This is a genomic window from Kineosporia babensis (genome assembly GCF_021129305.1).
GTDB lineage: Bacteria > Actinomycetota > Actinomycetes > Actinomycetales > Kineosporiaceae > Kineosporia > Kineosporia babensis.
Genome location: NZ_JAJOMB010000002.1, coordinates 230290 through 286093 on the forward strand (window position 1 = coordinate 230290; position 55804 = coordinate 286093).

The following is a 55804-nucleotide window of genomic DNA, read 5'->3' on the forward strand; positions in this document are numbered from 1 at the left end:
CCCAGACCGGTGCGATCGCCTTCGAGAACGTGCGGTTCGGTTACCCGCAAGCCACTCCGGTGCTGAAAGGCGTCGATTTCTCCGTCCAGCCGGGCAGCGTCACCGCCCTGGTCGGCCGTTCCGGCTCGGGCAAGACCACGATCACCCGCATCGCCGCGCGTTTTCACGAGGTGGACGGCGGAACGGTCCGGATCGGCGGGGTGGACGTGCGGGAGCAGACCACGGCCCAGCTGATGGGGCAGCTCTCGCTGGTGTTCCAGGACGTGTACCTGTTCGACGGCACGATCGCCGAGAACGTCCGGCTGGGGCGGGAGTCGGCCACCGACGAGGAGCTCGCCGAGGCCGCGCAGCTCTCGGGTGTGAACGAGATCGTCAACCGGCTGCCGGCCGGCTGGGACACCCGGGTGGGGGAGGGCGGCGCCGCACTCTCCGGAGGCGAGCGTCAGCGCGTCTCGATCGCCCGGGCCCTGCTCAAGCGGGCCCCGATCGTGCTGCTCGACGAGGCCACGGCCGCGCTCGACGCCACCAACGAGGCCCTGGTGCGCCGCTCCCTGCAGGCTCTCAGCCGGCACGGCACGGTCCTGGTGATCGCGCACACCCCGGCGATGATCACCAGTGCCGACCGGATTCTGGTGCTGGAACAGGGGACGATCGCGGCCAGTGGGTCGCACGACGAGCTCTTGGTGGCGCATCAGGGTTACGCGTCGATGTTCGCCGAGCGTGCAGCCACCGCCGGCTGGCAGCTGCGGGCCTGAGTTACTGGGTGGCCTGAACTACTGGGTGGCCTGGTGCATCAAATCGCGCAGCAGGCCCATCCCGGTCAGATCGCCGGTGTAGCTGAGCTTTTCGCCGGCGACCCGGTTGTAGAGCCACAGTTCCAGGTCCGAGGCGCCACCGTGGATCACGGTGGCGGCCTCGCCCTGGTTGTCGACCGTCAGGCCGTCAGCGCCGAAGTGGATGAACCAGGAACGGGACGGGGTGCGCACCTGGAGGTCCGGGCGGCCGGCTGGGTAGTCGCCCACCTCGGTGTCGCTGACCAGCATGGCCACCAGCACCTCGTCGATCCCGTCCTCGGCCAGGGCTGCGTCGATCTCGGTGGGGGTGCCCACCGCCAGCTCGGCGTCGAAGCGGTGCACCGCCGTCTCGTGGGCCATCCGCCGGATCCAGAACCCCACGCTCTGGTCGGGCTCGAACCAGGTCCAGGCCGGAGCGTCCGGCGGGTACTCCCGGAACATCTCGCTCAGCCGGGCATACCCCTGTTCCAGCACCTCGACACTGCTCAGCCCGCTCAGGTCGGGCTCCTCGGTGGGGCGGGCTCCTCGCCGGATGCAGTCGACCTTGTGCCAGTACACCTCACCGAGGTGCTGCACCAGATCGTCCAGCGACCAGTCCGGGCAGGAGGGCACCCGGATCTCCTTGAGCCCGGTTCCGGGCAGGATCGCCCGGAACCGGCGGTACTCCGCTTCGAGGTGGCGCCTGAGCTCAGAAGTCTCCATGCCCTCGATCCTCACCCCCTCGTCAAAGGCTTTACGACTTCGGCAACCCGACCAGGCCGTCCTCGATCCTGATCGTGTCGAGGTTGTCGGTGAACCAGCGGTAGGTGCTCTCCACACCCTCGCGCAGCGAGACCGAGGGGGCCCAGCCCAGCCCCCGCAGCCGTGAGACGTCGAGCAGTTTGCGGGGGGTGCCGTCGGGCTTGGAGGTGTCGAACTTCAGCCGGCCCTCCCATCCCACCACTCCCGCGATCGTCTCGGCCAGTTCCCGGATGGTGACGTCGGTGCCGGTGCCTACGTTGATCGTCTCGGGGGAGTCGTAGTTCTCGAGCAGGAAGACCAGGGCCGAGGCCAGGTCGTCGACATGCAGGAACTCGCGGCGCGGGGTGCCCGAGCCCCAGATCGTCACCTCGTCCACTCCGGCCTGCCGGGCCTCGTGGAAACGACGGATCAGGGCGGGCATGACGTGTGAGTTGGCGGCGTCGAAGTTGTCGCCCGGGCCGTAGAGGTTGGTCGGCATGGCGCTGATGTAGGGCAGGCCGTACTGCTTGCGCAGCGACTGCACCTGCATGATCCCGGCGATCTTGGCGATCGCGTAGGCGTCGTTGGTCGGCTCCAGAGCCCCGGTGAGCAGAGCGGATTCCCGGATCGGCTGCTCGGCGTGCTTGGGGTAGATGCACGAGGAGCCCAGGAACAGCAGACGCTGCACCCCGGCCTGCTGGGCGGCGTCCATCAGGTTGACCTGGATCCGCAGGTTGTCGGAGAGGAACTCGGCCGGGTAGGTGTCGTTGGCCAGGATCCCGCCCACCCGGGCGGCCGCCACGACCATCACGTCCGGGCGGGTGTCCAGGACGAACTCCATGGTGGCGGCCCGGTCGCGCAGATCCACCTCGGCCGAGGTGGCGCCGACCAGATCGGTGAAGCCGCGCGCCCTCAGCGCACGCCAGACGGCGGAACCGGCCAGACCGCGATGGCCGGCCACGTAGACCTTCTGCTGCGGAGTCAGCCGCACGCCGCCGGAGGCCGGGGCGTGCTCGACCGAGAGGTCCGCCGAGGAGGGGGGAGACGGAAGGGTCGTCATAAACCCGAACGGTACCGGAGGTCCGAAACTTTGCGTGCTCAATCGGTGACCATCCGTGCCCGCCGGGCGCCGCTCGTCCTAAATCGCCGCCCGGCATCGGGCAAACGCCGGAGGTTGCCGGAACTGGGCCATAACCGCTCTCTGTTACCGGTCGATCACGCTACGGTACGGATCCATCCAGCTTTCCAGCGAGTCCGATCCGCCGCCACCAGTGCTGCTGGCTCAGGGGTCTCGCGGCGACCATTCGGCGACATCGGGCGAGGAGCGGCACGTTGCAGACTTCGAAGAGGGCTCTGATCACCGGGATCACCGGTCAGGACGGTTCGTACCTGGCTGAGTTGCTGCTGGAGAAGGGCTACGAGGTGCACGGGATCGTGCGTCGTTCTTCCCAGTTCAACACCAGCCGGATCGATCATCTGTACGTGGATCCGCACGAGGCCCGGGCCCGGTTGTTTCTGCATTACGGGGATCTGACCGATGGTTCGCGGTTGGTGACGTTGCTGGAGAAGGTGCAGCCGAACGAGGTGTACAACCTGGCTGCGCAGTCGCATGTGCGGGTCTCGTTCGACGAGCCGGAGTTCACGGGTCTGTCGACCGGGGTGGGTTCGACCCGGTTGCTGGAGGCGATCCGGATGATCGGTCTGGAGTGCCGGTACTACCAGGCTTCGAGTTCGGAGATGTTCGGGGCGACGCCGCCGCCGCAGAACGAGGACACGCCGTTCTGGCCGCGTAGTCCGTACGGGGCGGCCAAGGTGTATGCGTACTGGATGACCCGGAACTACCGGGAGGCGTACGGGATGTTCGCCACCAACGGGATTCTGTTCAATCATGAGAGTCCGCGCCGGGGTGAGACGTTCGTGACCCGGAAGATCTCGATGGCGGTCTCGAACATTGTGGCTGGTAAGCAGGATTTCCTGTACATGGGGAATCTGGATGCGGTGCGGGACTGGGGTTACGCGAAGGACTATGTCGAGGCGATGTGGCTGATGCTGCAGGCCGAGGAGCCCAGTGACTTCGTGGTGGCGACCGGGACTGCTTATACGGTGCGGGATTTCCTGCAGTTCTCGTTCGAGCATGTGGGTCTGGACTGGGAGAAGTACGTCCGGTTCGATGAGCGGTACCTGCGCCCGAGTGAGGTGGACTCGTTGATCGGGGATGCGTCGAAGGCGCGGGATGTGCTGGGCTGGACGCCCAAGGTGCTGACCCCGGAGCTGGCCCGGCTGATGGTGGATGCCGACAGCAAGACCATCGACCTGCGCACCGAGTTGCCTGCCCAGCTGTGATCAAGCCGGCGGCCCCGGCCGCCGAGGAGTCGACTGTGCAGACTCAGACCCCGGTCGTCCTGCCCCCGGCCCGCGCGAACCACGAGCGCGGGCCGGTGTCGCGACCGCGGCTGCGGATGGCGCCGGGCATGTTCCGACGGCTGATCGAACGCTCGTCTCCGGTGATCGCGACCCCCGACCCGAGCAACTCGCCGCTGGCCAAGTGGGCCCGCAGCGCCGACCCCTGGTTCCAGTTCGGCTCGATCCAGGCCCCGCCCCGCACGGTGCTGATCATCCGCACCGACTCCACCGGCGATCTGGTGATGACCCTGCCGCTGCTGAGCGCCTTGCGCTCGGCCTGGCCCCAGGCCCGGATCACCCTGCTCACCCGCAGCGATCTGCTGCGCAGCGGCGCGCTGGTCGACGAGGTGATCGCCTGGCCGGGCGCAAAGCCCTGGGGCGGTTCGCTGTTCGCCCAGTTCCGGTACTGGCTGCTGGGCCGTCGCCTACTGCACCGCACGCGTCCGTTGCGGGGGCGGTTCGATCTGGCCATCCTGCCCCGGCGTGATCCGGAAGCGTTCGGCACCCGCTACGTGGCCTGCACCGCGGCCCGCCGGGTGGTCGGTTTCGATCCGGCCGACCGGCTCGCTCACCCGGGCGAGGTGGACGAGCGCGACCTGCTCACCGACCGGGTCGGCTCCGGCGATCCGCTGACCCACGTCCTGCGGCACAGCGAACGGCTGGCCACGGCGATGGGCGTGACGATCACCCCGGACGCGTACGACGCCCCCGCTCTGGCTCTGATCGGGCCGGCCGAGCATGCCGCGGCCCGGAGCATCCTTTCCCCGCTGGCCCCTTCGACCGGCCCGCTGATCGCCGTGCACCTCGGTACCGGCCAGACTCGCCGGGACTGGCCGGCGGCGTCCTACGCGGCCGCGATCAACACCGTTCACCAGCGGGTCGGCGTGCGCGTGGTGCTGATCGGCGATGTCACCGGCCGGACCCTGGCTGAGGAGTTCGCCTCGGCCGTGGACCCCTGCGTCCCCTTGGTCAGCGCTGTGGGCCGCGGTTACGAACTGGCCCTGCTGGCCGGTAGCGATCTGTACCTCGGCGGCGTGGGGGATGCGATGCACCTGGCCTCTTCGGTGGCCACACCGTGTGTGGCGGTGTCCGGCCAGTCGCTGAACGGCAATCCGGTGGGAGCCGACGCCGTGAACCGGATCGGGCCCTGGTCGTCCGGCTCACGGGTGGTGGCGCCTTCGGACCCGGCCCCGGGCTGCGCGGACGAGTGCCAGGCCGAAGCCGCGCACTGTGTCCTGGGGGTCAGCGCCGGGTCGGTGTCCCGGGTGATGATCGAGGTGCTCACCGGTTTCACCCCGAGCCTGCCGCGTCAGGTCAGCCGGGCCGAGGCCGGGCTCACCACCGCCTGAACCCACTTGCCTCGGCCGGGCCGCCCTCGGCTTGAGTGCTCCGCGTCACCTTCACCCGAACGGCGGTCGTCACCGCCGGGCGTTCCGGGCGAGTCTTTCCCGCGCAGGTTCGTCACGGTGGGAGAGGTGAGGCAGGACATGGGTGCCCGGCAGTGCGTCGTCATCCCGGTCATCGAGCGGCCCAACGGGTTGGTCATGACGCCGTCCTCGACCGAGGGTGGCTACTTCCCGAGGGTCATCGTGGAAGGCCAGATCCGGTACTCCCGGCTCACCGTCGAGGGCGTCGACGAGGTCTGGGGCCCGACCCTGGCCGAGGCCCAGGAGCGGGTGGCCGAGCAGAACGCCGCCTGGGGCCTGAGCAACGACGACGTCATGCGGATCCTGATGGGCTGGCAGGTCGCCCGGGACCAGGAGGACGCCCGGGTGTTCTGCCCGGTGTGCCGCCGGCAGTACGACTGGGCCTCGGGTGAGCGGTGCACCTCGTGCGGGGCGGACGCCACCGGTAAGTAACCGGGTTTTTCCTGGGGTTTTCCTACCGTAACCAAAGACCTGCGTAGGGTATGGGGCTTACGCGAGTTGGAGGGACTTGTCGTGGGTGCTCTTGGTGGTCTGGTCGTGTCCGAGGGGCGCTGGGTGAAGATCGCCCTGATCGCCGCTCTCGCTATTGTCGTCGGCTCGACGATACTGCTGACGTCGCATCGCGCCCGCACCGGCGCCGCCGACCTCGAGCAACCCGGTGAGCAGTGCGTCTCCGTCACCACCCCGTGCTGAGACCGGTTCAGCCAGGGGATTTCTGGGTGCGGCGGTAGGCCGACGGCGGCACGCCGTAGTACTCGGTGAAGGCCTTGCGCAGGTTCTCCGCCGTGCCCAGCCCGCAGCGGTTGGCGATCGCGGGCAGCGGCAGGGTGGTGGTCTCCAGCAGGTTCGCGGCCGCGCTGGTGCGGGCCCGGCGCACGTAACGCCCGGGCGCCTCGCCCACCTCCTGCAGGAACAGCCGGGTCAGGTGCCGCGGGCTGACCCCGGCCAGGCCGGCCAGGGCCTCCAGGCTCAGGTCGGCGGCCAGATCTACCTGCACGTGCTCGGTCACCCGGCGCACCAGGCCGTGCTGCGGGGCCGGGGCGGCGGTGAAAATGCTCATCTGCGACTGGTTCCCGGGTCGTTGCAGGTAGGTCACCAGCTGCCGGGAGACCCGTCGGGCCAGTTCGACGCCGTGATCCTCCTCGACGAACGCCAGGGACAGGTCGAGCGCACTGGTCACCCCGGCCGCCGTCCAGGCCGAGCCGTCGCGGATGAAGATCGGGGCGGCGTCCACCGTCACCTTGGGGAACCGCTTGGCGATGTCGGCGGCGAAGAACCAGTGCGTGGTGGCCCGGCGGCCGTCGAGCAGGCCGGTCGCGGCCAGCACGCTGGCCCCGGTGCAGACCGAGGCCACCCGCCGCGTGTCCCGGGCCAGTCGCCGCACGTGCGCGACCAGCGAATTGTCGTCCGCGGCGCGGTTGTAGGTGATGCCGCCGGAGACGACCAGGGTGTCCAGGGGACCGGTGTGGGTCTCCACCGAGGCATCGGCCTGCAGTACCAGTCCGCTCTGGCACAGGATCGGACGGCCCCCGGGCGCCGCCACGCTGATCCGGTAGGGATCTTCCAGGCGGCCCACCAGATTGGCCAGCGCCAGCGTGGTGGTGACGCAGGCGATGTCGAGCAGTTCGGCGCCCTCGTAGCCGACGACCAGCACGGATCGCTCCATACCGACCAGTATGGGGGGATCGCGGCCAGGATGGACGTCGATCCCAAGCATCCGGACCGGACCTCCGGAGTTGCTGGAGCTATCGGTGGGAAGAACGGACGTCCTGCGCGGCGGGGGAAGGCCCCCGATCGGCTCCGGGGGAGTTCCTGATGGTGATCGTTCCACAGACGCGGCGAATCTGATTGCATGACAACGGAAACCACTCAGCTGACGCTCGAGCTCAGACGGAGAGGGGTGATCGCGTTCCTGCTGATCACCTTCGGCGGTTCGTGACGCTGATCCTCGGGCCGTACCTGCTCCTCGGCTGGTCACTGCTCAATCCGCTGGTCCAGCTGCCCGGTGCGATGATGCCCGCGGTGGCCGCCTGGATCGTGCGAAAGTGGGTAACCCGCGAAGGGTTCGGTGATGCCGGTCTGCGGCTGCGGTTACGCGAGGCCTGGCCGCAGTACCTGCTGGCGTTACTCGGACCACCGCTGGTCGCGGGCGCCATGGTCGTGACCGCAGTGCTTTTCGGCTGGTACGACTGGGATACCTCGGAGCTGAACGAGTCGCTGGGCGGGGTCCCGCTCCCGGTCGCGCTGCTGGGGTTGATGGCTTTATCGATCGTGCTGATGCCGGTGTTCTGGGGCGAGGAGTTCGGCTGGACCGGTTACCTGCGCCCCCGCCTGCTGGTCGGCCGGCCCCTGCTCTCCTTGCTGCTGACCTCGCTGCTCTGGGCGCTCTGGCACTACCCGCTGGCCTTCACCGGCTACACCGACTTCGACAACGTCCTGGTCGGGCTGCTGTGCTGGACCGCGATCTTCTTCCCGCTGCAGGCCCTGTTCACCGCGCTGTACGAACACAGCGGCAGCATCTGGGTACCGAGTCTGGCCCACGCCGGCAACAACTTCGTTCTCTGGGCCCTGGCCGGTGCGCTGATGATCGACAGCGGGCAACTCAGCTCCTCGACGGTGAACCTGGTGGCCTGCATCCCGCTGAGCCTGCTGGCGATCTGGGCCTGGCGCAGTTCACCCCGGCACACCGGTCTGCCGCTGGAGACTCAGCCGGCCAGGTAGGCGGCCAGGTTCTCCAGCGAAGAGGCCAGCCCGGCGGCATGATCCGTTGCGCTGATGCCGTCGGGCACCTGCTCGGCCACGATCTGCACCCGCGACCCCTCCGGAACCGGCGACGCCTGCCAGGTCATCAGCATGGTGCCGGCGAAGGCCGGATCGTCGGACTCGAAGTCCACCGCCTGCACCAGTCGCTCGCCCGGCACCACCTCGACGATCCGCACGTGCACCAGGTCGGAGTTCTCGGTGGTCTTGCCGGTCGGGCTCTCGAACCGCAGCCGCAGCCGGTAGGAACCACCCGCCCGCAGGTCGAAATGCTCGAATTCGCCGGTCGAGCCCTCCGGCGGCAGCCACTGCTGCAGCGCCTCCGGCGAGACGAAGGCGTCAAAAACCTTCTCCGGCGGGGCAGCGACGACCCGAGATGCGCGGTCGGTACGAGGCATGGCCCCAGAATACGATCAAGAGCCCGACGACGCCCTGGTCTGGCTCACGGCGAATCCGTAGGGCAGTTCCAGCCGGTGCCGGGCCAGCAGCGGCTCGTCGGCCAGGAGTTCGGCGGTCGGTCCGTCAGCCTGGATCCGGCCGTCGGCCAGGATCACCGAGCGTGGGCACAGCTGAAGGGCGTAGGGCAGGTCGTGGGTGATCATCAGCACCGTGACGTCCAGTTCGAGGAGCACCTCGGCCAGTTCCCGCCGGGCCGCCGGATCGAGGTTGCTCGAGGGCTCGTCCAGCACCAGCACCTCCGGGTCCATCGCCAGCACGGTGGCCACGGCAGCCCGGCGGCGCTGGCCGAACGAAAGGTGGTGCGGCGCCCGGTCGGCGACATCGCTCAACCTGACCTTGTCCAACGCTGCGGCCACGCGGGCAGCCACCTCGTCCCGGTCCAGGCCGAGATTCCGCGGCCCGAAGGCCACGTCGTCGCGCACGGTGGGCATGAACAGCTGATCGTCCGGGTCCTGGAAGACGATGCCGACCCGGCGCCGGATCTCCTTCAGATTGGCCCGGCCGACCGGGGTCTGCCCGATCTGCACGGATCCCTCAGAGGCCTGGAGCACCCCGTTCAGGTGCAGCGCCAAAGTGGTCTTGCCCGCTCCGTTCGGCCCGAGCACGGCCACTCGCTCACCCGGATGCACGCGCAGGTCCACGCCGTCCAGCGCCCGGTGGCCGTCGGGGTAGCGGAACCCGAGACCTTCGATCGTCACCGCGTGGTTCATGCTCGGGCCGTCAGAGCGAGGAGCCCGAAGAGCACCGGCAGGCTCAGCCCGGTGGCCCAGGCCGACCAAGGTGCGCCGGAGGCGTCCCCCATCGGCATTCGTCCTTCGTATCCGCGCGCGAGCATGGCCAGATGCACCCGCTCACCCCGCTCGAAACACCGCACGAACAAGGTGCCTGCACCCCGCGCCACGATCGGCCACTGCCGGATGTCCCGGGCCTCGAAACCTCGTGATTCCCGGGCGATCCGCATGCGCCGCAGCTCGCCGGCCACCACATCGGTGTAACGCACCATGAAGCTCATGATCTGCACGAGCAGAGCAGGCAGGCGCAGCCGTTGCAGGCCGTTGAGGATCTCGGGCAATGACGTGGTGGAGGCCAGCAGCACCGAGAGAGACAGGCCGACCGTGGCCGTGGCGATGAGTTCCCAGGCACTCCAAAGGCCTTCGATGCTCAACGGAAGGCCCAGCACCTCGGTCCGCTCGCCCTGGGCCACGAAGGGCAGCAGCAGGGCGAAGCCGAGGAACGGCACCTCGATCAGCAGACGCCGGGCCATCAGGCGGGGCGGAATTCCAGCGGTCGCCACCAACACACCCACGACGGCGGCGAAGCACCCGAAAACCCAGATCTGGTGGCGTGGGGCCGCGACCACGGCCAGCACCGCCAATAGTGCGGCCACCAGCTTCACCTGCGCCGGAAGCCGGTGCAGGACCGAGGATCCCGGACGGTAGAGGCCGTGATGCCCGCTCACTCGTGAGCTCGCGACCGCGGGCCCCGGCGGAATCGAGTCAGCGCGATCACGGTCGAGGCCAGGACGAAAGTGACTCCTACACCGACGATGCCGGCCAGCCCGCCGGACAGACGGGGGTTCTCCACCCCCTTCACGCCGTAGTCGGCCAACGGCGAATCGTCCAGAGCGTGGTCCTCGGCCTGGGCTGAGATGCCGTGGTCCTCACTGACCTTCTCCAGGCCGTCGGGAGAGCCGCTGGCGTAGAAGCTGACCACCCCGGCGAAGAGCAGGCTGACCAGAAGCAGGCCGATGAGCAGGTTGCGGGTACGCACGGGTCAGACCTCCACCGGGGTCGGGGCCAGGCTGCGGTTGAGATGGATCAGGTCCGGCCGGGTGGCGGCGATCGCCCCCACGGTGAGCGCCGTGATCAGTCCTTCGCCGATGCCGATCAGCGCGTGCACCCCGACCATGGCGGCCGTCACGGTGCCCAGCGCCACCTCGGTGGTGCCGCCCAGGGCGTAGAACAGCACGAAGGTCAGGCTGGCTCCGACCACCGACACCCCGGCCGCGATCCCGGACGAAACGGCCAGGGGAATGCGGACTCTGAGCAGGAAGCGGGCCAGCGGGTAGCCGATCAGCACGGTGGCCAGGGCCATCGTGGAGATGTTCAGCCCCAGGGCGGTCAGGCCCCCGTCGGCGAACAGCACGGCCTGGACCAGAAGAACCACCGACACGCACAGAGCCCCGGTGAACGGCCCGACCAGGACCGCGGCCAGAGTGCCGCCGAGCAGGTGCCCGCTGGTGCCGCCGGCGACCGGGAAGTTCAGCATCTGCGCGGCGAACACGTACACCGCGACCAGCCCGGCCAGCGGCGCGGTGCGGTCGTCGAGTTCCTCGCGGGCCTTGCGCAGACAGACCGCGATCCCCGCAGCGGCCACCACCCCCGCGGCGATCGAGGTGGGTGCGTTGACGAAACCGTCCGGAGCGTGCATGGCACCCTCGATTCCTCGAGCGGAGTGTTGCCCGGCCCGCACAGGCTCACTCAGTTGCACGACTTTTGCAATAAGGCGGCCGAATCCGATCTGCCGACAGGGCGGCCCGGACGGTCAGCGCGGTCGCAGGATCGCCTGGGCGTACTTCCGGAAAAGCTTCACCAGCCGGCTGTTGTCGTCGGATCGGTGGGCCAGCACCACGTGCCCGGGTGGGGCGTCCAGCAGCGGAACGCTGATCAGGTCGGGCCGGCCGTAGTGCGGGGCGGCCGGAAGAATCGCGATGGCCTGGCCGGTGGCCACGAACTCGAACTTGTCCTCGATTCTGGTGATCTTCGGGCCGCCCGGGGCCCGGCGGCCGTCGGGGCGAGGGTCGAGGCGCCAGTACGCGTTCAGGGCCGGGTCGTCGACCTCGGGCATGGGCTCGTCGGCGATGTCGGCCAGGGTGAGTGACTCCTGGCCGGCCAGGCGGTGGTCGGCGGCCATCACCACCACCCGGGGTTCGTCGTAGAGCACGGTCACGTCCAGGCCGGTGGTGGCCAGAGGCAGGCGGGCGACCGCGGCGTCCACCCGCCGTTCCAGCAGAGCCTCGCGTACGTTGTGCCATTCCAGGTGCAGGGTCTGGATGTCGGCCTCCGGATGGCGTCGCCGCATCTCGAGCACCACGGGGGTGACCACGATGTTGGTCCGCCCGATCACCAGCCGGCTCGGGTCGGCCGCAGCCCGGGCTTCGGTGGACGCCTGCTCTGCGAGCTTCAGCAGCGACCTGGCCCGGGGCAGGAAGGCGGTGCCGGCCGAGGTGAGCTGCGTGCCCTGCGGGGTGCGGTCCAGCAGTCGGGCGCCGACCTGCTCCTCGAGCTTGCGCACCTGCCGGCTCAGCGAGGGCTGGGCCACCCGCAACTGCTGCGAGGCCTTGCCGAAGTGCCGGTGTTCAGCCACCGCGACGAAGTAGCGCACCAGGCGCAGATCGAGGTCCGTCATACCTGAACGGTAACCTCCGTCGCCTGCCGGAGGCTCAGCGAAAGTAGGCTGACGTGCGGTGATGCCCGTTTCGCATGTCCGTTTCCGGAACAAGTCTTGGACGCCTTCGACCTGCGGTGGGCACGGTTGGACCACCAGCAAGGAGTCCAGTTCAGGAGAAGAGATCATGCGGGTATTCGTCACCGGGGCCACCGGCTTCATCGGCAGCGCGGTCGTCCGCGAACTGCAGGCCCACGGTCACCAGGTGCTTGGCCTGGCCCGGAGCGAGGCGAGCGCGGACAAACTGCAGTCGGCCGGGGCCGAGGTCCATCGTGGCACCATCGACGATCCGGACAGCCTGCGGGCAGCCGTGGCCGCGGCCGACGGCGTGATTCACACCGCTTACGACCACAGCGACTGGTCGGCTCTGACCACGACCGCCGCGCACAAGGACAGCCAGGTGGTCAAGGCGCTCGGCGAAGAGCTGGCGGGCAGTGGCCGGCCCTTGGTGACCACCTTCGGTACCACCGGTCTGCAGCCGGGTTTCGTGCTCACCGAGCAGTTCCGGCCGGAGGCGGGTCAGCGGGCGGGACGGGCGGTGGTCGAGGCCCTGGTGCTCGAAATGGCAACCACCGACGTACGTACCGTGTCGGTGCGGCCGGCCACCGTCGTCCACCATCAGGGGGTTCTGGGGTTCGTCCACTTCCTGGCCGAAGTGGCCCGGCAGAAGGGATTCTCGGCCTACCCGGGTGACGGCTCCAACCGCTGGCCCGCCGTCCACGTCGATGATGCCGCGGCCGTGTACCGGCTGGGCCTGGAAACCGCGCAGCCCGGAAGCGTTCTGCACGCGGTCGGCGAGGAGGGGATCACGTCCCGGGCCATCGCCGAAGAGATCGGCCGAGCGCTGGGACTGCCGGTCCAGGCCGTGGCCACCGAGCAGGCAGTGGAGCATTTCGGTTGGATCGGATCACTTTTCGCCCTCGACATCCCGGCCTCCAGCCATGCGACGCAGGAACTGCTGGGCCGGCGCCTCACCGGGCCGAGCCTGCTCGAGGACCTCGCAGCTGGTCTGGCGCACTGATGGTCTGGCGCACTAACCGGATCGCCGTACCACCAGGTGGGTGGGCAGCACCACGTCCTCGACCGGATCGCCCGGGTGCTCGATCATCCGGCTGAGGGTCTGGACCATCCGGGCCCCCATGTCCTCGACCGGCTGGTGCACGGTGGTCAGGCTCGGCGTGGTGTGCCGGCTGGTGGGGGAGTCGTCGAAACCGACCACGGCGACATCCTCCGGCACCCTTCGCCCGGCCGCCGCGAGCTCGGCCAGGGCACCGATCGCCATCTGGTCGGAGGCACAGAAGATCGCATCCAGATCGGGAGCCCGCTCCAAAAGCCTTCGCGCCCCGACGCGTCCACTGTTCTCACTGAAGTCGCCGTGCTCGACCAAGGTGGGCAGCGCGTGCCCGGCCAGCGCCGACGTGTAGCCCTCCAGCCGCAACCGACCCGCCCCCATGTCCAGGGGACCGGTCAGCGTCGCGACGCACCGACGTCCTCCAGCAACCAAGTGCTCCACCGCCAGAGCCGCGCCGCCCGCATTGTCCATGTCCACGAAAGGCAGCGACGTGACCGCGGAATGCGGGCGGCCCCCGAGCACCGCCGGTACCCCGCGCGCCGCGAGCTGGCCCGGCAGCGGATCGTCCCCATGGATCGACAGCAGCAGCACCCCGTCCACGTGCTGCTTGCTGAGGTAGTCGTTCAGCCGCTGGCGGTCGGAGTCCCGGTGGTCCACGGCCAGCAGCAACTGCCGGGAGGTACCGGCCAGCGCACTGCTCACCCCGCGCACCACCTGGGCGAAGAACGGCTCCCCGAACAGCCGGTCCTCCGACTCCGAGACCACCAGGGCGACCACGTCGGTGTGCTGGGTGACCAGCGACCGGGCCGCCCGGTTGGGCACGTAGCCCAGATCCTGCACCGCCTGCAGCACGGCGTTCCGGGCCGCCTCGCTGACCTGCAGCGAACCGTTGATCACCCGGGACGCCGTGCCCCGCCCGACCCCGGCCCGCAACGCCACTTCCTCCAGCGTCGGGGGCCGGTTCGGGCTACGCCTGTTCATCGCAGCAGGGTATGACTACTGATCCAGCGAACGGGAGCGCATGGTGCGGGAGTACCACAGGGCCGAGTCCTTCGGAGTACGGACCTGGGTCTGGTAGTCCACGTGCACGGCCCCGAACCGCTTGGCGTACCCCTCGGCCCACTCGAAGTTGTCGAAGACCGACCAGAGGAAGTACCCCTTCAGCGGCACCCCGTCCTCGATCGCCCGGGCACAGGCGGCCAGGTGCTCGCGCACGTAGTCGACCCGCCGCTGGTCGTGCACCGCGCCGTCCTCGGACAGCTCGTCGTCGAAGGCCGCGCCGTTCTCGGTGATCACCAGCGGCACCGCGGGGTACTCCCGCTTCAGCCGGGTGAGCACGTCGTGCAGGCCGTCCGGGTCGATCTCCCAGCCGATGTCGGTCAGCGGCTTGCCGTGCCGCACCTCGCGGGCGTGCGCGGCTCCCGGGTAGGGCGAGTCCAGCTGCCCGGTGCGCTCGCCGACCAGGTCGGGGTGCTCCGGATCGCCGGTGATCAGGTACTTGGTGTAGTAGTTCACGCCCAGCAGGTCGATCGGCGCGCTGATCAGTTCCAGATCGCCCTCCTGCACCGCCGGCAGCCAGCCGAACTCGGCGGTGTCGTGCAGCATGTCCTGCGGGTAGCGGCCCTTCAGCACCGGGTCGAGGAACAGCCGGTTCTGGAAGCCGTCCACCCGGCGGGCGGCGTCGGTGTCCACGGCCGAGTCCGAGGCCGCCTGGACCGAGTACAGGTTGAGGGTGATCCCGATGTCGGCCACGTTCTGCGCCCGCAGGGCCTGCAGGGCCAGGCCGTGCCCGAGCAGCAGGTGGTGCACGGACTTCAGGGCGGCCTGCGGGTCGCGTAGACCGGGGGCGTGCCGGCCCGCGGCATAGCCCACGAAGCTGGACACGAACGGCTCGTTCAGGGTGATCCAGTGCTTCACCCGGTCACCCAGGTGCTCGTGCACGATCGCACTGAAATCGGCGAAGCGCTGGGCGGTGTCGCGGTTCGGCCAGCCGCCCGCGTCCTGCAGGGCCTGCGGCAGGTCCCAGTGGTAGAGCGTGATCCACGGGTCGATGCCGGCGCCCAGCAGCTCGTCGGTCAGCCGGGAGTAGAAGTCCAGGCCGGCCTCCAGGGCCTTTCCGGTGCCGTCCGGCTGGATCCGGGGCCAGGACACCGAGTAGCGGTAGGCCTTGAACCCCAGCTCGGCCATCAGGGCCACGTCGTCCTTGAACCGGTGGTAGTGGTCGATCGCCACGTCCCCGGTGTCGCCGTTGACGACCCGTCCCTCGGTGTGCGAAAAGACGTCCCAGATCGACTTGCCGCGCCCGCCCTCGGTGGCCGCGCCCTCGATCTGATACGCGGCGGTGGCCCCGCCGAAGACGAAATCGTCCGAGAAAATCATGCTTTCACTGCTCCATCCATGATTCCGCTGATCAGTTGCCGACCGAAGAACACGACGACGACGAGCAGCGGGAGCGTGGCCATCAGGGTGCCCGCCATGACCAGGGACTGGTCGGTGTAGTAGCCGCTCGACAGCCGGGACAATGCGACCTGCACAGTCGGATTCTCCGGGCTGAGGGCGACGAAGGGCCAGAGGAAATCGTTCCAGTACGTCATGAAGGTGAACAGACCCAGGATCGCGGCGGCCGGGCGCAGCCCGGGCAGCACCACCGACCAGAAGATCCGCAGGGTCGAGGCACCGTCCACCCGGGCCGCCTCGATCAGCTCGTCCGGGATCGCCTGGATCGCGTACTGGCGGACCAGGAAGACTCCGAAACCGCTGAACAGGTAGGGCAGGATCACGGTGGACAGGGAGCCCTGGATGCCGAACCAGTCCATCATGATGTACAGCGGTACGGTGCCCAGCTGAACCGGCACCATCATGGTCAGCACCACGATGGCCAGCAGCACGTTGCTGCCGCGGAACTTGAGCTTGGCGAAGGCGAAGCCGGCCAGCGAGGAGAAGATCACCACACCCACGGTGATCGTGCCGGCCACGATGAACGAGTTCATCAGGGACTTGGCGAAGAGCACGTCGGCCTGGTCGAACAGTGCCTCGACGTGCGTGCCGAGGTTGCTCCCGGGCACGAACGAGGGTGGCATCTGGACGATCTCGTCGTTGGTGCGGGATGCCATCACGAGCATCCAGTAGAGCGGGAAGACCGAGAGGAAGAACGTGATCACCAGCACCAGGTAGTTCAGCGGGCTGGCCCGGAACAGCTGGGTGTTGCTCTCGACGACCTTACGGCGCAGGGTCTTCTTGCTGTTCTGCCCGGTCTCCGGCTCGGTGACGACTGCGGTCATGGTGGCTACCTCCTTCAGTCCGAGCCGACAAGTCGGCGCACGAGCCAGATGTTGATCAGCGAGATGATCAGCACCAGCAGGAAGATCATCGCGGCGACCGCGCCGGCGTAACCGAACTCGAAGCGGGTGAAGCCGTTCTCGATCAGGTACATGGTCAGGGTCTGGAACTGGCGGGTGGTGCCGCCCTGGATCGCGCCGGCCCCGGGGGCGAACAGCAGCGGCTCGGTGAACAGCTGCACGCCGCCGATGATCGAGGTGATCGTGGTGAAGATCAGGGTCGGGCGCAGTAGCGGCAGGGTGACCGACCAGAACTGCCGGGTCCGGGAGGCACCGTCGATCGCCGCCGCCTCGTAGAGTTCCTTGGGGATGGCCTGCATGGCGGCCAGGAAGATCAGCGCGTTGTAGCCGGTCCAGCGCCAGTCGACCATCAGTGAGATCGCCAGCCAGCTCGACCAGGTGTGCGCGGCCCAGTCGATCGCGGTCACCCCGAACCCGCCGAGTACCCAGTTCACCAGGCCGAAGCTCTTGGCGAAGATCATCGAGAAGATCAGGGTGACCGCGGCCACCGAGGTGACGTTGGGGATGATCACGCCGACCCGGAACAGGGTCTGGGCCCGGAACTTGCGGTTCAGGGTCACGGCCAGCCACAGCGCCAGGGCGAACTGCGGCACGGTGGAGACCACGAAGATCCCCAGGGTGTTCTTGGCGGCGTTCCAGAACTGGGCGTCCTGCAACAGGTTCTGGTAGTTCTCCAGCCCGGTGAAGGCGTGCTCACCGAGCAGCGGCCAGTCGTGCAGCGACACCCAGAAGGTGTAGATCAGCGGGAAGGCGCCGAAGATCCCGAAGAAGATGAAGAACGGGGCGACGAACGCGTAGGGGGACCCCTTGTGGTCCAACCGGCTCAGACGCACCCGCCACGCGGGGCGGGTGGTCTGAGCCGGCTGGACCGGGGCGAGCGTGTCAGACACCTGCCGCGGCCTTGGCACTGGCGATCGCCTGCTGCCAGGCCTCGTCCGCGGTGCGCTGACCCTGCTCGACCGAACGCAGGTCGTTCTCGATCGCGTCCCGCACGGCCTGGTTCTTCTCACCCAGGTAGACCGGCTTCAGGTCACGCACACCGTCGATGAAGATCTCGCCGATCGGGGCGTCGCTGAAGTACTCGTTCTTGAAGTCCTTCAGCTCCGGGTTGTCGAAGTTCTTCGGCGACGACGGCAGCGCGCCGGCCTCACCGAACGCCGACATCTGGCCCTCGGGGCTGGTCAGGAACTTGGCGAGTTTGATCGCCTCTTCCTGCTGCTTGCTCTGGGTCGGCACGGCCATGAACGAGCCGCCCCAGCTGCCGGTGCCGCCGGGGATCGTGGCGATGTCCCACTTGCCGGCGAAGTCGTCACCGGCGTTGTTCTTGATGTTGCCGGTCATCCAGGCCGGGCAGCCGAGCACGGCGAAGTCGTCGGTCTTGAACGCTGCGTCCCACTCCGGGGTGAAGGTCTTCAGGCCGGCCGACAGATCCGCGTCGAGGATCGCGTTGGCGGTGTCCCAGGCCTTCTTGACCGCCGGGTTGGAGTCGAAGACCAGGTTGTCCTCGGTGTCGAAATACGTGTAGCCGGGCGCAATCCCGGCCTCCTGCATCAGGATCGAGTTGTAGGAGTTCGTGGAGGAGTCGACGAACTTGGCCTCGCCGCCGGCCTTCGCCACGTAGTCCTTGCCGACCTTGATGAAGTCGTCCCAGGTGGGCCAGAGCGCGGAGACCTCCTCACGGTCAGTGGGCAGTCCGGCCTTCTCGAACAGGTCGGTCCGGTAGCACATGGCCAGGCCACCGATGTCGGTCCCGAGGCCGATCGTGGAGCTGCCGTCGGGGGTGGTGGCCTGCTTGTTCTTCCAGTCCACCCAGTTGCCGGCCTCGAAGCCGTGGTCCTGGAAGTTCACGAACCGGTCGGCCGCCTTGACCATCTGGGCGATCGCGCCCTCTTCGATCGCGACCACGTCACCGGCACCGCTGCCGGCCGCGATCCGCTGGGTCAGGGCGGTGGTGTACTTGCCCAGGTCACCCTCGTTGGAGGCGACGATCTTGATGTTGGGGTTGGCGGCCTCGTACTCCTTGTAGAGCTCGTCGTAGCCGAACGTGCCGAAAGTCGAGACCTTCAGCGTGATCTGGCCGTCCGAGCCGGCGTCGCCACCGTCGTCCGAACCGCACGCGGCCATCGTCAGGGCGAGACCTGCGGCAGCGGTCACCGCCAGCATCCGCCGGGTGCCGCGCATGGTGGGGCTCATGGCTTTCTCCTTTCGGGGCCTCTTCGACCCGGAGGAACATCTCTGTGGGAGCGCTCCCAAAGGTGCGCTCCGGACATAGGTGACGTCAAGGGCTCATGGGAACGCTCCCACGGGTGTTACGGGGTTGTAATAATTGGAGACGTCGGCGGGTGGCAGTTCTAGAGGTGGTGGCGCTTTCGGAGCAAAGCGCTTGCGCCGCAGTCCTTTGCGAGTCAGAGCTCGGCGTCGAGGAGATCCCAGCCCTGCCGGAGCCAGGGCGCTTCGCCGCGGCGCAGCATCTCGGCCGTCTGCTCGGCGGTCCGGCGTGCCAGATCGCCCTCTGAACTGCTCATGAATTCCTGAGCGAGCGCTTGGTCGAACTCCGGCCAGTCCTCGATCTCGACCCGGCCGTTCGTCTCGTGCCGCACCGGGTCGAGTTCCAGGTCGACGAACGTCCAGCCGTGCGGTGTGCGTTCCGTGGGCAGGCAGACGTCGATGCTGAGCTGCCGGCCATCGGCCAGATTCAGCCACCACCCGACCCACGGCCGACCCTCGGCCAGCAACATGACCGCCGCGTGATCGAGCCCGCCGGTCTCCGGCTCGCCCCCGGTCGGGGTCCAGCTCCAGGGCGCGCCGACCGCTCCGTACAGCCAGGTGCCGTGCTCGTCCGCGTGGATCTGCCGCAGGTCGAACCACAGCGTGCCGCCCGGGCGCTTGATCTTGGTCAGCCGAACCGCGGGAATCATGACCGCAGGGTAGTCACAAGCCTGGTGCGCCGGGTTTTGGTGCGCTGGCTCGGGTGCCTTGATGCCGGGGGATGGGCCAATCCATTTTGTCGGTGGTGTGGTTTATGGTCTTTCTTGTCGCGAGGGGGTCGCGAAAAGGAACTTACCGCGGGGGTGTTCGGTCATGGCGGGGCTGGCTTCGGCATCGTTCGGTGAAAATGTTCCCGCTGGGCTGGCCCAGGCGTTCGACTCCTTGCTGCTCGAGCTCGAGCAGCTGGTCCAGCTGCCTCAGCCGGGCGCCGAGCGGGCTGCTGCGCACCGTCTGGTCGATCGAGCAGTGCTGATTCAGTGGGTGATTCGCGGTCTGGAGGCCCGGCAACTGCAGAGCCTCGCCGATGCTGTGTCCGTCATGCCGCCATCCGTTCGGTACCGGCCCGGCGCTGCTGGTCGTCCAGGTCCCGCGGCTGATGGTCGCAACGATGCGAGCCCGGGCAGCCGTGCGGTGAACGCGCGGCGGCTGGTCGCGGCCCGTTGGTCCTCCCTGGTCACTGCGCATACCCGGACCGGGGCCGCGCTGGTGCACAAGGCCTGCCTGCTGACCAGGCATCTTCCCCAGATCTTCGCGTTGCTGCAGGCCGGTCGGCTCGACCTCGAGCGAGCCGTAGCGGTCGCCCGGGTCATGGATCGGCTGGCCGAAGAGCTGGAGGATTTTGAACCCGGTGGTGACCGTTGGCAGGTGGTGGAGACGTTCGTGGCCACCCAGGCGCCTCGCCTGCCCCTGAGTGAGCTGGAACGGCTTCTGGCCGGGATCGAGCAGGAACTCAAGCCCGGGTCCGGTGCCGAAGCTCACCGTGAGGCGATGCGCAGCAGGCACGTTCGGATCGAGGCGCTGCCCGACGGCATGGGCGCAGTGTTCGGCACGGTGAGCGCCGAGGTGGCCAGGCTGCTGGACGCGCTGCTGGACCGAGCGGCCGATGCCGCCCGAGACCAGGCAGCCGCTCAAGGCCGGCCCGATACCCGCACCCACGACCAGCGCCGCGCCGACGCCTTGGCCGCCTTCGTGCTGGGCCTGCACGAAGGCTTGGCCTTTCCCATGAGCTCACCGATGCAGAACGTTCCGGCCGACACGAGAACGCCATCCACTCCGAGCTCGGCTGCTACGGGCCGGCGGGATCCCGAACCGGTAGCCACCGAGCAGCCCGCGGCTACCGAGCAACCGGCAGCTGCTGAGCAACCTTTAGCCGCGGAGCAGCCCGTAGCAGCGGAGCCACCCGCGGCCGCCGAGCGACCGGGAGCCGCTGAGCAGCCCATGGCCGCCGAGCGACCGGGAGCCGCCGAGCAGCCCGCGGCCGCGGAGCAACCGGCAGCCGCCGATGAGCAGGCCATGACGACCGAGGCCAAGGGCGCACACCCTGACTGGCGTTCCCTGCTGGACCTCTTGTCGGCAGCCGGGCCAAAGGTGCATCTGACGGTAACCATCACCGACGCAGCTCTTCTCGGACTGGACGATGTCCCGGCGCACCTGACCGGGTACGGTCCGGTCCCCGCCGAAGTCGCGCGGCGTCTCGGCGTTCGGCCTGATCGGATCACTCTCCTCGGGCTGCCCGGTGCCTTCCCTGATCCGGCCAGAAGCTCTTCAGCTCCTCGTAGCCGCACGAACAACGCCACCGAGTCCTGCATTTTCGGGCTCAAGCACGATCTGCCCGCCACCCGTCGGTACCGCCCAGGGCCGCACCTGATCCGGATACTGGAAACCTTGCACGAGACCTGCTCTTTCCCTGGCTGCAGCGTGCCGCTCAACCGCTGCGACGTGGATCATCTACAACCCTTCGGGCAGGGCGGCTTGTCTTGCCTGTGCAACATCGGCCCGGCCTGCAGAACACATCATCAGCTGAAAACCGCTGCGGGCTGGAGCGCACGCCGAGCCCAGCCCAGGCCAGGCACCGGCCATCCTGGTGGTCTTCAGCGCACTCGGCCGGCTGACGGCGCCGAAAATCCTGACGACTCGCCCGGCGCAGTCATCTGGACCACGCCCGACGGCATCGATCTGCCCAGCTCACCGCCGCGTCTACCCGGCCTGCCGGGCTGGAGCCTGTCCGCGATGCCCGCCCCGCGTCCGCCCGCCGAGACTCAGACCCGCTTCGAGTCGATGACCAGCGCCGAACGTACGAACAGCCGACATCAGTGTTGGCAGGACACCCTCGACTGGTACACACGCAACCGCGACGGCGGCAAATCGCAGTCCGCGAGTCGGCTCGGGCAAGCCAGGACCGCAGCGCAGGGCGAGTTCAAGCCGGTGCGTCGCACGCGACTGCATCCGTGGGGTGAGCCGGAAGGCATCATCCCTGAGCTCGGCGAAGCGCCTTTCTGAGGCTAGCGAAAGTGTTCCAGCCAGGATCGCGCGGCATCGATGCCGGTCACGGACGGTACGCCCAGGGGCAGGGGCGGGCGCTCGACCATGATCACCTCGATGCCGCGCTCGCGGGCTGCGGTGAGTTTGGCGGCGGTCATCGGGCCACCGCTGTTCTTGGTCACGAGCTTTTGGACGTTGCGGCTGGCGAACAGTTCTCGCTCGCCTTCGAGGGTGAACGGGCCGCGGTCGAGGATGACCTCGCAGCGCTTCGGAAGGGGGCCGTCGGGGGTTTCTACAGCCCGCAGGATGAAGGACTGGGGGAGTGGGGCGAAAGCCGCGGTTTCCTGGCGGCCGGTGGTCAGGAGGACAACTGTGTCGGGGGATGTTTCACTGAGGATGGCCGCGGCAGAGGGAATGTCAGGGACCAGCGTCCATTTGTCGCCAGGCTCGGGTACCCAGGCCGGGCGCCGCAAAATTAGCAGCGGCACGGTTCCCGCGCATGCCTGCGCAGCATTCGCTGTCATCCCCGCCGCAAACGGATGGGTAGCGTCCACCACGGCCGAAATCTCTTCCCGGGCGAGAAACTCGGCCAACCCCGCAGCCCCACCGAAGCCGCCGATCCGCACCTCGCCCGCTGGCAGCCTGGGCGACGACACCCGGCCGGCCAGCGACGAGATCACGGTGAGTCCAAGCGTCACCAGTTCTGCTGCCAGGGTTCGCCCCTCGCCGGTGCCGCCCAGAACCAGTACCTTCATCAGCCCTTGCGCCGCCGCAACAGATATGTGTCCATGACCCAGCCCTTGCGTTCGCGCGCCTGCGCCCGCGCCTCCTCGATCTGCGCACCGATCTCGGCCACCGGCCCGCTGAACAGCATTTCGTCGCGGGTGCCCAGATAGGCGCCCCAGTAGATGTCCACGTCCGGGTCGGTCACCTTGCGGAAGGCGCACTCGCCGTCCAGCATCACCACGACATTGTCCAGCCCGGGCGGCATTCCGTCGGTCAGCAGCCGGCCCGGAGTGATGTGGATGGGCTCACCGATCCGGTTCAGCGGGATGCGGTGCCGGGCGGTCAGCGCGTGCAGGCTGCTCACGCCGGGGATCACGTCCCACTCGAAAGCCACGTTGCCGCGCTCGATCAGCTCCTCGACGATCCGGATCGTGCCGTCGTACAGCGAAGGATCGCCCCAGACCAGGATCGCGCCCACACCGTCCTCGCCCAGTTCCTCGGCGATCATCCGCTCGAAGATCTCGGCCCGGCGGTGGTGCCAGTCCTTCACCGCATCGCCGTAAGCCTCTGCGGTGCGGTCCCGTTCGGGGTCCATGGCCTGGACGAACCGGTAGCCGTCGCCCTCGATGTGCCGTTCGCAGATCTCCCGGCGCAGGGCCAGCAGATCGTCCTTGCTGCTGCCCTTGTCGATCAGGAAGAACGCGTCCACCGTGTTCAGGGCCTTGATCGCCTGCACGGTGACGTAGTCCGGATCGCCCGCGCCGACCCCGATCAGAAGAACTTTGCGCATCAGGCACGGCACCTTTCGCTCGAGTAGAGATGACTGTCGGGGAATTCCGCGGCGGTCAGCACCGGGCCGACCACGATCACCGCGGTGCGTTTGATTCCGGCGCGGTGAACCTGATCGGCGATGCCGGCCAGGGTGCCGCGCAGGATCTGCTCGTCCTCGCGGCTGGCCTTGGCCACCACGGCCACCGGGCATTCCGCGCCGTAGATCGGGGTGAGAGTTGCTACCACGCTGTCGATTTCCTGAACGGCGAGGTGCAGGACCAGGGTGGATCGGCTCTGCGCAAGGGTTTCCAGATCCTGACCTTCGGGCATGGCGGTGGCGCGGCGGGCGATCCGGGTGAGGATGACCGACTGGCCAACGCCCGGCACGGTGAACTCCCGCTTGAGCGCTGCGGCGGCTGCGGCGAAAGCGGGCACACCCGGGACTATTTCGTACGGAACATCGAGCTGGTCCAGGCGGCGCATCTGCTCGGCGACTGCGCTGAACACTGACGGGTCGCCGGAGTGTAGCCGGGCCACGTCTTCGCCGCGGGCGTGGGCCTCACTGAGTTCGGCGATGATCTGGTCGAGGTCCAGGTTGGCGGTGTCGACCAGTCTGGCCCCGGAAGGGCAGTCGTCCAGGAGCTCGGCCGGGACCAGTGAGCCCGCGTACAGGCAGACCGGGCTCTTCTGCAGGATTCGCAGGCCACGAACGGTGAGCAGATCGGCGGCTCCGGGCCCGGCGCCGATGAAGTAGACGGTCATTCGGCGGCCTTCCAGGCTGTCCATTGGGTGACCGGCATCGCGGGCCGCCACCCGGTGAAGCGCCCGATGGCCGTGGCCCGGGCGATCTCGATCTTGGCGAGCGTGCCGCCGTAGCTTGCCTTCGCCTGGGCCAGAAGCATTTCCGACTCCAGCGTGGTCACGTTCACCACGATGCGCCCCCCTGGGGCGAGCGCTTCCCAGCAGTGCTCCAGCAGACCCGGCGCGGTGAGTCCGCCCCCGACGAAAATGGCGTCGGGGGTGGGTAGCCCTGCGAGTTCGGCGGGCGCTTCCCCGGTCTTCACTTGCAAATGGGGGACGCCCAAAAGCTCGGCATTGCGGGTGATGCGCCGCGCCCGCTCAGGGTCGCGCTCGACGCTGATCGCCGTGCAGGAGGGGTGAGTACGCAGCCACTCGATGCCGATGCTGCCCGCGCCACCACCCACGTCCCAAAGCAGTTCTCCGGGCTCGGGGGCCAGAGCCGAGAGTGTGACCGCGCGCACGTGCCGCTTGGTGAGCTGGCCGTCGTTCTCGTACGCCTCGTCGGGCAGACCCGGCACGCGCGAAAGCCTGGTTGGGGTAGGGCCGGCCGTGCAGGTGATGGCCAGCACGGTGAGCGACTGGGGGCCGTGCGGGGCATGCAGCGGAAAACCATTGGCAGGCCATTCATCCGCTGACGCCGAAACTCGGCTTTCCCCCGCGGTATCCGGACCTTCGATCGCGCCGAGGTTGCTCAGAGCAGTCAGTTCGCTGGGCCCGAAACCCCTTTCCCGCAGCAACTTCGCCACCTGCGCCGGTATTTCTCCGTTCGGCACCAGGACCAGCAACCGCCGTCGAGGCGCAACGGACGGCTGAAGCATGGCCAGCGGACGCCCCACCAGCGAGACCACCTCGACCTCCTGCTGCGCCCAGCCCATCCGAGCGCAGGCCAGAGAAACGCTGGAGGGGTGCGGCAGCACCGTCAAGTCGAAGCCGGGGACCACCCGGGCAATCGTCGTAGCAATGCCGAAGAACGTGGGATCCCCGCTGGCCAGGACCACCTTGTGAGCGCCGGGAGTCTTCACCAGCAGCATCGGCAGCGCGCGCACCAGGGGAGTGGGCCAGGCCACCTGCCGCGCCGTGACCTCCGGGGGAAGCAGCGCCAGCTGACGCTCGCCCCCGAACACCACATCCGCCTGCCGAATGGCTTCCTGTGCAGCAGCGGCAAGGCCGCCCCAGCCCTCAGCTCCGATCCCCGCCACCGTCAATCGCTCGCGCTCCGCCCCCGCAGGGGTGTGACCCTGAGGTGCGGCGGAAGGCTGATCAGCCGGTGGTGGTGAAGATGCTGCAGGCGGCGGTGGTGCGGTGGACACCCGTTCACCCTAGTTGAGCGCGGAAGTGCCCCGGCACCGCTGAGGACGCCGGGGCACTTCTGATCGATGCTCAAGCCGGTACCTACGGTCCTGGCGCTCTCTTGGCCACCTGGATCCGGCCATTAGCCATGGGCGACCCGGCACTTCCACGCCGTGGCTGGGCTCGTCATCTCCTACGCTCTGCTAGAAGGCCGGCTCCGGCCGGGCGGGCGGTGACGGCGCCGGGTCTGTTCCCGGCCCCGGGATGTCCGGGGTGGGAGACGGCGGCTCCGTCGGGGGCCCCGGGCGCGGGGGCTGCAGCGGCGGTTCGGGCTCGGCCGGAGGCAGGGTGGACTCCGGGGAGAGCAACGTCCCATCGTTCGGAACGGTCATGATTCACCCCTTTCCTGCGAACGGGGTCGGCGGAACTCAGTCGGTCAGGATCCACGCGGCCGCGTCGGGCGGCAGCAGTTCACCCGCCAGGGGCGAACTCGACAGCACCACCCTGCCGGGCGGCAGCGGGACCGCAACCGCACCTGTGTTGAGCACGCAGATGAAGCCGGCGCCCCGGGCCAGGCCGAGAACATCGGATTCTTCACCCGTCCAGACCAACGGCCCGCCCCCGGCGCCGAGCTGCGGCAGCTCCCGGCGCAGCCGCAGGGCCTCGCGGTACAGCGTGAGCATCGAGTCCGGATCGCCGTCCTGAGCCTCGACCGACAACCCCGCGAACGAGGCCGGCTGCGGGAGCCAGCCCGCCGCGTCCCCAAATCCCAGGGACACTCCCTCACGCTGCCAAGGAAGCGGCACCCGGCAGCCGTCGCGCCCACGGTCGGTGTGACCGGAACGCTCCCAGGTCGGATCCTGCAGCAGTTCCTCGGGCAGGTCCTCGACCTCGGGCAGCCCCAGCTCCTCGCCCTGGTACAGGTACACGCCTCCGGGCAGCGCGAGTGCATAAAGAATGATCGCCCGGGCCCGCCGGGTGCCCAGCTCCAGGTCGGTCGGGCCCTCGGGCCAGACCGAGCGGGTGCGCTCCTGCGGGCGGCCCAGCCGGGTCACGTGGCGGGGCACGTCGTGGTTGGACAGCGTCCACATCACCGGCGCGTCCACCGACTCGTGCGCCTCCAGCGAGATCCGGGCCGTCTCGCGCAGTTCCTTGGCGTTCCAGCGGGCGCGCATCAGCTCGAAGTCGAACGCCGTGTGCAGCCGCTCGGGGCGCAGGTACTCGGCCAGCCGGGCCGAGCTCTCCACCCAGGCCTCGGCCACGAAGACCTTGGGCGGGTCGTAGGAGTCACCCACCGAGCGCCACTCCTGCCAGACCTCCAGCACCCCCGGCCGGTCCCAGTACGGGTGGTCGGGCAGCTGCACCTTGGCCAGGATCTGCTGCTCGGTGAGGTTCAGGTCGGGCAGCGCCGGATCCTTGACCAGACCGTGCGCCACGTCGATCCGGAAACCGTCGGCGCCGAGGTCGAACCAGAACCGCAGGACGTTCTCGAACTCGGCCCGGACCTCGGCGTTGTCCCAGTTCAGATCGGGCTGCTTGACGTCGAACAGGTGCAGGTACCACTCGCCGTCGGGCAGCTGGGTCCAGGCCGGTCCGCCGAACACCGAGGGCCAGTCGTTGGGCGGGGCCTGTGCCGGACCGGATCCCTGACCGGAGCGGAAGACGAACCGGTCCCGCTCGGGCGAGCCCGGGCCGGCGGCCAGCGCGGCGGCGAACCAGGGGTGCTCGTCTGAGGTGTGGTTGGGCACGATGTCGAGCAGGACCTTCAGCCCGGCGGCGTGCGCCTCGTCGATCAGGGCCCGGGCCTGCTGCAGGTCGCCGAAGGGCGGATGGATGTTGCGGTAGTCGGCCACGTCGTACCCGGCATCGGCCTGCGGCGAGGGGTACCAGGGGTTGATCCACAGCGCCTCGACCCCGAGCGCGGCCAGGTAGGGCAGGCGGGAGCGGATCCCGCCGATGTCGCCCAGGCCGTCGCCGTCGGAATCGGCGAACGAGCGGATGTACAGCTGATAGGTGACGGCCGAGCGATACCAGTTCTTGGATTCTTCTGCGCTAGTCACGTCGGCGACGCTACCTGCGCCCACCGACAACTACATGCCGTAAGGAACCTGGCGCTCCAGCCACTGCAGCCGGAACAGGTGTTCCTCCTCCATCCGCACCCGCAGCGACTCCGCGACCTCGGGCCCGCCCTTGCGGCCGAACCGTCCGTGCGTCTCCAGCTGCACCGCGCAGCGCAGCCGGGTGCCGACCGTGCCGGTCGGCTCCAGAGCCACCTGCCCGACGATCTCCACCTGGGGAGCCGAGTGCAGCTCGACCTTGTACGCGCCGACCCGGCCGCCGTTCCAGGCGGGCTGCTCCCAGAAGTGCGCCTCGGTCATCATCGACTTACCGCCGAAGAACCGGCGCGCGGGCATGATCTCGGAAGCCTGACGCTCGGTCACCTTCCGGAACACGCCGGCCCGCTCCCGCAGCTCGAGGACCCGGAAGTCCTCGTAGCCGAGATGTCTGGCCTTCTCGGTGATGTGCTCCAGCCGGGTCATCGTCCGGAACATCACCACTGGTGAGACCCCGTAGACCCAGCCCAGTTCGAACTGCGCTGACATGGCTGAGTGTCCTCCTCGCAGCGGAGCCTAGGTCATGTTTGAAAAACATGGGACCACCGGGACGGGATGGATCTGCGCCGTGAACTGGGGAAGCCTGCGGCTGGGATAGCCTGTGGTGCGTGGCTGAGTACATCTACACCATGCGGAAGGCCCGGAAGGCGCACGGCGACAAGGTCATCCTGGATGACGTGACGCTGTCCTTCCTGCCCGGCGCAAAGATCGGCGTGGTCGGGCCGAACGGGGCCGGTAAGTCCAGCGTGCTGAAGATCATGGCCGGGATCGACCAGCCGTCCAACGGGGACGTGCGGCTCGACCCGGATGCCACGGTCGGCATCCTGATGCAGGAACCGGAGCTGAACGAGTCCAAGACCGTCCTCGGCAACGTCGAGGAGGGGGTCGGCGAGATCAAGGCCAAGCTCGACCGGTTCAACGCCATCTCCGAGGAGATGGCCGCTCCCGATGCCGACTACGACAAGCTGCTGGCCGAGATGGGCGAGCTGCAGGAGGCGCTGGACGACGCCGACGCCTGGGACCTGGACTCCCAGCTCGAGCAGGCGATGGACGCGCTGCGCTGCCCGCCGCCGGACGCCGACGTGAGCGTGCTCTCCGGTGGTGAGCGCCGCCGGGTCGCGCTGTGCAAGCTGCTGCTGAGCGCCCCCGACCTGCTCCTGCTGGACGAGCCCACCAACCACCTGGACGCGGAGAGCGTGCACTGGCTGGAGCAGTTCCTGGCCCAGTACAAGGGCGCCGTGCTGGCCGTCACCCACGACCGGTACTTCCTGGACAACGTGGCCGAGTGGATCCTCGAGCTGGACCGCGGCCGGGCCTACCCCTACGAGGGCAACTACTCCACCTACCTGGAGAAGAAGCAGGAGCGCCTGGCCGTCCAGGGCAAGAAGGACGCCAAGCTGGCCAAGCGCCTGGCCGACGAGCTGGACTGGGTCCGGCAGAACGCCAAGGGCCGGCAGACCAAGAGCAAGGCCCGTCTGGCCCGGTACGAGGAGATGGCGGCCGAGGCCGAGCGCACCAGGAAGCTCGACTTCGAGGAGATCCAGATCCCGCCCGGCCCGCGCCTGGGCTCGCTGGTGATCGAGACCAACAAGCTGCACAAGGCCTTCGGCGAGCGGGACCTGATCAAGGACCTCTCGTTCACCCTGCCGCGCAACGGCATCGTCGGCGTGATCGGCCCGAACGGTGTGGGTAAGACCACGCTGTTCAAGACGATCGTCGGGATGGAGGAGCCGACCGGCGGTCAGGTCCGGATCGGCGACACGGTCTCGATCTCCTACGTCGACCAGAACCGCGGCGGCCTGGACCCGAACAAGACGCTGTGGGAGACGGTCTCCGACGGCCTCGACTACATCAAGGTCGGCCAGGTCGAGATGCCCAGCCGCGCCTACGTGGCGGCCTTCGGCTTCAAGGGCCCGGACCAGCAGAAGCCCACCGGCGTGCTCTCCGGTGGTGAGCGCAATCGGCTCAACCTGGCGCTGACCCTGAAGCAGGGCGGCAACCTGCTGCTCCTCGACGAACCGACCAACGACCTGGACGTGGAGACGCTCGGCTCGCTGGAGAACGCGCTGCTGGAGTTCCCGGGCTGCGCCGTGGTGATCTCCCACGACCGCTGGTTCCTGGACCGGGTGACCACGCACATCCTGGCCTACGAGGGCACCGAGGAGGACCCGTCGAACTGGTACTGGTTCGAGGGCAACTTCGAGTCCTACGAGAAGAACAAGATCGAGCGTCTGGGTGAGGATGCGGCCCGTCCGCACCGGGTCACGCACCGCAAGCTGACGCGCGACTGATCTTTCAAAGCCTTACAAACTAGAGACGGTGTGGTCACCCGCGCGGGTGACCACACCGTCTCTAGTTTGGTTGGCTTCTAGACCGCAGCTTGACGCCGCAGCACGATCAGCGCGAGCCAGCCGATCGGCACCCGGATCCAGAACGTGATCAGGCGGAACAGCAGGGCCGCGGAGAGCGCGGCGGACTCCTGCACGCCGATCGCGTAAAGCCCGGAGAACAGCGCGAGCTCGGCCGCCCCGATCCCACCCGGCACCGGCACCGCCCCGGCGATCGCCGAACCACCGATCACCACCGCAGCCATCAGGATCGGGGGTGCGCTCTCGTCGAAAGCCGCCAGCGCCGAACCCAGTACGGCCACGAAACCCAGCGTGACGGTCAGGTGCGCGGCCACCGCCAGGGCCAGCCGCTTCTTGCTGGTGACGATGTCCCGCAGCTGCGGACCGGCCTCCCGGAACGGCTTGATCACGTGGACGGTGATCAGCTCCCGCCCGCGCGGCCAGAACCGCAGCACCACCGCGACCACCGCCGCCACCCCCAGCACCACCAGCGGCAGCACCCAGGGCACGTGCGGGGCATCCGACATCGAACGCCCCGAGGCCGCCAGCAGCCCGGTCAGCGCGACCGCGGTGACCAGCACCGACATGGTCTGCACGAGCCCGACCACGGCCACCGCCACGGCCAGCGGAATGCCGCGCCGGCTCAGGTAACGCACGTTCAGCGCCAGCCCGCCTGCGCTCGCCGGGGTGATCAGGTTGACGAACGAGGTGGCCAGCTGCACCAGCGTGATCTGCCCGAAGGGGAGACGTCCCGGCGCGAAGGCGAGGAATCCGGCCGCGCTGCCGACCACCGGCAGCACCGAGGCGAGCAGCGCCGTGGCCAGCCAGCCGGGACTGGCCTGGCTCAGCCGCTGCCCCAGGTCACTGACGTTCACCTGCTGGGTGAGCAGGTAGAACGCCAGGATCGAGGCCGCCACCAGAACCAGCCGGCCGATCAGCTGGCCCCGGCTACGACGGACCGGTTCAGCGGCGGGTTGCGCGGCTGGGGCTTCAGAGGGCACGGACACGCTCACACCTTCGCACAGCGTGCTGAGCAGCGGGAAAAGGGAGGTGCACGTTCAGGGTCGAACCCGGGAGAACCCTGGTAAAGCCGGCAACGGTGCGCTACCGGGATCCTCGGCGACGACCGGAACCCGGAAGGCCGCGCCCTGAACCGGCGGGTGGAACTCAGAGTTCAGGACTGAGCGGCCCGACCCGACCGCCGGTCCCCGTCCTCGTCGCGCCTGTCCTCGTCGTCCTTCTCCTGGCCCTGCTCGTCCTCCCGCTTCTTGGCCTCCGCGTCCGCCTCCTGCTGGCCCATCTTCTCGGCCTGCTCGTGCTCGGACTCGATGTCGGAGCGGGACTGCTGCAGCTGCCCGGCGAGCTTCTCCACCTCTTCGCGCAGCTTGTGCAGCCGGGTGCCGAGCGACTGGTGCTCGGCCTGGTCGGCACCGGTCAGCGCCTCCTCGACCAGTTCGCTGGTGCCCTGCATGGTCTCGTGGCCGGCGTCGATCTCGGTCATCGTCAGCGCGAGCTGCTCGGCGACCTCGTTGTGACTCATCTGCTCGCTGATCGCGTCCAGCGACTTGGCCACGTTCTCGAAGGTGCCGCTGGTGCTGTCCAGCTCCTCGACGATCTTCTCGAGCGCCTCGCCGGCGATGTTGATCGACTGGCCGACCCCGTCCCAGCCGTGCTCGTAGGCGGTGTCGATCTCGTTCCGGGCGAACTCCAGGGCCTCTTCGGCGCGGTTGCGGACCTCTTCTGCCGCCGCACTCACCGCTTTGACGTCTGAGCTGATTTCCTCGGTGCGCGACATTGGTCTCCCTTGTGCGTGTACCCCGTCAAAAGTCTAGGGTCACGCCGGCACCCGGAACATGCCCTCCTGACCCACCGTGGCGACCAGCGTGCCGTCCTGGGCGAAGATCTTGGCCAGCCCCAGCCCGCGGGCGCCGGAGGCGGACGGGCTCTCCTCGACGAACAGGAACCAGTCGTCGAAGCGGGCCGGGCGGTGGAACCACATGGCGTGGTCCAGGCTCGCGGTCTTCATCCCGGCAGTGGCCCAGGCCAGGCCGTGGGCCCGCAGCGTGGGTTCCAGCACGGTGTAGTCGCTGACGTAGGCCAGCACGATCGCGTGCAGCAGGTCGCCCGGGGGCAGCGGGCTGGTGGGCCGGATCCAGACCGCCTGCTCGGCCACCTTCTCCGGGCCCGGGCTCAGGAACAGCGGGCTCTGCACGTGGCGCAGCTCGAACGGCTGGGCCTTCAGCAGCGGGCCCAGTTCGGTCACGCTGTGCCCGGCCGCGAGCAGCCGGTCGCGGAACGAGGGCACCTCGTCCGGGCGCGGCACCTCGGGCATCGGCGACTGGTGGTCCAGACCCTCGGCGTGCTCCTGGAACGAGGCGATCATCGACAGGATCGGCTTGCCGTGCTGCACCGCCTGCACCCGGCGGGCGCTGAACGAACGGCCGTCCCGCAGCCGTTCCACCGACAGCTCGATCGGCACCGACGGATCGCCCGGCCGCAGGAAGTAGCCGTGAAAAGAGTGCGGCGGCCGGTCCGGGTCCACGGTCCTGGCGCCCGCGGCCAGGGCCTGGGCCAGCACCTGGCCACCGAAGACCCGGCCGTTGGGGGAGTGGAAGTTGTGCCCCAGGTAGCGGTCCTCGCCGTCCGGCTGAACGTCCAGCTTGGCGATCAGCTCCTCGACCGGTACCGGGCTCTCGGCCTCCACACCAGTGATCGCCGCCAGCGCGTCCCGCGCCCGCTCACTGCTCGTCAACTCAGGTTCCTTTCCGTCCGGAAGCCGCGCGCCTGCGTCCTCAATCCCGGACGGTCACCATGCGCGTGGCCAGGTCTGCGTAGAGCTCCCCGATCTGCGCGGCGCTGCGGCTTCCCCGAGGGTCGTACCAGCGCGCCACGTCCACGCTCAGGGACAGCAGGGCCCGCGCGACCGCCCGGGTGTCGGGCACGTCCATCTCACCACTCGCGTTGCCGGCGCTCAGCTGGGCCTCCACCGCGCCCTCGATCCGGCGGCGGATCTCCAGCACCCGGCGCTTGTCCGGCTCGGCCAGTGCCTCCAGTTCGTGCTGCACCACCCGGGCCACCCGGTGCCGCTCGGCGTGCCAGGCGGTGAACGCCCGGATCACCGCCTGCAGTCGGCTCAGCGCAGTACCCGGCTGGTCCACCGAGCGCTCGATCAGATCCAGGGCGGCCTCGTGCCCGACGATGCTGATCTCGGCCAGCAGCGCCTGCTTCGAGGGGAAGTGCACGTAGAGCGCGGCCGGGCTGAGCCCCACCCGGGTGGCGATGTCGCGGGTGGTGGTGGCGTGGAAGCCCCGTTCGGCGAACGCCTCGACCGCGGCCTCGACCAGCCGCCGCGCCGAGTCACCGGACCGGCCCGGGTCCTGGTTCACGCCCTTGCCGTCGCTGTCGTGGTTGGGACGGCCGTCATCGCCGTCGGTCCAGCTCGTCGTCGAGCGGGTCGCCATGGCGGGAGCATGCCATGAACGGGCGCTCAGTCAAGGACACGGGCATGCTGGATCCGGGCCGGACGGCCTATTGCCGCCGGCCGACGGTGATCTGAGACTTTGGTCGGGGAGCGGACATCTCGGGCATCGATCGGGGAGTTCTGGCCGAGAGCGACGCGGCTCTCGCTGGAATGAGGAGGGGCAGATGCGTCTCGACGAGGAGACGGGGGTGCAGGTCGTCACCGACGGCCCGGCGTCCCGCAGGTTTCAGGACCGGGTCGCCCTGGTCACCGGGGCCAGCCGGGGGATCGGGTTGGCGATTGCGCGCCGGCTGATCGCCGAGGGCGCCCGGGTGTGCGTCACCGCCCGCAAGACCGGGCCGCTGGAGGACGCGGTGGGCGAGCTGGGTGGGCCGGCGGTGGCGGTCGGGGTGGCCGGCCGGGCCGACGACGCCGAGCACCGTTCCACCGCGGTACAGCGCACGCTCGATGCCTTCGGACGGTTGGACGTGCTGGTCAACAACACCGGCATCAACCCGGTCTACGGGCCCACCGCCAGCGTCGATGCGGGGGCCGCGGCCAAGGTCTTCGACGTGAACGTGATCGCCGCGCTGTCCTGGACCGACGAGGCCCGCAAGCTCGGCCTGGGCAGCCGCGACGGCGCGGCGATCGTCAACGTGGCCTCGATCGCCGGACTGCGGCCCTCGCCGGGGATCGGGGTGTACGGCGCCAGCAAGGCCGCGCTGATCCACGTCACCGCGCAGCTGGCGCTGGAACTGGCTCCGCGGATCCGGGTCAACGCGGTCGCCCCGGCCGTGGTCAAGACCCGGTTCGCGCACGCGCTGTACGAAGGGCGCGAGGAGGAGGTCGCCGAGGGTTATCCCCTGGGGCGGCTGGGTGACCCGGACGACGTTGCGGCCGCGGTCGCGTTCCTGGCCAGCGATGATGCCTCATGGATCACCGGGCAGACGCTGACCCTGGACGGTGGGGTCGGGCTGGCCGGCGGGCTGGGCTGAGATTGTCGCTGAGGTTGTCGAGGACGCGGACGGGCAGGTAAGGATGCCCGGTTGCGGCGGTTTGTGTTGACCCGGCGGCAGCCGGACGGTTCAGTGTGTTCCGGCTGATCCCGCTCGGCAGCCGCGACCATTTCTGGGGCCGGAGGGTTTGATGAGCACCGAGGCGTACGCGCCTTCGTCCGGGACCGTGGCGGCCGGGAGCACCATGCGGGCCTGGCGGGTCACCGGCCCGGGCGATCCGCTGAAGGTGATGCGGCTGGAGGAGGTTCCGGTGCCCTCGCCCGGCCCGGGACAAGTGCTGGTGCGGGTCGACGCGGCCGGTCTCGGCCTCACCGATGCAGCGCTGGCCCAAGGACTTTCGGTTCAGGCGCCACCCCCGCCCTTCACCCCCGGCCTGGAGCTGTGCGGTGAGATCGTCGGGGTCGGGCCGGAGGTGTCGCAGTACCGGCTGGGCGAGCGCGTGATCGGCCAGACCACCCTGCCCAGCGGAGCCCTGGCCCAGTACGCCGTGGCCCGCGCGCAGGACGTGTTCCCGGCCCCCACCGCCCTGGACGACGCCCCCGCCTCGGTCTTCCACATCGCCTACCTCACGGCCTGGCTCGGCCTGTACCGGCGGGCCAGCGTGCACGTCGGCGAATGGGTGCTGATCTACGGCGCCGGCGGTGGGCTGGGCAGCGCCGCGGTGCAGCTGGCGCTCGCCGCCGGGGCGAAGGTGATCGCCGTGGTCGGCTCGGACGAGAAGTTCAAGATGGTCCGCGCTCTGGGCGCCCAGGTGGTGCTGCACCGGCACCGCCAGGACGTGGAGACCGCGGTCCGCGAGCTCACCGGCGGCAAGGGCGTGCAGGTGGTCTTCGATCCGGTGGGCGGGCCGATGTTCGAGCAGTCCTGCCGGCTGGCCGGGTTCGAGGCCCGGATCGTGGTGGCGGGTTTCGCCTCGCAGCAGGCCGTGCCGGTCGCGCCGGAACAGGTGCGCAGCGCCAACTTCACCGTGCTCGGCGTCAACTCCGCGCTCTACCGGGAACGGGAGCCGGAACTGGTGCAGCGGGCTCACGCCGATCTGACCCGCCTGCTGGATGCCGGGGCCCTGCGCCCCCAGCTCACCGAGACCCTGGCGTTCGACCAGGCCGCCCAGGGCGTCGCCCGGCTGGCGGAGGTCTCGGCCTACGGCAGGCTGGCGGTCGCAGTACGCCCGGCTTCTTGAGCGCAACCCACGGACCGGCGCCGGCCAGGCCCCTCCTCCTTCCCGGCACCCGGTCCGGGGTGCAGTCATTCCATCGGTCGCGGGGAGCAACCCTTGACCACCGAATTTGTGTGACCCAGGCCACGGGCGCGGTTCCCCGGCGGTAACCCTGTGTCCTGGTCGGGAGTTCGGATGAGGGACGATGGACGGGTGCCTCGCCACCGAGAACTGGTCCCGTTGCGCTGGTCGGACTCCGATGTCTACGGCCACGTCAACAACGTCATCATCCTGCGCCTCCTGGAAGAGGCGCGGGTCGCCGCGCTGCGCGAGGACTTCCTGGAGGAGACACCGTCGGCCGACGGCACTGCGTTGCTGGTGGCTCGCCAGGAGATCGAGTACTTGGCGCCGTTGATCTCCCGGCCCGAACCGGTGGCGATCGATCTGTGGGTCACCCGGATCGGCGCCTCCGACTTCGAGCTGGGGTACGAGGTGCTCGACGAGTCCCAGGGCCTGATCTACGCCCGCGCCGAGACCACGTTGTTCACCTTCGACCGCAAGGCGCAGGCTCCCCGCCGGCTCCGCGAGAAGGAGCGCCGGATGCTGAACGACCTGGCCGGCGAGCCGATCCGCTGGCGTCGGCGCCGTGAGAAGACGGTGGCCTCATGAGGCTGCTCCTGCCTGACCTTTCGTCCCTGACCGACGTGCGCACGTTCGTCGGCCGGGCCCGGCAGATCGAGGACGGCGGGGCGATCCGCCTGGTCGGCCACGGCCCGGTCCTGGTCATGTACGCGGCCGCGATGCACGGGGGCGGCGGCCCGACCGTGCTGGCGATGCGGGTGCTTGCGCTGGCCGAGCCCGCCGAGTTCGACGCCACGGTTCCGCTGGCGTCGATGGCCGACCGGTTCGCCCGGATCGACCGCCTGATGGCCGGCGCCCGCCCCACCCCCAAGAGCGTGGGCAAGCCGATCGAGATGCCGGTGCCGCCCACCACCGCCACGAACGCCGGCTGGGCCGGTATGGCGCCGCCCCGTACCGGCTGGGCGGTCGAGGGTCTGCTCCCGCAGGACGTGCTGCGCAGCGCCGCGAAGACCGGCATCGATGAGGTTGCGGCCGGAGTCCCCTCCGGCTCGGGCGCCGCCGCGGTGGCTCGCCTGCGGGGGATCATTTGGGGACGTCCGTTGCTCGGCGACGACGCCCCCGCGGTTCCCTCCGGGGTCGCCTTCGCGGCGGAGGCGTTCGGGTTCCTGGGCCGCGCCTCTGCTTCAGCTGATCCTGCCCAGGAAGACGCGGCCACGCTGCACTCGGCCGGGCGCTGGTGGCGGCTGAGCACCTCCCGCGGGCATGTGCTCGCCCGCTCCGGCGCCCTCGGGTTCTAGGTCGTGTCCAGGCTCTGGGGCGTGTTCAGTCGGGCGCGTTCTGCAGGCTGAACGCCGCCCGCTCCAGGTAGTCCCAGAGCATCGACTCGTAGGCCGGGGGTAGGCCGAGACTGTCTACCCCCGCGCGCATGTGCTTGAGCCAGCGGTCGCGGGCGTCGGTGTTGACGTGGAAGGGCATGTGCCGCATCCGCAGCCGGGGGTGGCCGCGCTCCTGGCTGTAGGTGGTCGGCCCGCCCCAGTACTGCTCCAGGAACTTCAGCAGCCGTTCCTCGGCCGGGCCCAGGTCCTCCTCCGGGTACATCTCGCGCAGCACCGGATCCTGCGCGACCCCCTGGTAGAAGGTGTGCACCAGCTTGGCGAACGTCTCCCGCCCACCGATCGCCTCGTAGAAGGTGATCTGCTGCTCTGCCTGCCCCGGGGTCTGCTCCGCCATGCCCTCAGTCTCGCCTATCGGTCCTTGATCAACGCCGCCAGGCCACTGATCGTCACCTCGGTGGCATGCCGCAGCGCCCCCTGCGGGTCCGCCGACCTCCCGGTGGCCTCACCCAGCGCGCTGCCCACCCGACCGGCCAGCGGGAACTCGTACTCACTCATCGCGCTGGTCAGCAACGGTGCCACCTCGTTCCACCAGTCCTCGTCGCTCTGCTCGGTCTGTGCCCGGCTGCGCTCCAGCTCGATCTCCTCCCGGGCCAGCGCGTACACCATGGCCAGCAGCGACGTGAGCGTGTACTCCATCTCCAGATCGCTCAGCCCGATCCCGTCCAGCCCGGCCAGCTCGATCTCGTACTTCTGACTGACCCCAGGCCCAGGCATCGGCCGCCCCGCCTTCACGTCCACCGTCCACGGATGCCGGAAGCAGTGCTCCCAGTTCGCCTGGGCGATGTGCCGCACCCGGTCGGGCCAGTCTGCTTTCTGCGCCGGCCGCTCCAGCGTGGCGTAGACCTCGCTGGTCACCGCGTCCAGCATCAGCTCGATCAGCTCCGGCCGCCCCGCGATGTACGGATACAGGGCCATCGCGCTGACCCCGAGCTCCTGGGCCACCCGCCGCAGCGTGATCGCGTCCAGCCCCTCGGCGTCGGCAACCCCGATCGCGGCGTCGGTGATCAGCTTCGGCGTGAGCCCGGACCGCCCCGCACTCACATTCGGCCGCCAGAGCAGCCCGATCAGCCTGATCGGGTCACCCCTGCGCTCCGCTCTCTTCGCCATGCCCCGATTCTAGGCCTTGCTTACATTGTAAAGTACGTTGTAAATTATGGACGCGGCGGCTGGCGGGCGGGTTCGGCTCACCGCTGCGGGGTGGCTGGGGTCCACCGGGGTCAAGGTCGTGAGTCTTGGCCGGAACGATGAAAGGGGTTGGGGAGATGGCAGAACCGGAAGTGCTGATCGAGGCAAGAGGGGTGCGCAAGCACTTCAGGGGAGCTGAGGCGCCGGCGCTCGACGGGGTGGACATCATCGTCGAGGCCGGCCGGATCTGTGCGCTGCTCGGGACCAACGGCGCCGGAAAGACCACGATGATCCGGATTCTCACCACCCTCCTGACTCCGGACGAGGGTCAGGTGAAGGTGGCGGGGTACGACATCGCCACTCATCCGGGGCAGGTACGGGCCTCGATCGGGCTGGTGGGCCAGTACGCCGCGCTCGACGAGATCCTCACCGGAAGGCAGAACCTGGAACTGTTCTCGAAGCTCGCCGGGATGCGCCGGGCCGAGGCCAGGCGGCATGCAGCCAGGTTGCTGGAGACGGCCGGGCTCGGCGAGGTGGGGGACCGGGTGGTGTCCAAGCTGTCCGGAGGTCTGCGGCGCCGGATGGACCTGGCCACCTCGCTGATCACCACGCCCCGGGTGCTTTTCGTGGACGAGCCCACCACCGGCGTGGATCCGCACGCCCGGCGCGATCTTTGGGCCCGGCTGCGCGAGATGGCCGACCAGGGGGTGGCGATCCTGCTGACCACGCAGTACCTCGAGGAGGCGGACGCTCTGGCCGACGACGTGGTGATCCTGAAAGCCGGCTCGGTGATCGCCCGCGGTACCACTGCCGATCTGAAACAACTTGTGGGAGAACCGAAGTGGGAGCTGCGCGAACCAACCCTGGAGGACGTCTATCTGCACCTGCACGCCACTTCGGAGGAAGTGATCAGCCGATGAGCGCCACCACGCCGCCGATCGGCACCACGTTCGGATCCACCAGCCTGTTCCGCGAGGCCCTGGTGATCGCCGGGCGCACCCTGCTGCACTGGCGGGCCCAGCCCGGCCTGATCGCGGTCAACCTGCTCTTCCCGGTGATGATCCTGCTGATGATGGGCGGCCTGTTCGGCGGGGCGGTGGCCGGCAGCACCGGGGACTACTTCGTCTACGTGCTGCCCGGTGTGCTCGCGCTGAACATGATGTTCGGGATCGAGGCCACGATGACGGCGCTGGCCTCGGACGCCAACAAGACCGTCACCGACCGCTTCCGCTCGCTGCCGATCTCGGGCGGGGCGGTGCTGCTCGGGCGTGTGCTGGCCGATCTGCTGACGTCGGTGGTCGAGTTGGTGGCCCTCAGCTGCGCCGGGTTCCTGCTGGGCTGGCGGTGGGAGAACGGGATCCTGCCCGCCCTGGCCGCCTACGCCCTGCTGCTGACCCTGCGCTTCTCGATGCTCTGGCTCGGCGTGTTCATCGGGATCCGGGCCGGCAAGCCGGAAGCCCTGATGGGGGTGCAGATCCTGGTCTGGCCGATCGGCTTCCTCTCCACCGTGTTCATCGACCCACGCACCATGCCGACGTTCCTGGGCTGGATCGCCGAGCTGAACCCGATCTCGGCCGTGGCCACCTCGGCCCGGGAACTGTTCAGCGGCCGGCAGATCGAGGGCGTGAGCTGGGCCGCCACGCACGCCCTGCCCTACGCCCTGATCAGCCAGGCGGTGCTGGTGGCGGTGTTCGCCGCGCTGGGGGTCCGGGCCTACCGGAGGCTCGGGCAGTAGACGTCCGAAGGATCCAAGACCAGCGCCGTCGCAGCCCGTAACGTCGGCGGCATGAAGCTACGACTCGCCGTGATCGAACTCGTCGTCGCCGACCTGGCGGCCAGCCTGACCTTCTACCGGCTGCTCGGCCTGGACCTGCCCAGCCCGGCCGAGGCGGGCACCCAACCGCACGTCCAGGCCGACGTCGGCGGGGTTCAGATCGCCTTCGACACCGAGGAGACGATCAAGTCGTTCCATCCGGAATGGACCAGGCCGCAGAAGGGCCAGACGCAGTCCGCGATCGCCTTCCAGGCCGGCTCACCCGCGGAGGTGGACGAGGCCTACCGTGCCGTGATCGATGCGGGGTACGAAGGGGAGCTCGAACCCTGGGACGCGCCGTGGGGTCAGCGCTATGCCGTGGTGCACGACCCGGACGGCAACCAGGTGGACCTGTTCGCCCCGCTCGAGTGAAGCCCTGCTCGAGTGAAGCACTGCTCGACTAAAGCACTGCTCAGCTGAGGAGTTCGACGGGGGTACGCCCGGTCAGCGCGCGTACTTCCCGGGAAAGATGAGCCTGATCGCAGTACCCCGTGTCGGCAGCCACCCCGGCGAGTGGCTGACCGGCCCGGGCCCGGCCCAGCGCGCGTTGCAACCGCAGCACACGCAGCAGATGACCGGTGCCGTAGCCGAACAGCTCCTTGCTACGGCGCTGCAGTTGGCGAGCGCTGAAACCACTACGGTCGGCAATCTCCGCTACGGGAAGCCCGGCCCGCGCCATGCTGAAAACCCGGCTACCTAACGAATCAGCCGGCGCGGAAGCGCCGATCAGCCACCGTTCCAGCGCAGCAACTCCGCCAGCCGCAATCTGCTCCTCCAGCAATGCCGTGCGGCGGTCGCCCCAGACGTCTGCCAGGGGCACTTGTCTGTCCGCCACCTCGGCAGCCGAGACTCCGAGCGCGGCCGGGCCGGTGGCCGCGGAGAACCGAAGCGCCAGGTAGGTGGTGTCACCGCGGGGGAGATGCACGTGGGCCGTGGTGTCCGGTCCGGCGATGCGCAGGTGTTCCCCGTCCCAAAGCAAGTCCATGCAGCCGTCCGGAAGGATCAAGGACGGCTGCATGGACTCGGAACGGCTTCGCCAGAGAATGACGTCAGGCCGGACGGTCAGCCGCTCGGAGTACGTCATAACTGGCCAGCGTAGTTAACGCCCCAGTTCCCGCTCTTCCGGATGGCGCTTCGAGCTGGTCTCGCCGGAGGTCGGGCTGTGCTCGTCGGAAGGGGCGGCGGGCGAGCCGTAGGCGGGCTGCCCCGGACGTCCGGCGGGCATCGGCTCACCGGAGTTGACGATCATCGTGCGGGTGGTGGAGTGCTGCCAGATGCCCTCGCGGGCGAAGCGCACCCGGATCCGGCGGCGCATCTCCCGGGCCACCGGCGGCGACTGGTCGGGGAAGGTCTTGATCACCAGGCGCACCACCACGCTGTCCGGGGTGACCGTCTCGACGCCCCAGACCTCCGGGTCCTCCATGATCACGGCCGCGAACTTCGGGTCGGCCCGCAGGTCGGCGGCGATCGCCTCGAGCACCTCCTCGACGTGGTCGATGTCCTCCTCGAAGCCCACGTTCACGTCGATCACCGCGCGCGACCAGCCCTGCGAGGAGTTACCCACCGACAGGATCTCGCCGTTGCGCACGTACCAGACCGTGCCGTTGATGTCGCGCAGCTGGGTCACCCGCAGGCCCACCGCCTCGACCACGCCGCTGGCCTCGCCCACGTTCACCGAGTCGCCCACGCCGTACTGGTCCTCGAGGATCATGAACATGCCGGCCAGGATGTCGCGCACCACGCTCTGCGCACCCAGACCCAGCGCCACCCCGATCACGCTGAAGCTGGCCAGCAGCGGGGTGATCGGCAGGCCGAGCTCGTCCAGCACCATCAGGCTGGTGACGATGAAGATGATCACCGTGGTGATGCTGCGCAGCACCTGAGCCAGCGTCTTGGCCCGCGCCCGGCGCCGGGTGACCAGCGGCGGGGCGACCTTGCGGACCACCGCGTCGTCGGCCCCCTCCTCGGCCTCCTCACCCGCGAAGCTCTTGCCGACCGCGGTGTTACCGGCCACGATCCGGTCGGACAGCCGCCCGATCAGCCGGTGCACGACCTTCCGGATCACCCAGCCGATCAGGATGATGAAGGCGATCCGCAGCGGCCCGCCGATCAGGATCTCCAGCCACTGCCCGAGCCGGTCGTTCCCGGTGATCCGCAGGGTGACCCCGCAGATCGAGAAGTCGTCCGGGCTGCAGGCCTTCTCCGAGGCGCTCTTCTGGGCCGCGTCGAAGGCGTTCTGCCAGGTCTCGGTCAGGGAGGAGCCGGTCGGCTCGGGGCTCGCGGTGGGCGTGGGGCTGACGGTCTCGGTCGGGGAGGGGGAACCGGTCCCGCTCGGGTCCGGCGTCGACGTCGAGAGCAGCGCACCGATCTGGGTGTGGGCGGCGACGAGTGGGGCGGCGAACATTTGCCCGAGGCTAACGCCGGCGGCCCGGCCCAGGGAAACCCGGTTCCGGAGAATTCCGGACGAACCGTGCGCGGTTCACAGGCTTTATCAACCCAACTGCGTACGGACGTCCCCCGCACCCACCTGCGCCCCTCCAGTCGGAGGGGCGCAGGCTGGGCAGAACTACCCCTCCAGGCTCAGCCCGGTGTGATGCGCCAGGAACGACATCGTGTCGGTGGACAAGGTGATCGAGCGGGACAGCGCCCGGGCCCCGTGACCCACGTCCTTCTCCCGCCGCAGCAGGATCGGGCGCTGCGCTGCGTCGCCGGTGGTGGCGTACTGCAGGGCCGCGCACAGCTTGCGGGCGTGCAGCGGATCGACCCGGGTGTCGCCGTCGAACACGGTGAACAGCGTGGCCGGGTACTCCACCCCCTCACTCACCTGGTGGTACGGCGAGTAGGCGTGCAGCCAGCCGAACTGCTCGGCGTCCTCGGCCGAGCCGTACTCGACGTTCCAGGTGGCTCCCAGGCCGAACTTCTCGTAGCGCACCATGTCCAGCAGCGGCGCCGAGCAGACCACCGCCCGGTACAGCTCCGGGCGCTGGGTGAGCGCGGCCCCGACCAGCAGGCCACCGTTCGAGCCGCCGCTGACCGCCAGCTGGGCCGCCGACGTCCAGCCGGTGGCGATCAGATGCTCCGCCGCGGCGTGGAAGTCGTCGAAGACGTTCTGTTTACGGCCGAGCATCCCGGCGCGGTGCCAGTCCTCACCCTCTTCGCTGCCGCCGCGCAGGTTGGCGACCGCGTACACGCCCCCGGCCTCGGCCCAGGCCAGGATGGTCGCGGAGTAGCCCGGCGTCATCGGCACCCCGAAACCGCCGTACCCGTAGAGGATGGTGGGCCGGGCCGCGGTCGGCGCCCCGGCCTCGTCCAGCAGGTCCGCCCGGCAGGTGACGAACATCCGCACGGTGGTGCCGTCTGCGGAGTTGTACTCGATCTGGCGGGTGAGAACGGCCGGGACCTCGACGGTGCCGGGCGGCCGGTCGAACAGCTCGACCTTCCCGCTGACCCCGTCCAGCCGGTAGATGTGCGGCGGGGTGACGTGGTCGGTGTAGCTGAACCAGCACTCGTGCCCGCCCTCGGGCCGGGAGAACAGCCCGCCCACCGAGCCGACGCCGGGCAGTTCGACCGTGCCCGAGGCCCCCGGGTAGCGCGAGCCGGAGTCCAGGTCGTGCACGCTGATCTCGGAGACGGCGTGCCTGGTCCACTTGGCCAGCAGCATCGGGTTGTCGATCAGCTGCTCGCCGTCCAGCACGGTGTAGTCCTGCAGCACCGCCTCCGGGTGCTGCGGGATCAGGTCGCGCCAGTGCTCGGGGCCGGGCGTGCTCGGGTCGCAGACCGCGAGCCGGCCCCGCGGGGCGTCCAGGTCGGTGAAGACGTACAGCCGCCCGTCCCGGCCCACGTGCGCGCCGAACTGGGCGTCCAGGCCGGTGGCGATCGGCACGAACTCCGGCTGCTGATGAGCGCCCGGAGCGCTCAGGTCGGCGATCCAGACATCGTTACGCGGCGCGGTGCCCACCGCGGCGGAGACGATCAGCCAGCGCCCGTCCCGCGACAGGCCCACCCCGAAATAGGTCCGGGCGTCGTGCCCGTCGCCGAACACCTGCACGTCGCTGTCCGGATCAGAACCCAGGCGGTGCAACCAGATTCGCCGGTGGTACTGCTCCTCACCGGCCGGAACCTGGTCTTTCGGCAGGCGGCGCACGTAGTAGAAGGCAGGCACCCGGCCTTCGGGGGCCTGCGGGTCGGGCAGGCCGCCGGGGATCCAGGACACCGGGGAATAGCGGGCCCGGTCGATCGGGCCGTCCACCAGCTCGCCGGTGCTCACGTCGATGATCCGCAGCACGCTCTCCTCGGTGCCGCCCTCGGAGAGCTGGTAGGCCAGCAGCCGGCCCTCCCGGTCGGGCTGCCAGGCGTCGAGCGTGGTGGTACCGGTGGCGTCGATCGCGATCGGGTCGACCAGGACGCGGCGCTCACCGCCGGGCTCGTCCTGCACCTGGAGCACGCTGTGCTCCTGCCCGGGCTCACGGCGCATGGCGAAGGTGCGCTCACCCCGCCAGATCGGCACCCCGGCCACCCCGGCGCCGAGCAGTTCACCCAGCCGGGCGCCGATCCGCTCGCGGCCGGGCCAGGTGCCGGACGCGGCGGCGAACAGCTCGTCCTGCTGGAGCGACCACTTCTCGGTGCGCTCGTCGGCCACCTCTTCCAGCCAGCGGTAGGGATCGGCCACCGGCTGCCCGTGCAGATCCTCGACCAGGTCGAGGCGCTCGGCCGGGACGGCGGGGGACGCTGCGGGTTGGGAGATCATGCGCCCACAGTAAACGGGGGGTGCGACAGTTCGGCGAGGGCGCGTGATCAGCAGCACCGGCGGCCTGGTCGCACCACCCCGCGCGGCCGGAAGATGTCTGGCAGGATTCGCAGCAGCTATTGAGTCCAGATCTTGAGTCCAGACCAGACCGAACGCGACGGAAGCACAACGGTGACCGACCAGCGCCCTTCCCGTGACAGCCGTGACCGCCGGGACTCGATCGTCGGCCCGGACGACGAGGGTTCCGTCTACGACGTCAGCGCCCCCACCCCGCCCGCCGGGATCAGCCTGGGCGGCAAGGCGCGGACCGGTCCGGACGACCACCCCGACCACGACGAAGGCAGTTTCCGCCGGCCCGCCCTGACCGACGGCGACCTCGACCTGGACGCTGCCGCCCCGCCCGAACTGGTCGAGCTGGCCGCCCTGCTCGGCGTGGCCGCCGAGGTCAAGGACTGGCAGGGCGTCACCCAGCCGGTGTCCACCCGCACCCTCTGCGGGGTGCTGGAGTCGCTGGACATGCCGGTGCGCACCGGCCGCCACGTCCGCGCCGCGCTGGAAGAGGTGCAGCGCCGCCCCTGGCAGAAGATGCTCCCCGACGTCACCGTGGTGCGTCAGGGAGACAAGGCGGTCGTCCCGGTCCACATCGACGCCGAGCTGCCGCTGCATCGCCTCGAGGTCCGGCTGGAGACCGAGGACGGCACGATGCTCACCCTGCCGCTCGCGGCCGAGCAGCCGCTGGAGCCCCGCTCCACCTTCGACGGGCACACCGTCCGCCGGGTGAACTACATGGTGCTGGGCGACATCCCGCTCGGCTACCACACCATCTGGGCCCGCTACCAGCCGCAGGCCCGCTACCCCGGCAGCGAGAACCCCACCTCCGCCGCGGCCGAGGCGTTCAGCACGTACATCGTCACCCCACGCACCATCGACCTGCCGCAGTCGGTGGCGGACGACCGGGCCTGGGGATTCATGACCCAGCTGTACTCGGTGCGCTCGTCCCGATCCTGGGGCCTGGGCGACCTGGCCGACCTGGCCGAGCTCACCGGCTGGAGCGCACGTTCCGGCGGGGCGGACTTCGTCCTGGTCAACCCGCTGCACGCGGCCGAGCCGGTCACCCCGATGACGCCCTCGCCCTACCTGCCCAGCACCCGCCGCTTCTTCAACCCGATCTACCTGCGGGTCGAGGACATCCCCGAGGTCGGCTACCTGCCCTCCACCGAGCGCGCGATCCTGGAGTGGCAGGCCGAGGCGATGCGCGCGCTCAACACCGACCCGGGCGAGCTCGACCGCGACGCCGTGTGGGAGGCCAAGTCCGCCGCCCTGCAGACGGTTTTCGAGTTCCCGCGCAGCCGGGAGCGCCAGGCCGCGTTCGAGGCGTTCTGCGTCCGTGAGGGCCAGGGCCTGGAGGACTTCGCCACCTGGTGCACGCTGGCCGAGCGCTACGGGCTGCCGGCCGCCGACTGGCCCGAGCACTTCCTCGACCCGCGCAGCGCGGCGGTCAAGCAGCTCCGCGAGGAACTGACCGACCGGGTCGAGTTCCACATGTGGCTGCAGTGGTGCCTGGACCAGCAGCTGGCCGCGGTCAGCGCGGTGGCCCGGGACTCCGGCATGTCGGTCGGCGTGGTGCACGACCTGGCCGTGGGTGTGCACCCCGACGGGGCTGACGCCTGGGCCCTTTCGGACGTACTGGCGATGGGCGTCACGGCCGGCGCCCCGCCGGACGCGTTCAACCAGCAGGGCCAGGACTGGTCGCAGCCTCCGTGGCGGCCCGACCGGCTGGCCGAACTGGCCTACGCCCCCTACCGCGACATGCTGCGCACCCTGCTGCGGCATGCCGGTGCCCTCCGGATCGACCACATCATCGGGCTTTTCCGGTTCTGGTGGGTGCCGGTGGGCAACTCCCCGGCCGACGGCACCTACGTGCGCTACGACCACGAGGCGATGATCGGGGTGCTGGCCCTGGAGGCGCAGCGGGCCGGCTGCTTCGTGATCGGCGAGGACCTGGGCAACGTCGAGGCCTCGGCCCGCGAGTACCTCGCCGAACGAGGCATTCTCGGCACCAGCATCCTGTGGTTCGAGCGGGACTACGAGGGCGACGGCAAGCCGCTGCCCCCGGAGAGCTGGCGTGAACTGTGCCTGGCCACCGTCACCACCCACGACCTGCCGCCCACCGCAGGCTATCTGGCCGGTGAGCACATCGAGCTGCGTGAGCGCCTGGGCCTGCTCACCCGCCCCTACGAGCAGGAGGCGGCGATCGACGCGGCCGAGCGGCAGGCGGTGCTGGACCAGCTCACCAAGCTCGCCCTGCTCAAGGTCGGCCCGACCGAACGGGACAAGGTCGAGGCGCTGCACGTGTTCCTGACCCAAACCCCGGCCAAGCTGATCGGCGTGCAGCTGGCCGACGCGGTGGGCGACCGCCGCACGATCAACCAGCCCGGCACCAACGACGAATACCCGAACTGGCGGGTGCCTCTGGCCGACGGGGTGGGCCAGCCGGTCCTGCTGGAGGACCTGATGGACTCGGCCCGGGTGACCAGCCTGGTCCGCACCGTGGACGCCCGCCTGCACCCGGACGACTGGGTGGAACCGGAGTGATCCAGCGCAGGCGGGCCGGTACCCAAGGTCCTCGGATCTCCGAGATCCGCCTTCCCGGGCTGGAAGTGGGCCACGCGGACGATCTGGCCCGCGGCGCCCGGATCGACGGCCTGGCGTTTCAGGGTGTCCAGACGGAGGCCGTCGACCTGTCCAACGCCGTGGTGATGGAGTGCAGCTTCACCGACGTGGCGGCGGACGAGGCCGACCTGCGCTCGACCCGGCTGCGCGACACCGTGGTGGCCCAGTCCCGGTTCCCCTCGTTGCGGGCCGGACGGGGTGACTGGCGGGACGTGCGGGTCGAGGGCGCCCGGATCGGCTCGGCCGAGATGTACGAGAACAGCTGGTCCTCCGTGCATTTCGTGGACTGCAAGATCACCTACCTGAACCTGCGGGCGGCCCGGCTGCGCGACGTGGCCTTCACCCGTTGCACCATCGAGGAGCTGGACCTGGCCGATGCGGTGGCTGAGTGCGTGGCCTTCGTGAAGAGCTCGGTGCAGATTCTCGACGTGCAGCGGGCTGAGCTGAAAGAGGTCGACCTGCGGGGCGCCGAGCTGCACCGGATCACAGGGCTCTCCCAGTTGTCCGGCACCACCGTCAGTTCCGTCCAGCTGCAGCAGCTGGCCCCGTTGCTGGCTGCCGACTTCGGCATGGTCGTCGACGACTCGTCCCCACCGGAGATCGCGTAATCCGTGAGTGCACAACCGAAAATGTCCCGCTCGCGGGTCGTCTCGCTCCTGGCTGTCCTGCTCGTGGTGATCGTCGCGGTCGCCGCCACCGTCTACGGCCTGCTGGGCCCCTCGGATTCCGAGAACACCGGGTCCGAGCCCGAACCGCAGGCCGCGACCACAGCCGCTCCGGCCGATGACCGCGGCGCCAGGATCGGCGTCTTCCGCAGCACCTCGCCCGAGGAGGTGCAGGCGTTCGGCGACTGGCTGGGCCGTGACGTGGACTACGTGATCGACTTCTCGCGGCGCTCCAGCTGGGACGAGATCGCCAACCCCTACGACCAGCTGCGGGCCTGGCAGGAGCACGACTACCGGATCGTCTACGGCCTGGCCATGCTCCCCGAGGACAAGAACCTCAAGGTCAGCCTGGCCGCCGGGGCCGAGGGCAAGTACAACCGGCACTACCGGCAGCTGGCCGAGAACCTGGTCGAGTACGGCCAGGAGGACGCCATCCTGCGGCTGGGCTGGGAGTTCAACCTGGGCACCTGGCGCTGGCACCCGGGCGAGCGCGAGGACTTCATCGGCTACTGGCGCCAGGTGGTCACCACCATGCGCTCGGTGCCCGGAGCGGAGGGCCTGGAGTTCGACTGGAACCCCAGCAACGGCGGCAACCGGTACGACAGCACCCGGTTCTACCCGGGCGACGGGTTCGTGGACTACGTCGGCGTGGACGTCTACGACATCTCGTGGGCCAAGAAGACCTACCCCTACCCGGCCGAGTGCGACGCCGACTGCCGGCTGGCGCGCCAGAAGAGGGCCTGGCAGGACACGTACAACTCCAAGTACGGCCTGAAGTTCTGGTCGCAGTTCGCGGCCCGGCACGACAAGCCGGTGTCGCTGCCGGAGTGGGGGCTGTGGGATCGCACTCTCACCGACGGTCACGGCGGCGGTGACAATCCGTACTTCATTCAGCGGATGCACGAATTCATCGACGATCCGGTGAACAACGTGGCCTATCAGGCGTACTTCCAGTACGACGTGGGTGACAGCGGCAACCATCTGCTCAGCTCCATGCCGGATTCACAGGCTGTGTTTCTGGAGCACTTCGGATGAACTTACTCAAGTTGGTCAACGGGAAAGTCGGTCATTAGTACACTTTCTGGCCGTGAGTCACTTCAGCCACGTCGCCAGGGGGAGTAGGAGACCAGTGCCCGGCTATGCCTGAACGCCCGGTGCGCCCGACGCATCCCTTCCTGACCGAGCCCGAAGATCCGTCGCGCGGCGGCCGGAACGAAAGAGATCAACGCGCGTGGCCCGCTGACGGGCAGCAACCGGCGTTTGACGACGAGTCGGGCCGGGGCAGCGCTGACTGGTCCGGCGCTGACTGGTCCAATGCTGAGGTGCGCGGTGGTGACCGGTACGACTCGGAGCCGGGATTCGGGAACCCGCACCGCACCGATCGGCACGAGAGCGACCGTTTCGGCGGCTACGGATTCGACAGCGCGGACCGGGGCAGTGCCGATCGAGGCAGTGCTGGCCGAGGCGATCGTGGTTGGGACGACGGCGGTCGGGACAGTGGTGGCTGGGACGGCGGCGGTCGGGACAGTGGTGGCTGGGACGACGGCGGTCGGGACTACGGCGGCCGGCAACGGGACAGCTGGGACGAGCAGCCGGACGAACGGGTGCCGCGCGGCTGGGCCGGCCGGGCTGATCAGCGAGGCCAGAGCCCGGACCGGCGCAACCAGGGCTCCGACCAGCGCAATCAGGGCTCCGAACAGCGCAGCCGCCGACCGCAATCAGAACGACCAGAACAGCCGGAAGACCGCCCCGCCCGTACCCGCTCCAGCCGTCTCGGACCGCTGACCGCCGCGTCCGGCGTCATCAATCTGGTTCGCCGCCGGCCCAGCTTCGACGATCTCGTCCCGCAGGACGACGGTCCGGGCCGTCGCCCACCCAACAACCCCGAATCGTTCCGCCGGCCCAAGAAGCGCGACCGACGTCCGCTGATCTTCGGTGCCGGCGCTCTTGCCCTCCTGCTGGTGATCGTCGGTGTGTTCTACGCGATGGGCCGCGGGGGCGACGACGCCTCCACCGGGCAGGCCAGCGTGTCTACCCCCGGCCAGGTCGTCGCTCCGGACGACAGCGCCGACGAGGAGAAGAAGGCCGAGGCCACCAGCGGAGCCGAGAAGAAGGTCAAACGCGGGGTCTTCCGGGGAACCTCACCTTCGGCGGTGGCCGCGTTCGAGGACCAACTGGGCCTCGACATGCAGTACGTGGTCGACTACTCGCCCCGGCGTACCTGGGACGACATCGCCAACCCGCTCTCCATGCTGCGTACCTGGCAGGGCACCGAGTACCGGATGGTCTTCGCCACCGCCATGCTGCCGGGGATCAAGTCCGAGCCGTCCACCCTCGAGCGCGGCGCCCAGGGGGACTACAACGGCTACTACGAGACCCTCGCCAAGAACCTGGTCGCCTACGGCCAGGGCGACGCGATCCTGCGGCTCGGCTGGGAAGCCAACGTGAGTTCCTTCAAATGGCACCCGGAAGGCGCCGAGGGCAACAAGCACTTCAAGGCCTACTGGCGGGAGATCGTCACCACCATGCGCTCGGTGCCCGGCGCCGAGGGGCTGGAGTTCGACTGGAACGTCAACAACGGCGGTGACAGTTACGACTCCACGCTCTTCTACCCGGGCAACAAGTACGTCGACTACATCGGGGTCGACGTGTACGACATCTCCTGGGCGGAGGGCTCCTACCCCTACCCCGGACAGTGCAACAACGAGTGCCGGCGCGGGCACCAGGAGCTGGCCTGGCAGAACATCATGGACGCGAACTTCGGCCTGAACTTCTGGGCCGGGTTCGCCAAGTCGAAGAAGAAGCCCCTGTCGCTGCCGGAGTGGGGGATCTGGGAGCGCCCGGACAAGCAGGGCGGTGACGACAACCCCTACTTCATCGAGCAGATGTACAAGTTCGTCGACGACCCGCGCAACAACGTGGCCTACCAGGCCTACTTCGAGTTCGACGTGGGTTCCAAGGGCACGCACCAGCTCTCGGTGCAGGAGAAGTCCCTGAAGAGGTACATCAAGCTCTTCGGGAAGTAGACCGGACCACCAACCCAATGGAGGACGTCGTACCCGAGCCGGGTACGACGTCCTCCATTGTGGTTTACCGGCTTTGGCTCAGCCGCGCAGGTCTCGCTCCTGCGCGCGCCCGGCCCGGGCCACCGCGTCGCGGCCCTCGACCACCAGACGGCGCAGCGCCGGCTCGGCCTCGGAGTCCGCCAGCCACTGCTCGGTGGCGGCCAGCACCTCCAGCACCGGCTGCGCCGACGGGTACAGGCCGGTGGCGATCTGCGCGGACATCTCGTTCGTGCGCTCGGCGTAAACCTTGGTCAGCGACGCGAAGTAGGGCGCGACGTAGGGCGCCAGCAGCGAACGGTCGTGCACCCGGCCGAACCCACCGATCACGGCCTGCTGCACGGTGTTCGGCAGATCGCCGTCCTCGACCACGCTCTTGAACGCCGCCGCCTTGGCCTCCGGCGTCGGGATCGCGGCCCGGGCCGCCGCCGCGTGCACCCGGCCGGTCGCCGTGTCGTCCCTGGCCAGTTCGGCGGCGATCTCGCTCTCGCCGACCGTACCCCCGGCCACCAGCGCGATCAGCAGACCCCAGCGCATCTCGGTGTCCACCGCCAGGCCGTCGATGCTCAGCGCACCCGACAGCAGCGTCTCCACCGCGGCCAGCTGTTCCGGGGTGCCGGCGTGCGCGGCGAACGAACGGGCCAGCAGCAGCTGCATGTCGCTGCCCGGCTCGGCCGTCTTCAGCAGTGCGAACAGCCGGTCCGCAGCGGTGGCGACGGTCTCCTTGCGGAACTCCGGCGCCACGTACGACTCCAGCGTGGCGGCGAGCTGGCGCAGCAGGGTCTGGGCCACGCTCGGGTCGTCCACCGAGGCGATGTTCGAGAGCACCAGGTCGACGAAAGACCTTGCGGGCAGCTCGGCGTCGCGGGTCATGTCCCAGGCCGCGCCCCAGACCAGGGTGCGGGCCAGGCTGTCCTCGAAGTCGGCGAGGTGGCCCATCGCGGTGTCCAGCGAGCCCGCGTCCAGGCGGATCTTGGTGTAGGCCAGATCCTCGTCGTTGATCAGGATCAGGTCGGGCCGGGCCTTTCCGGACAGCTGCGGGACCTCGGTGAGCTCCCCGGCCACGTCCAGCTCGATCCGGGTGGTGCGCCGCAGTTTGCCCTCAACCAGGTCGTACCCACCGACCACGAGCCGGTGCGGGCGCAGGTGCGGGTACTCGGCGGCGGCTTCCTGGGCGATCGCGAACCGGGTGATCACCCGGTCCTCGCCGGTCTCCACCACCGGGCGCAGGGTGTTCACCCCGGCGGTCTGCAGCCAGGCCTTCGACCAGCTGTCCAGGTCCCGGCCGCTGGTCTGCTCCAGGTGCCCGAGCAGGTCCTTCAGCGTGGTGTTCTGCCAGGCGTGGGTCTTGAAGTACTGCCGCAGGCCGGCGTCGAAGTCCTTCTCACCGACCCAGTGCACCAGCTGCTTGAGCACCGAAGCGCCCTTGGCGTAGGTGATCCCGTCGAAGTTGACCTCGACGTCCTCCAGGTCGCGGATGTCGGCCACGATCGGGTGGGTCGAGCTGAGCTGGTCCTGCCGGTACGCCCAGGACTTCTCGGCGCTGCTGAAAGTGGTCCAGGAGGTGGCCCACCGGGTCGCCTCGGCCTGGCAGCGGGTGCTGGCGTACTCGGCGAACGACTCGTTCAGCCACAGATCGTCCCACCAGCGCATGGTGACCAGGTCGCCGAACCACATGTGGGCCAGCTCGTGCAGGATGGTCAGCGCCCGGCGCTCGATCAGGGCCTCGGGCACCCGCGAGCGGAACACGTAGACCTCGGTGATGGTCACCGTGCCGGCGTTCTCCATCGCCCCGGCGTTGAACTCGGGGACGAACAGCTGGTCGTACTTGGGGAACGGGTAGTCGCAGTCGAAGGTCTTCTCGAACCAGGCGAATCCGGCCTTGGTGATCGCGATGACGTTGTCCGCGTCCAGGTGCTCGGCCAGCGACTTGCGGCAGAACACGCCGAGCGGGATGGTCCGGCCGTCGCGCACGGTCAGCTCGTCGGTGACCCGGTGGTAGGGGCCGGCGACCAGCGCGGTGACGTACGGGCTCATCAGCTCGGTGGGCCCGAAACGCCAGACGGCGGTCCCGTTCTCGGCCGGCTCGGGCTCGACCGCGGTGGCGACGGTGACCACCTGCCAGTGGCTGGGGGCCTTGACCGTCCAGGTGTAGACCGCCTTCAGGTCGGGCTGGTCGAAGCAGGCGAACACCCGCCGCGCGTCGGCCACCTCGAACTGCGTGTACAGGTACGTCTCGCCGTCCACCGGGTCGACGAAGCGGTGCAGGCCCTCACCCGTCTGCATGTACGCGGCGTCGGCGACGACCTGCAGTTCGTTGGCGCCCGTGGTCACTCCCGGCAGGGCGATCCGGGCCGTGCTGACCACCTGGCTGACGTCCAGGGCGACGCCGTTCAGGACGACCTCGTGCACCGTGGGCGCGATCAGATCGATGAACAACTCTTCCGGCAGCGTGCCGACGGCGGTGAACTTCACCGTGGTGCGCGAGGTGAAGGTCTCCTCGCCACCGGTCAGGTCCAGGTCGATGTCGTACGACTGCACCGTGAACACGGCGGCGCGGGCGGCCGCCTCGTCGCGGGTCAGGTTCGTGCCGGGCACAGATTTCCTCCTCGGTGGGGCGTCAGAGGTCGGACGGGCTCAGGCGGTGCCGGGTCGCGGTGCCGGCCTGGCCCCTCGGCGTGGCGCTCAGGGGTGCTGGTTCCTCACGCCGGATCCTCTCACCACACCTGTCCCGATGCCGCTCAGGGATCAGGGATGACCTTGCGCATTCGGTGCGTTGTCGGTGGCGGAACGTATTGCCGAATCCACCCCGACCTACGAAGGGCTCTCCCGATGAGTGAGCGCGACACCGCCGACTTCTGGTTCGACCCGCTGTGCCCCTTCGCCTGGGCCACCTCGCGCTGGATCATCGAGGTCGGCAAGGTCCGCCCGATCGACGTGAAGTGGCACGTGATGAGCCTGTCGGTGCTGAACGAGGGGCGCGACGAGCTGCCGCAGGTCTACCGCGACCTGATGGACCGCGGCTGGGGCCCGGTCCGGGTGGTCATCGCGGCCCGGGAGCTGCACGGCGAGAAGTACGTCAAGGCGCTGTACGACGCGATGGGCGCGCTGATCCACTACGAGGGCGAGAAGGACTACTCGGTGGTCATCGAGAAGGCCCTGGCCGAGGTGGGCCTGCCGGCCGAGCTGGCCCGGTACGCCACCAGCGACGAGTACGACGAGCAGTTGCGGGCCAGCCACGCCGAGGGCATCGGCAAGGTCGGTGAGGACGTCGGTACCCCGGTGGTGGCGTTCAACGACACCGCCTTCTTCGGCCCGGTGATCACCCGGGTGCCGACCGGCGAGGAGGCAGGCAAGCTCTGGGACGGCACTCTGCTGCTGGCCGCCAACCCGTACTTCTTCGAGCTCAAGCGCACCCGTACCGAGTCGCCGCAGTTCGACGTGTAGTTCGACCCGTAGTTCGACGGGTGAATGGTTGCGCCGAGTCTGGCGCTCCCGGCCCGGGCCGGGGGTGCCAGACTGTGCGCCATGCGCGTCCACCTGGGATCAGACCACGCGGGTCTGGAACTGAAGCAGCACCTGGCCAAGCACCTCACCGAAGCCGGTCACGAGATCGTCGATCACGGGCCGCACCAGTACGACCCGGAAGACGACTACCCGCCGTTCTGCCTGCGGGCGGCCGAGGCGGTGGCCGCCGACGCCGGCAGCCTGTGCATCGTCATCGGCGGGTCCGGCAATGGTGAGCAGATTGCGGCGAACAAGGTCAAGGGGGTGCGGGCCGCCCTGGCCTGGAGCACCGAGACCGCCAAGCTGGGCCGCCAGCACAACGACGCCAACGTGATGGCGGTCGGCGGCCGGATGCACTCGCTCGCCGAGGCCACCGGTTTCGTCGAGGCGTTCCTGGCCGAGCCGTTCAGCAACAACCCCCGGCACATCCGCCGGATCGACCAGCTCGCCTCCTACGAGACCACCGGCGTCCTGCCTCCGCTGCCCGAGTAACCCGAAACCGCCCATGCGCCCCAGACACCTCATGGTTACGCATCGTGGTTAATTAGTTACAGTGTGGCTAAGATCGGGGCATGGCCACGTTGAACCACGGCTCACCGCGGCTGCCCGGGCCCAGGTTTTCCGGCGATCCGGAGCTCTCCGGCGATCCGGCGCCTGGGCCCGAGCTACCCGCCCCCACCCCAACCCCCGCCCACGGCCCGGAGCGGCCCACCAAAGGAGCCGTCCGCATCCCGGCACCCAGGGGTGCCGACGTGACCGCCGCCCCGGAACGGGTTCTCCTCGACGAGCTTCGGGGGCTCCTGGGGCAGGTGCTCGGCCGTCGCGGGCGCAAGGCGGCCCGCCGGGCCCGGCGCTGGGTCGATCAGGGCACTTCGCCCGGGCCGGGCCGGATCTGGCTGAACATCGTCTCCGCCCTGAGCTTCGCCCTGGTGGCCCAGCACGCCCCCGGCTTCCTGCCCGCCGCCTGTGTCGGGCTCTTCCTGATCCTCGGCTCGGCGGTCGTGCGGCCCCGGCACCTGGTCCGCGACGCGGCCCTGATCGGCGCCATCGTCACCGTGGTGCTGGCCCTGACCGGGCAGCAGTTCTGGTCGCTGGTCCCGGTCACCGGCGTCTGCCTGGGCGCCGTGCTGGTCGGCTGGGTGCAGCGCCGTGAGCGCGACGCCGCCGACTCCGGCCTGCGGGACGCCTCCACCGCCAACGCCGTGCTGATCGACCTGCGCAACGAGATGCTGATCCGCTCCGTAGAACCGCACTTGCCGCAGGGCTGGCGGTTCGACACCGACCTGCGCCCGGCCTTCGGCGACTCGTTCAGCGGTGACTTCCTGGTCACCGCCCAGCCCCGGCCGGACGAGCTGGAGGTG

At 69.3% G+C, this 55804-nt stretch carries 53 protein-coding genes and 1 pseudogene (2 of these 54 running past the window's edge); 23 read left to right on the forward strand and 31 right to left on the reverse strand.

Annotation, left to right across the window (positions count from 1 at the left end):
* Window positions 1–755: the 3' end of an ABC transporter ATP-binding protein gene (locus LR394_RS04520; RefSeq protein ID WP_231439076.1), read on the forward strand. It extends 982 nt beyond the left edge of the window; 755 of the gene's 1737 nt are visible here — the last part of the coding sequence; its start codon lies off the left edge, out of view; its stop codon occupies window positions 753–755.
* 18 nt (window positions 756–773) lie between these two features.
* Here the strand turns inward: LR394_RS04520 and LR394_RS04525 are convergent, their stop codons facing one another.
* Together LR394_RS04525 and LR394_RS04530 are read right to left on the reverse strand one after the other, a co-directional pair.
* A complete protein-coding gene (locus tag LR394_RS04525) occupies window positions 774–1496 on the reverse strand; it encodes a maleylpyruvate isomerase family mycothiol-dependent enzyme (protein WP_231439077.1) in 723 nt (240 codons plus the stop codon).
* 31 nt (window positions 1497–1527) lie between these two features.
* Window positions 1528–2574: a GDP-L-fucose synthase family protein gene (locus tag LR394_RS04530; RefSeq protein ID WP_231439078.1), complete on the reverse strand. Its 1047-nt coding sequence runs from the start codon at window positions 2572–2574 to the stop codon at window positions 1528–1530.
* 272 nt (window positions 2575–2846) lie between these two features.
* Here LR394_RS04530 and gmd point away from each other — a divergent pair, with 272 nt between their 5' ends.
* From gmd to LR394_RS04550, 4 genes are all read left to right on the forward strand, one after another.
* On the forward strand, window positions 2847–3857 hold the full coding sequence (gmd, locus tag LR394_RS04535) for a GDP-mannose 4,6-dehydratase (protein ID WP_231439079.1): 1011 nt from the start codon (window positions 2847–2849) through the stop codon (window positions 3855–3857).
* A gap of 35 nt (window positions 3858–3892) precedes the next feature.
* Complete coding sequence (locus LR394_RS42690; RefSeq protein WP_231439080.1) at window positions 3893–5266, forward strand: glycosyltransferase family 9 protein; 1374 nt, start codon at window positions 3893–3895, stop codon at window positions 5264–5266.
* Between the two features lie 117 nt (window positions 5267–5383).
* Window positions 5384–5776: a hypothetical protein gene (locus tag LR394_RS04545; protein ID WP_231439081.1), complete on the forward strand. Its 393-nt coding sequence runs from the start codon at window positions 5384–5386 to the stop codon at window positions 5774–5776.
* A gap of 123 nt (window positions 5777–5899) precedes the next feature.
* A complete protein-coding gene (locus tag LR394_RS04550) occupies window positions 5900–6037 on the forward strand; it encodes a hypothetical protein (RefSeq protein WP_231439082.1) in 138 nt (45 codons plus the stop codon).
* Between the two features lie 7 nt (window positions 6038–6044).
* Here the strand turns inward: LR394_RS04550 and LR394_RS04555 are convergent, their stop codons facing one another.
* Window positions 6045–7010, reverse strand: a complete 966-nt coding sequence (locus LR394_RS04555; protein ID WP_231439083.1) for a GlxA family transcriptional regulator — start codon at window positions 7008–7010, stop codon at window positions 6045–6047.
* A gap of 269 nt (window positions 7011–7279) precedes the next feature.
* Here LR394_RS04555 and LR394_RS04560 point away from each other — a divergent pair, with 269 nt between their 5' ends.
* Window positions 7280–8065 carry a CPBP family glutamic-type intramembrane protease gene (locus tag LR394_RS04560; protein WP_231439084.1) on the forward strand — a complete coding sequence of 262 codons (786 nt, stop codon included), beginning with the start codon at window positions 7280–7282 and terminating at the stop codon, window positions 8063–8065.
* Here the strand turns inward: LR394_RS04560 and LR394_RS04565 are convergent.
* The 5 genes and pseudogenes from LR394_RS04565 to LR394_RS04590 form a co-directional block, all read right to left on the reverse strand.
* On the reverse strand, window positions 8050–8502 hold the full coding sequence (locus LR394_RS04565; protein WP_231439085.1) for an SRPBCC family protein: 453 nt from the start codon (window positions 8500–8502) through the stop codon (window positions 8050–8052). The two genes, LR394_RS04560 and LR394_RS04565, sit on opposite strands and share 16 nt — an antisense overlap.
* A 15-nt stretch (window positions 8503–8517) precedes the next feature.
* Entirely contained in the window at window positions 8518–9273 is a 756-nt protein-coding gene (locus tag LR394_RS04570) for an energy-coupling factor ABC transporter ATP-binding protein (RefSeq protein WP_269328654.1), read from the reverse strand.
* Entirely contained in the window at window positions 9270–10022 is a 753-nt protein-coding gene (gene cbiQ / locus LR394_RS04575; protein ID WP_331283042.1) for a cobalt ECF transporter T component CbiQ, read from the reverse strand. Before cbiQ ends, LR394_RS04570 begins: the two co-directional genes overlap by 4 nt.
* Window positions 10019–10993 (reverse strand): annotated as a pseudogene (locus LR394_RS04585) (energy-coupling factor ABC transporter permease). The gene cbiQ and the pseudogene LR394_RS04585 overlap by 4 nt, the downstream one beginning before the upstream one ends.
* 114 nt (window positions 10994–11107) lie before the next feature.
* Complete coding sequence (locus tag LR394_RS04590; RefSeq protein ID WP_231439090.1) at window positions 11108–11971, reverse strand: LysR family transcriptional regulator; 864 nt, start codon at window positions 11969–11971, stop codon at window positions 11108–11110.
* 166 nt (window positions 11972–12137) lie between these two features.
* Between LR394_RS04590 and LR394_RS04595 the strand changes: the two genes are divergently transcribed.
* Window positions 12138–13031 (forward strand): SDR family oxidoreductase, encoded by an 894-nt coding sequence (locus tag LR394_RS04595; protein ID WP_231439091.1) that lies wholly within the window; start codon window positions 12138–12140, stop codon window positions 13029–13031.
* Window positions 13032–13043: 12 nt separating this feature from the next.
* Here the strand turns inward: LR394_RS04595 and LR394_RS04600 are convergent, their stop codons facing one another.
* The 6 genes from LR394_RS04600 to LR394_RS04625 all read right to left on the reverse strand — a co-directional run bounded on the left by LR394_RS04600 (window position 13044) and on the right by LR394_RS04625 (window position 19359).
* Complete coding sequence (locus LR394_RS04600) at window positions 13044–14063, reverse strand: LacI family DNA-binding transcriptional regulator (RefSeq protein WP_231439092.1); 1020 nt, start codon at window positions 14061–14063, stop codon at window positions 13044–13046.
* A gap of 15 nt (window positions 14064–14078) precedes the next feature.
* Window positions 14079–15461, reverse strand: coding sequence for a GH1 family beta-glucosidase (locus tag LR394_RS04605; protein ID WP_231439093.1), 1383 nt, complete (start codon window positions 15459–15461; stop codon window positions 14079–14081).
* Window positions 15458–16363 (reverse strand): carbohydrate ABC transporter permease, encoded by a 906-nt coding sequence (locus tag LR394_RS04610; RefSeq protein ID WP_231439094.1) that lies wholly within the window; start codon window positions 16361–16363, stop codon window positions 15458–15460. Before LR394_RS04610 ends, LR394_RS04605 begins: the two co-directional genes overlap by 4 nt.
* Before the next feature lie 14 nt (window positions 16364–16377).
* Window positions 16378–17331 carry a carbohydrate ABC transporter permease gene (locus LR394_RS04615; RefSeq protein WP_231439095.1) on the reverse strand — a complete coding sequence of 318 codons (954 nt, stop codon included), beginning with the start codon at window positions 17329–17331 and terminating at the stop codon, window positions 16378–16380.
* Window positions 17324–18634 carry an ABC transporter substrate-binding protein gene (locus LR394_RS04620; RefSeq protein ID WP_231439096.1) on the reverse strand — a complete coding sequence of 437 codons (1311 nt, stop codon included), beginning with the start codon at window positions 18632–18634 and terminating at the stop codon, window positions 17324–17326. Before LR394_RS04620 ends, LR394_RS04615 begins: the two co-directional genes overlap by 8 nt.
* Before the next feature lie 212 nt (window positions 18635–18846).
* Complete coding sequence (locus LR394_RS04625) at window positions 18847–19359, reverse strand: DUF402 domain-containing protein (protein WP_231439097.1); 513 nt, start codon at window positions 19357–19359, stop codon at window positions 18847–18849.
* 163 nt (window positions 19360–19522) lie between these two features.
* On the opposite strand from LR394_RS04625, the gene LR394_RS04630 reads away from it, so the two are divergent.
* On the forward strand, window positions 19523–21709 hold the full coding sequence (locus LR394_RS04630; protein WP_231439098.1) for an HNH endonuclease signature motif containing protein: 2187 nt from the start codon (window positions 19523–19525) through the stop codon (window positions 21707–21709).
* A gap of 2 nt (window positions 21710–21711) precedes the next feature.
* Here LR394_RS04630 and LR394_RS04635 read toward each other — a convergent pair whose 3' ends face one another.
* The 7 genes from LR394_RS04635 to LR394_RS04665 form a co-directional block, all read right to left on the reverse strand.
* On the reverse strand, window positions 21712–22446 hold the full coding sequence (locus LR394_RS04635) for a cobalt-precorrin-6A reductase (protein WP_231439099.1): 735 nt from the start codon (window positions 22444–22446) through the stop codon (window positions 21712–21714).
* A complete protein-coding gene (gene cobF / locus LR394_RS04640; RefSeq protein WP_231439100.1) occupies window positions 22446–23207 on the reverse strand; it encodes a precorrin-6A synthase (deacetylating) in 762 nt (253 codons plus the stop codon). Before cobF ends, LR394_RS04635 begins: the two co-directional genes overlap by 1 nt.
* Window positions 23207–23950 carry a precorrin-4 C(11)-methyltransferase gene (gene cobM / locus LR394_RS04645; protein WP_231439101.1) on the reverse strand — a complete coding sequence of 248 codons (744 nt, stop codon included), beginning with the start codon at window positions 23948–23950 and terminating at the stop codon, window positions 23207–23209. The genes cobF and cobM overlap by 1 nt, the downstream gene beginning before the upstream one ends.
* Window positions 23947–25194: a precorrin-6y C5,15-methyltransferase (decarboxylating) subunit CbiE gene (gene cbiE / locus LR394_RS04650; protein WP_269328711.1), complete on the reverse strand. Its 1248-nt coding sequence runs from the start codon at window positions 25192–25194 to the stop codon at window positions 23947–23949. The genes cobM and cbiE overlap by 4 nt, the downstream gene beginning before the upstream one ends.
* A gap of 288 nt (window positions 25195–25482) precedes the next feature.
* Complete coding sequence (locus LR394_RS04655) at window positions 25483–25671, reverse strand: hypothetical protein (protein WP_231439353.1); 189 nt, start codon at window positions 25669–25671, stop codon at window positions 25483–25485.
* A 36-nt stretch (window positions 25672–25707) separates the two neighbouring features.
* The gene (locus LR394_RS04660) at window positions 25708–27339 is read right to left on the reverse strand and encodes a glycoside hydrolase family 13 protein (RefSeq protein WP_231439103.1); all 1632 of its coding nucleotides are present in this window, start codon (window positions 27337–27339) and stop codon (window positions 25708–25710) included.
* A gap of 30 nt (window positions 27340–27369) precedes the next feature.
* Window positions 27370–27882, reverse strand: a complete 513-nt coding sequence (locus LR394_RS04665; protein WP_231439104.1) for an SRPBCC family protein — start codon at window positions 27880–27882, stop codon at window positions 27370–27372.
* A 119-nt stretch (window positions 27883–28001) separates the two neighbouring features.
* Here LR394_RS04665 and ettA point away from each other — a divergent pair, with 119 nt between their 5' ends.
* On the forward strand, window positions 28002–29684 hold the full coding sequence (gene ettA, locus LR394_RS04670; protein WP_231439105.1) for an energy-dependent translational throttle protein EttA: 1683 nt from the start codon (window positions 28002–28004) through the stop codon (window positions 29682–29684).
* 77 nt (window positions 29685–29761) lie between these two features.
* On the opposite strand, the gene LR394_RS04675 is transcribed toward ettA, so the two are convergent.
* The 4 genes from LR394_RS04675 to LR394_RS04690 form a co-directional block, all read right to left on the reverse strand.
* Entirely contained in the window at window positions 29762–30748 is a 987-nt protein-coding gene (locus LR394_RS04675) for a lysylphosphatidylglycerol synthase transmembrane domain-containing protein (protein ID WP_231439106.1), read from the reverse strand.
* A 167-nt stretch (window positions 30749–30915) separates the two neighbouring features.
* Window positions 30916–31536: a hypothetical protein gene (locus LR394_RS04680; RefSeq protein ID WP_231439107.1), complete on the reverse strand. Its 621-nt coding sequence runs from the start codon at window positions 31534–31536 to the stop codon at window positions 30916–30918.
* A 39-nt stretch (window positions 31537–31575) separates the two neighbouring features.
* Window positions 31576–32493 carry an acyl-CoA thioesterase gene (locus tag LR394_RS04685; protein WP_231439108.1) on the reverse strand — a complete coding sequence of 306 codons (918 nt, stop codon included), beginning with the start codon at window positions 32491–32493 and terminating at the stop codon, window positions 31576–31578.
* A 40-nt stretch (window positions 32494–32533) separates the two neighbouring features.
* Window positions 32534–33202, reverse strand: a complete 669-nt coding sequence (locus LR394_RS04690; protein ID WP_231439109.1) for a TetR/AcrR family transcriptional regulator — start codon at window positions 33200–33202, stop codon at window positions 32534–32536.
* A 184-nt stretch (window positions 33203–33386) separates the two neighbouring features.
* Here LR394_RS04690 and LR394_RS04695 point away from each other — a divergent pair, with 184 nt between their 5' ends.
* The 4 genes from LR394_RS04695 to LR394_RS04710 all read left to right on the forward strand — a co-directional run bounded on the left by LR394_RS04695 (window position 33387) and on the right by LR394_RS04710 (window position 36752).
* Entirely contained in the window at window positions 33387–34196 is an 810-nt protein-coding gene (locus LR394_RS04695; RefSeq protein WP_231439110.1) for an SDR family oxidoreductase, read from the forward strand.
* 151 nt (window positions 34197–34347) lie between these two features.
* Complete coding sequence (locus LR394_RS04700; protein ID WP_231439111.1) at window positions 34348–35397, forward strand: NADPH:quinone oxidoreductase family protein; 1050 nt, start codon at window positions 34348–34350, stop codon at window positions 35395–35397.
* A 171-nt stretch (window positions 35398–35568) separates the two neighbouring features.
* The gene (locus tag LR394_RS04705) at window positions 35569–36042 is read left to right on the forward strand and encodes an acyl-CoA thioesterase (protein ID WP_231439112.1); all 474 of its coding nucleotides are present in this window, start codon (window positions 35569–35571) and stop codon (window positions 36040–36042) included.
* Complete coding sequence (locus LR394_RS04710) at window positions 36039–36752, forward strand: hypothetical protein (protein ID WP_231439113.1); 714 nt, start codon at window positions 36039–36041, stop codon at window positions 36750–36752. Before LR394_RS04705 ends, LR394_RS04710 begins: the two co-directional genes overlap by 4 nt.
* A gap of 25 nt (window positions 36753–36777) precedes the next feature.
* On the opposite strand, the gene LR394_RS04715 is transcribed toward LR394_RS04710, so the two are convergent.
* Both LR394_RS04715 and LR394_RS04720 read right to left on the reverse strand, forming a co-directional pair.
* Window positions 36778–37185 (reverse strand): globin, encoded by a 408-nt coding sequence (locus LR394_RS04715; RefSeq protein ID WP_231439114.1) that lies wholly within the window; start codon window positions 37183–37185, stop codon window positions 36778–36780.
* Between the two features lie 14 nt (window positions 37186–37199).
* On the reverse strand, window positions 37200–37958 hold the full coding sequence (locus tag LR394_RS04720; protein ID WP_231439115.1) for a TetR/AcrR family transcriptional regulator: 759 nt from the start codon (window positions 37956–37958) through the stop codon (window positions 37200–37202).
* Between the two features lie 155 nt (window positions 37959–38113).
* Here LR394_RS04720 and LR394_RS04725 point away from each other — a divergent pair, with 155 nt between their 5' ends.
* The 3 genes from LR394_RS04725 to LR394_RS04735 are packed head-to-tail and all read left to right on the forward strand — an operon-like array spanning window position 38114 to window position 40161.
* Entirely contained in the window at window positions 38114–38896 is a 783-nt protein-coding gene (locus LR394_RS04725) for an ABC transporter ATP-binding protein (RefSeq protein WP_231439116.1), read from the forward strand.
* A complete protein-coding gene (locus LR394_RS04730; protein ID WP_231439117.1) occupies window positions 38893–39711 on the forward strand; it encodes an ABC transporter permease in 819 nt (272 codons plus the stop codon). The genes LR394_RS04725 and LR394_RS04730 overlap by 4 nt, the downstream gene beginning before the upstream one ends.
* Before the next feature lie 51 nt (window positions 39712–39762).
* Window positions 39763–40161 carry a VOC family protein gene (locus LR394_RS04735; protein WP_231439118.1) on the forward strand — a complete coding sequence of 133 codons (399 nt, stop codon included), beginning with the start codon at window positions 39763–39765 and terminating at the stop codon, window positions 40159–40161.
* Between the two features lie 40 nt (window positions 40162–40201).
* On the opposite strand, the gene LR394_RS04740 is transcribed toward LR394_RS04735, so the two are convergent.
* From LR394_RS04740 to LR394_RS04750, 3 genes are all read right to left on the reverse strand, one after another.
* Complete coding sequence (locus tag LR394_RS04740) at window positions 40202–40873, reverse strand: helix-turn-helix domain-containing protein (protein WP_231439119.1); 672 nt, start codon at window positions 40871–40873, stop codon at window positions 40202–40204.
* A 15-nt stretch (window positions 40874–40888) separates the two neighbouring features.
* Window positions 40889–42193: a mechanosensitive ion channel family protein gene (locus tag LR394_RS04745; RefSeq protein ID WP_231439120.1), complete on the reverse strand. Its 1305-nt coding sequence runs from the start codon at window positions 42191–42193 to the stop codon at window positions 40889–40891.
* Between the two features lie 162 nt (window positions 42194–42355).
* Window positions 42356–44536, reverse strand: a complete 2181-nt coding sequence (locus LR394_RS04750) for a prolyl oligopeptidase family serine peptidase (protein ID WP_231439121.1) — start codon at window positions 44534–44536, stop codon at window positions 42356–42358.
* A gap of 171 nt (window positions 44537–44707) precedes the next feature.
* Here LR394_RS04750 and malQ point away from each other — a divergent pair, with 171 nt between their 5' ends.
* The 4 genes from malQ to LR394_RS04770 all read left to right on the forward strand — a co-directional run bounded on the left by malQ (window position 44708) and on the right by LR394_RS04770 (window position 50900).
* Entirely contained in the window at window positions 44708–47131 is a 2424-nt protein-coding gene (gene malQ, locus LR394_RS04755; protein ID WP_231439122.1) for a 4-alpha-glucanotransferase, read from the forward strand.
* Window positions 47128–47817 (forward strand): pentapeptide repeat-containing protein, encoded by a 690-nt coding sequence (locus LR394_RS04760; protein WP_231439123.1) that lies wholly within the window; start codon window positions 47128–47130, stop codon window positions 47815–47817. Before malQ ends, LR394_RS04760 begins: the two co-directional genes overlap by 4 nt.
* A 21-nt stretch (window positions 47818–47838) precedes the next feature.
* Complete coding sequence (locus LR394_RS04765; protein ID WP_231439124.1) at window positions 47839–48909, forward strand: glycoside hydrolase family 26 protein; 1071 nt, start codon at window positions 47839–47841, stop codon at window positions 48907–48909.
* Window positions 48910–49013: 104 nt separating this feature from the next.
* Window positions 49014–50900 carry a glycosyl hydrolase gene (locus LR394_RS04770; protein ID WP_231439125.1) on the forward strand — a complete coding sequence of 629 codons (1887 nt, stop codon included), beginning with the start codon at window positions 49014–49016 and terminating at the stop codon, window positions 50898–50900.
* A gap of 78 nt (window positions 50901–50978) precedes the next feature.
* Here LR394_RS04770 and pepN read toward each other — a convergent pair whose 3' ends face one another.
* On the reverse strand, window positions 50979–53534 hold the full coding sequence (pepN, locus tag LR394_RS04775) for an aminopeptidase N (protein WP_231439126.1): 2556 nt from the start codon (window positions 53532–53534) through the stop codon (window positions 50979–50981).
* A 234-nt stretch (window positions 53535–53768) separates the two neighbouring features.
* On the opposite strand from pepN, the gene LR394_RS04780 reads away from it, so the two are divergent.
* The 3 genes from LR394_RS04780 to LR394_RS04790 form a co-directional block, all read left to right on the forward strand.
* Window positions 53769–54383 carry a mycothiol-dependent nitroreductase Rv2466c family protein gene (locus LR394_RS04780; RefSeq protein WP_231439127.1) on the forward strand — a complete coding sequence of 205 codons (615 nt, stop codon included), beginning with the start codon at window positions 53769–53771 and terminating at the stop codon, window positions 54381–54383.
* An 81-nt stretch (window positions 54384–54464) separates the two neighbouring features.
* Window positions 54465–54935 carry a ribose-5-phosphate isomerase gene (locus LR394_RS04785; RefSeq protein WP_231439128.1) on the forward strand — a complete coding sequence of 157 codons (471 nt, stop codon included), beginning with the start codon at window positions 54465–54467 and terminating at the stop codon, window positions 54933–54935.
* Window positions 54936–55015: 80 nt separating this feature from the next.
* Window positions 55016–55804 carry the 5' portion of a PP2C family protein-serine/threonine phosphatase gene (locus tag LR394_RS04790; protein WP_231439129.1) on the forward strand. Its footprint extends 555 nt past the window's final position, so the window shows 789 of its 1344 coding nt (coding positions 1–789); its start codon is at window positions 55016–55018; its stop codon lies off the right edge, out of view.

Excerpts from the sequence above, each read along its gene's own strand:
- LR394_RS04690 (WP_231439109.1), bottom strand. The coding sequence starts at position 33,202 with ATGGCGACCCGCTCGACGACGAGCTGGACCGACGGCGATGACGGCCGT.
- LR394_RS04735 (WP_231439118.1), top strand. The coding sequence starts at position 39,763 with ATGAAGCTACGACTCGCCGTGATCGAACTCGTCGTCGCCGACCTGGCG.
- LR394_RS04595 (WP_231439091.1), top strand. The coding sequence starts at position 12,138 with ATGCGGGTATTCGTCACCGGGGCCACCGGCTTCATCGGCAGCGCGGTC.
- LR394_RS04655 (WP_231439353.1), bottom strand. The coding sequence starts at position 25,671 with ATGACCGTTCCGAACGATGGGACGTTGCTCTCCCCGGAGTCCACCCTG.
- LR394_RS04710 (WP_231439113.1), top strand. The coding sequence starts at position 36,039 with ATGAGGCTGCTCCTGCCTGACCTTTCGTCCCTGACCGACGTGCGCACG.
- LR394_RS04700 (WP_231439111.1), top strand. The coding sequence starts at position 34,348 with ATGAGCACCGAGGCGTACGCGCCTTCGTCCGGGACCGTGGCGGCCGGG.
- cobF (WP_231439100.1), bottom strand. The coding sequence starts at position 23,207 with ATGCGCAAAGTTCTTCTGATCGGGGTCGGCGCGGGCGATCCGGACTAC.
- LR394_RS04570 (WP_269328654.1), bottom strand. The coding sequence starts at position 9,273 with ATGAACCACGCGGTGACGATCGAAGGTCTCGGGTTCCGCTACCCCGAC.
- LR394_RS04630 (WP_231439098.1), top strand. The coding sequence starts at position 19,523 with ATGGCGGGGCTGGCTTCGGCATCGTTCGGTGAAAATGTTCCCGCTGGG.
- LR394_RS04740 (WP_231439119.1), bottom strand. The coding sequence starts at position 40,873 with ATGACGTACTCCGAGCGGCTGACCGTCCGGCCTGACGTCATTCTCTGG.
- LR394_RS04565 (WP_231439085.1), bottom strand. The coding sequence starts at position 8,502 with ATGCCTCGTACCGACCGCGCATCTCGGGTCGTCGCTGCCCCGCCGGAG.
- LR394_RS04715 (WP_231439114.1), bottom strand. The coding sequence starts at position 37,185 with ATGGCGGAGCAGACCCCGGGGCAGGCAGAGCAGCAGATCACCTTCTAC.
- LR394_RS04625 (WP_231439097.1), bottom strand. The coding sequence starts at position 19,359 with ATGATTCCCGCGGTTCGGCTGACCAAGATCAAGCGCCCGGGCGGCACG.
- LR394_RS04765 (WP_231439124.1), top strand. The coding sequence starts at position 47,839 with ATGTCCCGCTCGCGGGTCGTCTCGCTCCTGGCTGTCCTGCTCGTGGTG.
- LR394_RS04680 (WP_231439107.1), bottom strand. The coding sequence starts at position 31,536 with ATGTCGCGCACCGAGGAAATCAGCTCAGACGTCAAAGCGGTGAGTGCG.
- LR394_RS04785 (WP_231439128.1), top strand. The coding sequence starts at position 54,465 with ATGCGCGTCCACCTGGGATCAGACCACGCGGGTCTGGAACTGAAGCAG.
- LR394_RS04720 (WP_231439115.1), bottom strand. The coding sequence starts at position 37,958 with ATGGCGAAGAGAGCGGAGCGCAGGGGTGACCCGATCAGGCTGATCGGG.
- LR394_RS04590 (WP_231439090.1), bottom strand. The coding sequence starts at position 11,971 with ATGACGGACCTCGATCTGCGCCTGGTGCGCTACTTCGTCGCGGTGGCT.
- LR394_RS04770 (WP_231439125.1), top strand. The coding sequence starts at position 49,014 with ATGCCTGAACGCCCGGTGCGCCCGACGCATCCCTTCCTGACCGAGCCC.
- LR394_RS04705 (WP_231439112.1), top strand. The coding sequence starts at position 35,569 with ATGAGGGACGATGGACGGGTGCCTCGCCACCGAGAACTGGTCCCGTTG.
- LR394_RS04725 (WP_231439116.1), top strand. The coding sequence starts at position 38,114 with ATGGCAGAACCGGAAGTGCTGATCGAGGCAAGAGGGGTGCGCAAGCAC.
- LR394_RS04745 (WP_231439120.1), bottom strand. The coding sequence starts at position 42,193 with ATGTTCGCCGCCCCACTCGTCGCCGCCCACACCCAGATCGGTGCGCTG.
- cobM (WP_231439101.1), bottom strand. The coding sequence starts at position 23,950 with ATGACCGTCTACTTCATCGGCGCCGGGCCCGGAGCCGCCGATCTGCTC.
- LR394_RS04780 (WP_231439127.1), top strand. The coding sequence starts at position 53,769 with ATGAGTGAGCGCGACACCGCCGACTTCTGGTTCGACCCGCTGTGCCCC.
- LR394_RS04605 (WP_231439093.1), bottom strand. The coding sequence starts at position 15,461 with ATGATTTTCTCGGACGATTTCGTCTTCGGCGGGGCCACCGCCGCGTAT.
- LR394_RS04555 (WP_231439083.1), bottom strand. The coding sequence starts at position 7,010 with ATGGAGCGATCCGTGCTGGTCGTCGGCTACGAGGGCGCCGAACTGCTC.
- LR394_RS04525 (WP_231439077.1), bottom strand. The coding sequence starts at position 1,496 with ATGGAGACTTCTGAGCTCAGGCGCCACCTCGAAGCGGAGTACCGCCGG.
- LR394_RS04750 (WP_231439121.1), bottom strand. The coding sequence starts at position 44,536 with ATGATCTCCCAACCCGCAGCGTCCCCCGCCGTCCCGGCCGAGCGCCTC.
- LR394_RS04665 (WP_231439104.1), bottom strand. The coding sequence starts at position 27,882 with ATGTCAGCGCAGTTCGAACTGGGCTGGGTCTACGGGGTCTCACCAGTG.
- LR394_RS04695 (WP_231439110.1), top strand. The coding sequence starts at position 33,387 with ATGCGTCTCGACGAGGAGACGGGGGTGCAGGTCGTCACCGACGGCCCG.
- LR394_RS04620 (WP_231439096.1), bottom strand. The coding sequence starts at position 18,634 with ATGAGCCCCACCATGCGCGGCACCCGGCGGATGCTGGCGGTGACCGCT.
- LR394_RS04600 (WP_231439092.1), bottom strand. The coding sequence starts at position 14,063 with ATGAACAGGCGTAGCCCGAACCGGCCCCCGACGCTGGAGGAAGTGGCG.
- LR394_RS04730 (WP_231439117.1), top strand. The coding sequence starts at position 38,893 with ATGAGCGCCACCACGCCGCCGATCGGCACCACGTTCGGATCCACCAGC.
- LR394_RS04635 (WP_231439099.1), bottom strand. The coding sequence starts at position 22,446 with ATGAAGGTACTGGTTCTGGGCGGCACCGGCGAGGGGCGAACCCTGGCA.
- LR394_RS04530 (WP_231439078.1), bottom strand. The coding sequence starts at position 2,574 with ATGACGACCCTTCCGTCTCCCCCCTCCTCGGCGGACCTCTCGGTCGAG.
- LR394_RS04610 (WP_231439094.1), bottom strand. The coding sequence starts at position 16,363 with ATGACCGCAGTCGTCACCGAGCCGGAGACCGGGCAGAACAGCAAGAAG.